Below are 45,781 nucleotides of genomic sequence, written 5' to 3' on the forward strand. Positions count from 1 at the left end.
GGCCCGCACCCCTCGGGGTGCGGGCCCTTCCGCATGCGGTGCGTGCTGCCGCGCACGGTCGGCGCCGGGTGCGGCGGGTACCTCAGGAGGACAGGAAGTCGTTCTCCAGGGCGCGCTGGTAGCGCTGCTTCAACATCGGCATCATCGCCTCGATGATCGAGACGCTGTCCGGGTGGATCGGCCCGTACAGCTCGGTGAGGGCCTGGTCGACCTGCTGTGCGCTCGGGCGACGGCCGCTCGCCTCCACGTGGGCGTGGAACGCCTCGTAGGCGGCGTCCTCGAACTTCTCCTGGTCCAGCTCCTCGACCACCTCGTCACGGGGCTCCGGCACGGGGATCAGGAGCTGCTCGTCGGGGGCCTGCGCGGCCTGGGCGGCCTGCGCGGCCTGGGCGACCTGCGGGGCCTGCGCTTCCGCCCGGTCGGCGGCGGGGGCCGGCTGCGGGCCCTCCACCTGCTGCGCCTGGGCGTAGTAGGTGCCCTTGTACTCCGTCGCGTCCGGGGCCACGGGCCCGGCGAACCAGGCGCTGTTGTGGGCGGCGGGCATGGCCGTCGGGTCCACCGCGAAGGCCGGCGGAACGTGAGCGGCGGCGGGCTGGGGCTGGACCGCGGGCTGAGGGACCGGCTGCGGCTGGGGCTGCGGCTGCGACTCCACCCGGTCCGGCGCCTGCTTCCGGAGCGGGACGGCGGGCCCGCCGACCGCCTCCGGCCCGGGCTGCGCGGGGGCGGTGGCCGCCTCCTGCGCCCCGACCGCCTCCTGCGCCGCGACCCCACCCTGATCCTGCGTCCCCGCCGCCGGCAGGGCCGGGGCGGTCGCACCCGTCCGACCGACCTGGGCGGTCGCCGAGACCTGATCGATCCGGGCGGACGTCGCCGCGGCTGGCGGCAACAGGACCGGGTCGATGCCCGCCGCCGCCAAGCCCTCCGGGGCCGTCTGCGACAGCGGGACGCCGATCCGGGCCAGGCGCAACGGCATCAGCGCCTCCACGGGTGCCTTGCGGCGCCAGGAGCGCCCGTACCGGGCCTGGAGCCGGGCCTGGTAGATCAGGCGGTCCTGCTCCATGGTGACCGCCTGCTCGTAGGAGCGGAGCTCCCACAGCTTCATCCGGCGCCACAGCTTGAAGGTGGGGACGGGCGAGAGCAGCCAGCGCGTGATGCGCACGCCCTCCATGTGCCGGTCCGCGGTGATGTCCGCGATCCGGCCCACGGCGTGCCGGGCGGCCTCGACGGTGACCACGAACAGGATCGGGATCACGGCGTGCATGCCGACACCGAGCGGATCCGGCCAGGCCGCCGCGCCGTTGAACGCGATCGTCGCCGCGGTCAGCAGCCAGGCGGTCTGGCGGAGCAGGGGGAACGGGATCCGCATCCAGGTCAGCAGCAGGTCCAGCGCCAGCAGGACGCAGATGCCCGCGTCGATGCCGATCGGGAACACCAGCGAGAAACTGCCGAAGCCCTTCTGCAGGGCCAGGGCGCGTACGGCGGAGTACGAACCCGCGAAACCGATGCCCGCGATGACCAGGGCTCCGGCGACCACGACACCGATGAGTATCCGGTGCGTACGTGTCAGCTGCATCGCGGCCACACGCGATCCCCTCCCCTGTTCGAGCTACGGCAGGCACAGCGTACGGGTGACTGGATGTCAGTGGTCCCGTAGGTCCCCCCAGCGGCGTGCTACTGGGCCGGAGCCGATGCGGACTCGGAAGCGGAACCCGAGGGAGCGGCCGACGGAGAGCCCTCGCCCGGGGACTGCGAAGCGGCCGCCTCCTGGTTGGCGCCGGCGACGGAGGTCACGCTCTCCTTGGCCGCCGCGATGGCGTTCTCCAGCAGCTTCTTCTTGTCCGGGGCGCCCGCGCCCTCGTAGGCGGCACCGTTGTAGTCGATGGTGATCACGACGTTCTGGGTGCGGGTCACGATGGTCGTGTTCGAGAAGTCGACGTCCTTCTTGACCGAGTACACGACGGACGAGGCCTGGTCGCCGATCCCGCCGGCCTGCTCGACCTTGACCTCGTTCGCGCCCTCGGTGGTCTTCGACGCCTCGATCTGCTTGTTGTACTGCTCCTCGGCGCGCTTGTTGCCGCTGCCGAGCGAGGCGTGCGAGTCGTAGCGCACGAGGGAGATGGACAGCCAGCGGTACTGCGAGCCCTTCAGGCCGTCCGTGTCGAGGCCGTTCCAGGAGCAGCTGGCGCGGTTCGCCAGGTCGTTCGACTTGGTCGCCGTGCCGTTCTTCTCCTTCGCCTCGGGGACGAACGAGTCGATGGACTTCGCCGCGACGGTCTTGCAGGGGTCGGGCAGCTTCGCGAACGCCACCTTCTCCAGCACGGGCGCCGCCTTCGCGCTCGGCTTGGACGACGCGGTGGATTCGGACTTCTTGCCGGAGTCCTTGCCCGAGTCCTTGCCCGAGTCGGAGGAGCACCCGGCGACGGTGAGTATCACCGGGACGGCTGCGCAGGCGAGGACGCGGGTGAGGCGCGAGGCTGATCGGTGCATGGTTCCTTCAGACGTTGAGGGTCTACTTGCGGACCCGTTGCGGGCGCGGGACCCGTGCAACGGTAGCCCGACCGGGCGTCCGCCTGCTGTGCGCGCCGTCACGCGGGCGGAGCGCAACCGCGGGCGGCGGGGGTGTCACTCGTTGAATCGTTCCACCAGGGCCTCCGCCAACAGACGGGTTTTGTCCTGCGTTTCCGTGCTCGGCGGCACGGCGGCGGGCCCCGTCGGCTGCACGCTGTACTCGACGGTGACGATCACGTTCGAGGTGCGGAACACGATCCGTACGGTGCGCGCCTGGGCGGCCGTCGCCCCGGCCGCGCTCAGCTTGTCGTCGAGGAAGGCCTCGTTGCCGAGCCCCTCCAGGACCCGGGAACCGAGCTCCGGAGAGTTGCTGGGTGACGGCGATCCGGAGGAGGAAGCGGAAGGGGAGGCGGGGCCCGTCGACGGGGTCGTGGAGGGCGCCGCCGAGGGAGCGGTGGAGGGCGCGGCGGGCGGGGTGGCGGAAGGGGCGGACGGGCCGCCGGGAGCCGGGCTCCCGGAGGGGTTCGTGCCGGGCGTGCCGGGGCTCGCGCCCGGGGTCGTGGCCGGTCCGGGGAAGGGCAGCTGGGCCGCCGTCAGCCGGTTGACGTAGACCTCGTGCGCCTTGTCGTCGTCGCTCGTGGTGACGCGGTCGTACGAGACCACCCGCTCGAAGTTCACCGACAGCAGCAGGGTCCCCTCGGGGACCTGCGAGTTCCAGCGGCAGCCGACGTGCCGGTCGCCGTCGTACGAGGCGTCCGCGATCCCCTCGTAGAGACGCTCGCGCGCTTCGAGGGTGAGGGAGTCGGAGGTCGGCAGCATCGCCTTGAGCGGCTTGCCGTCGGCGGCCTTGCAGGGCTGGGGCAGGCTGCGGTACTTGCCGGGCTGGGCCGGCGCGGCCGTGCTGCCGCCGTTCTTCTGGTCGCTCGCGCCACCGCCGTTGCCGTCGGTGCAGCCGCTGAGGCCCGTCACGGCGGCGACCAGGGTGGTGAGCATCGCGATGCCGGGCAGGACCCGCCGACGTACCGTCTTGCGCTCCACGTCCACTGGCTCCCTGGCTCCCTGGGGAAAATGCGTTGCCGCGACTTGGGCGCGGATGGACACAATGTCTATCGCACACGCTGGTGCCGGCGCCGGTCCCCTGACTGTTTTCGGGTGATGAGCGAGGCTTTTCGCGTATTTCTAATTTTCTTTGTTTTTCGGGGGGTTTGACGCCGTATGTCGTATGTAGAGGTTTCGGGAGGGAACGTCCCGATCCGCATGTGGACGGATCCGGCATCGGTAGAGGGCAGCGCCATGCGCCAGCTCCACAACACCGCCGGCCTCCCGTGGATCAAGGGACTGGCCGTCATGCCGGACGTCCACTACGGCAAGGGCGCCACGGTCGGCTCGGTGATCGCCATGAAGGACGCGGTCTGTCCGGCGGCGGTGGGCGTCGACATCGGCTGCGGCATGTCCGCGGTGAAGACCTCCCTGACGGCGAACGACCTGCCGGGCGACCTGTCGAAGCTGCGGTCGCGCATCGAGCAGGTGATTCCGGTGGGGGCCGGCCTCCACAAGGAACCGGTCGATCCCGAGAGGCTCTACGGCTTCTCGGTCACCGGGTACGAGGACCTGTGGAAGAGGTTCGACCACCTCGCCGACGCGGTCAAATTCCGCCAGGACCGCGCCATGAAGCAGATCGGAACGCTCGGAGGGGGAAATCACTTCGTCGAGTTCTGCCTCGATCAGTCGGATTCGGTCTGGCTGATGCTGCACTCCGGCTCCCGGAACATCGGCAACGAGCTGGCGGCGCACCACATCGGGGTCGCGCGGGGGCTGGATCACAATCAGGGGCTCGTGGACCGGGACCTCGCGGTCTTCCTGGCGGCCACGCCGGAGATGGATGCCTACCGGCAGGACCTCTTCTGGGCGCAGGAGTACGCGAAGTACAACCGCGCGGCAATGATGAGCCTGTTCAAGGAGGTCATCCGGAAGGAGTTCCGGAAGGCCAAGGTCTCCTTCGACCACGAGATCAGCTGCCACCACAACTACGTGGCGCAGGAGCGGTACGACGGCATGGACCTGCTCGTGACGCGCAAGGGCGCGATCCGTGCCGGCAGCGGTGAGTACGGGATCATCCCGGGCTCGATGGGGACGGGCTCGTACATCGTGAAGGGCCTCGGCAACGAGAAGTCCTTCAACTCCGCCTCGCACGGAGCGGGCCGCCGGATGAGCCGTACGGCGGCGAAGAAGCGGTTCTCGGCGCGCGACCTGGTGGAGCAGACGCAGGGCGTGGAATGCCGCAAGGACTCGGGGGTCGTGGACGAGATCCCGGCCGCCTACAAGTCGATCGACCAGGTCATCGAGCAGCAGACCGACCTGGTCCGGGTCGTCGCGAAGCTGAAGCAGGTCATCTGCATCAAGGGCTGAACGCCGAAACGCCGACGCCGAACGCGAGAGGGGCACCACTTTGGTGGTGCCCCTCCGGCATGGACCCGCTCACTGCGGCGCGGGTACAACTGCCGTCACTTTCAACCGCTTTCGGTCGGGGGAACCCCCAAGTGGGGTCTTGACGACCAGAGTTGGTCTAGACCAAGGTGTGCGGCATGTGGAGATCCCGTGTGCTCGCCGCCGCGTTCGTGTCGTTGTCGCTCACCCTCGGAGTCGCCGGAACGTCCCAGGGCGCCGGGGAGCTCCAGGGCGCGGGGGAGTCACGGGCCGCCGTGGGGCTGCCGCCCGTCGTGTCGCACGTCCCGACCCAGGAGAAGGTCGTCTTCATCACCATCGACGACGGGTGGAACCACGATCCGGAGGCCGCCCGGATCCTGCTGGAGAAGCGCGTCCCGGCCTCGCTGTTCCTGCTGCCGGGCGCGACCTCGTACGACACCGGCTACTTCACCGCCCTGACCGGCCGGACCGGTCAGGGGCGGGCGACCGTGGAGAACCACACGGTCAACCACCCCGACCTGACCACCCTCGACGCCGCCGGCAAGGACGCCGAGGTGTGCGGGGCCGGTGAGCAGCTGTCGGCGACCTTCGGCAGGACGTCGAGGCTGCTGCGGCCGCCGTACGGGGTCGTGAACGACGACGTACGGCTCGCGGCGAAGGCGTGCGGGGTGAAGGCGCTGGTCACGTGGACGCACGACTTCACGACCTGGGGGCAGACGCCGGCGACGCCGCAGTTGAAGGCGGGGGACATCGTGCTGCTGCACTTCACGCCGACGTTGGCCGCCGACCTCCGCCGGGCCCTGGACGCGGCGAAGGCCGCCGGGCTGAAGCCGGCGGCCCTGATGCCGCACCTGAAGTCGGCCGGGCTGGTGTGACCGTGCCGGCGTGACCGGCCCGGTCCGACCGGCCCGGTCCGACCGTGCCGGTCCGACCGTGCCGGTCCGACCGTGCCGGTCGCCGGCCGGGCGAGGCCAGGCTCGGCCCGGGCCCCAGGGGCCTACAGCTCGCGGTGGACCTTCGTGTTCGAGGCCTGGGCGCGGGGGCGGACCACCAGGAGGTCGATGTTGACGTGGCTGGGACGGGTCACCGCCCAGGTGATGGTGTCGGCCACGTCGTCGGCGGACAGCGGCTCGGCCACGCCCGCGTAGACCTTGGCGGCCTTCTCGGTGTCGCCGCGGAAGCGGGTGGTGGCGAACTCGTCGGTCTTGACCATGCCGGGGGCGATCTCGATCACGCGGACCGGCTGCCCGACGATCTCCAGGCGGAGGGTCTCGGCGATGACGCGGGCGCCGTTCTTGGCGGCGACGTAGCCCGCGCCGCCCTCGTAGGTGGAGTGGCCCGCGGTGGAGGAGAGCACGACGACCGTGCCGTCGCCCGAGGCGGTGAGGGCCGGCAGCAGGGCCTGGGTCACGTGGAGCGTGCCGATGACGTTGACCTCGTACATCGTGCGCCAGTCGGCGGGGTCGCCGGTGGCGACGGGTTCGGCGCCGAGGGCGCCGCCGGCGTTGTTGACGAGGACGTCGACGGAGGGGAAGCGCTCCAGGGAGACGGCGAAGGCGTCGACGGCGCCCCGGTCGGTGACGTCGAGGGCGTGGGCGGTGGCCTCGTGGCCCGCGGCGGTGAGCTCCGCGGCGAGGGCCTCGATGCGGTCCTTGCGGCGGGCGGTGAGGACGACGTGGTAGCCGGCTGCGGCGAGCTGCCGGGCGGTGGCCGCGCCGATTCCGCTGCTCGCGCCGGTGATGACGGCGGTGCGGGTGGCCGTGCTCATGGGCGGGGCTCCTCGATCGTTCGTACGGGCGATTTCCGTCAGCATAGGCCGGGGCGCGGGATCGGGTGGCCGCCCGCTCAGTGACTGCGTGGCGCGTACATGATGAGCGCCATGCCGGCGAGGCAGACGAGGGCGCCCGTGACGTCCCAGCGGTCGGGCCGGTAGCCGTCGGCGACCATGCCCCAGGCCAGGGAGCCCGCGACGAAGACCCCGCCGTAGGCGGCGAGGACGCGGGCGAAGTCGCCGTCGGGCTGGAGGGTGGCGACGAATCCGTAGAGGCCGAGGGCGATGACGCCGGCGCCGATCCAGACCCAGCCCCGGTGCTCGCGCACCCCCTGCCAGACGAGCCAGGCGCCGCCGATCTCCAGGACGGCGGCGAGGACGAAGAGGAGCGCTGAGCGGGCGATCGGCATGGCGGGAAGCCTACGCAGGCGAATGGGTGAGGGGCTCGCCCTCGTTCGTGTGATGGTCCGATCGGGCGGTGGGCGTCCTGGCTAGCGTCCGCGCGAGGAGGTGGTCGCGGTGCGTCGTGGTGCCGTACGGAGTGTGGTGTTGGCGGGTCTGCTGGTGCTGGGCGGGGCCGGGCAGGCCGGGGCCTGGGCGGGACCGGAGGCCGACCTGGCCTACCACGGGCGGGTGTCCCTGACCCAGGGCCAGCTGCGGGTGTGGATGGTCCCGGAGAACGAGGGCCCGTCGGCGCTGGCGAACGCGACCCTGCGGGTCCGCCTGTCGGTGGACCTCGCCGACGTGCAGCACCTCGCCGGCGGCTGCGCGCGGGCCGGGCAGCGCGAGGTGGTCTGTGAGACGGGCCCGATGCCGGAGCACGGCAGGGGGCGGCACATCGGGCTGCTGCTGAACCTGCGCGAGCGGCCGAGCGAGGTGGTCGTGCGGATCGACACCTGGTGGAACGGCGGGGCGACCGACCGCAACCGCGCGAACGACGACCACGTGGTGCTGGCCCTGGACACGGGCGACGACTACGCGTTCTGAGGGAGCGGCGCCGGGCCGTCGGGCCGGTCGCCGGGGGACGCCCCCGACCGGCCGGCCCCCGGCCATCCGGCCCCCACTAACCCGCGCCGCCGCCGAACTCCGCCACGGCGTCGACGACGATGCGTTCCAGGCGGGCGTGGTGGGCCCCGCGCCAGTAGACGCGGTCGCAGGCGACGCACCGGGCGAAGACGTCGTACGAGCGCTGCGTGCCGTGCTCCAACCGGTCGCCGACGCTGTCCTTGTCGGCTTCCTCCAGCGGGCCGTTGCAGGCGGTGCAGCGGGTCCAGGGGGTGAGCGCGGGGGCGAAGCGGCCCAGGACGTCGCGCAGTTGCTCGTCGGGGTTGTCGCTGTAGACGTACGCGCCGGCGAACAGCTCCCGGCGGCGCAGCAGCCCGCGGTCGCGGGAGAGCAGGACGCGCCGCTCGGCCGCGGAGCGGGTGGCGAGGGCCGGGTCGCCGATGTCCTCGTTCTCGTACGCGGCGTCGACGCCGAGCAGGCGCAGGCGGCGGGCGAGCGTGCCGAGGTGGACGTCGAGCAGGAAGCGCAGCGGGGCGCCGGTGACCTGCTGGGGCCGGTCCACGGCGAGCACCTCGACGGACTCCCCCTCGCGGGGGACGTACGAGAGGGGTACCTCGTGGCCGTCGACGAGCAGTCGGCCGACCTCGGTCAGGGGGACGCCCGCCGACTCGACGACGTGGCCGATGCTGGACGCGCCGTCGGTGGTGGTCGGTACGCGTTCCGCGCGCCGGTTGGGCGGGGCGAAGAGGCGCAGTTCGGGGGCGAGGGTGAGCTGAATGCCGGGACCGTTCACGGGGTCAGCATGCCATCGCGGTCCCGGGCCGCGCCGCCCGATTACCCGGGCCCGCGGCGGCTCGCGGAACGGCCGAAACCGAGCGGACCGAGGCGGGCCGACGGAAGCGGGGCGATCGACGCGGGCCGACCGGAGCGCCCGACCGGAGCGGGCCGGCCAAGGGGCGGGGTTCGTCGCCTCAGGCGGTCGGTGGGGTCAGGTCCAGGCGCCAGTCGTTGCTGGGGTGCGGGACGCCGGCCGGGTATTCGAAGTCGACCTCTCCCCGGCAGGTGAAACCGCCGCGCCGGCAGACCGCGTTGGACGCCGGGTGGTCGACGCCCGGGAAGGCGTGCAGGGCGCGGCGGTCGCCGTGGGCGGTGACGTGGCGGACGAGTTCCGTCAGGGCGGCGACCGCCAGGCCCCGGCCCTGGAACTCGGGGAGGACGGCCCAGCCGGTCTCGTACACGGGCTCGCCGCACCAGTCCCGTTCCCAGAAGCCGATCGACCCGACGGTCTCGTCCGTGTCCTCCAGCACCACCCGGAACATCCGTCCGGCGGCCGGTTCACGGGCGGAGAGCTCCTGGTAGCGGCGGTGCCGGTCGGCGAGCTTCTCCGGTGTCTCGGGGCCGCCGAGGTGCTCGGTCATGCCGGGTTCGTTCTTGCGCTCCAGCAGCCAGAAGTCCCCGGCGTCCCAGGCTTCCAGCCGTACACGTGTCTCCATGCCCCCACGCTACGCACCGCGCGGTCGGCCGCCCGGCCGGTGCGGGTCAGGGCCAGACGAGGCAGTACGGCTGGTGGCCCGCTTCGTGGAGGCGGTGGGAGAAGTCCTGCCACTCGTGGAGGAGCTGGTAGACGTTGAACGCGTCGCGCGGGCCGCCGCGGTCGGGGACCGTGGACCAGATGAAGGCGGCCGCGCCGACGGATTCCTCACCCACGCCGCGCAGCGGGTCGACGACCGTCATGGGGAGCTTGACCACCGCGTAGTCGGGGTGGAGGACGACGAGTTCCAGGGGCGGCACCTTGTGCAGGGGTATGCCCTCGATGCCGGTCAGGACCATGGCGGCGACCGTCTCCGGCTTGATCTTGGTGAACATGCCGCCCATGCCGAGCTCGTCGCCGCCCAGCTCCTCCGGCCGCATCGTCACCGGGACGCGGGCGGCGGTCGCGCCGTCGGGGGCGCCGAAGTACTTGTAGGTCACTCCCATGCCGCGGCCCCGGGGGAGGCCGTCCGTACAGTCGGCGTCGTCAGGGTCGCGCGTGGGGCCCGGTACGGGGTCGGCGGCTTCGGCTCCGCGGCGCCGGTGCTTGCCTCGGCGGCGGGCATCGCGGGCGCGCTGCGGGTCGAGGCCGTCCGTACCCTCGCCCGGTCCACCACCGCGTTGCATATCTCCACCCGACTGGTATTGCCTGCCCCGGCCCCGCGGCCCCCGCCACGCAGCCTGATCATCATGGCAGTGACCTCCCCCGCGGCGGCGCGGTGAAACGCCCGTCCGCAAGTCTGTCGCGGCCTCTGAGACCATGGCTGGTGTGAGCTACCCGTACCCGTATGAAGCCCCAGTTTCGCAGACGCTCTTCGAGCGCGCGTCCCTCGTGACCCCCGGCGGCGTGAACTCTCCGGTCCGCGCCTTCCGTGCCGTGGGCGGTACGCCCCGGTTCATGGTGTCCGGTACCGGTCCCTACTTGACCGATGCCGACGGGCGTGAGTACGTCGACCTGGTCTGCTCGTGGGGACCGATGATTCTCGGCCACTCCCACCCCCAGGTGATCGAGGCAGTCCAGGCCGCCGTGGCCCGCGGCACGTCCTTCGGTACGCCCGGTGAGGGCGAGGTCGCCCTCGGCGAGGAGATCGTCGCCCGCATCGAGCCCGTCGAGCAGGTGCGCCTGGTGTCGTCCGGCACCGAGGCGACCATGTCGGCGATCCGGCTGGCCCGTGGGTTCACCGGCCGCGCCAAGATCGTCAAGTTCGCCGGCTGCTACCACGGACACGTGGACGCGTTGTTGGCCGCCGCCGGTTCCGGACTCGCGACGTTCGCGCTGCCGGACACCCCGGGCGTGACGGGCGCGCAGGCCGGGGACACGATCGTGCTGCCCTACAACGACCTGGAGGCCGTCCGGGCCGCGTTCGCCGCGCACCCGGGCGAGATCGCCTGTGTGATCACCGAGGCGGCGCCCGGCAACATGGGTGTCGTGACCCCGGGCGAGGGCTTCAACCAGGGGTTGGCCGACCTGTGCCGGGACAACGGCGCCCTGTACATCTCCGACGAGGTGATGACGGGCTTCCGCACCTCCCGCGCCGGTTGGTACGGCGTCGACGGGGTCCGGCCCGACCTGATGACCTTCGGCAAGGTCATGGGCGGCGGCTTCCCGGCGGCCGCCTTCGGCGGGCGTGCCGACGTGATGGGCCACCTGGCCCCGGCCGGCCCGGTCTACCAGGCGGGCACGCTGTCCGGTAACCCGATCGCCACCGCCGCCGGTCTCGCGCAGCTGCGGCTGCTGGACGGGGCGGCGTACGAGAAGGTCGACGCGGTCTCCGCGGAGATCCAGGGCCTGGTGACGGCCGCGCTGACCAAGGAGGGCGTCGCGCACCGGCTGCAGACGGCCTCCAACATGTTCTCCGTGTTCTTCACGGAGGACGAGGTCCGCAACTACGACGACGCGAAGAAGCAGGAGAGCTTCCGCTTCAACGGGTTCTTCCACTCGATGCTGGCGCAGGGCGTCTACCTGCCGCCGTCGGCGTTCGAGTCGTGGTTCGTGTCCACGGCGCACGACGAGCGCGCGGTCGAGCGCATCGCCGCCGCGCTGCCCGCCGCGGCCCGTGCCGCCGCCGAGGCGAACCCGGAGGCGGGCGCATGAGCGAGATGACCGTGGTCCACCTGATGCGGCACGGCGAGGTGCACAACCCGGACGGCGTCCTCTACGGCCGTCGGGCCGGCTACCACCTCTCCGAGCTGGGCCGGGAGATGGCCGACCGGGTCGCCGAGCACCTTCAGGACCGGGACATCACCCACGTCGTGGCGTCCCCGCTGGAGCGGGCGCAGGAGACGGCCATGCCGATCGCGAAGACGCACGGCCTGGACCTGGCGACCGACGGGCGGCTGTTGGAGGCGGGCAACGTCTTCGAGGGCAAGACCTTCGGCGTCGGTGACGGCGCGCTGCGCAAGCCGGGCAACTGGAAGCACCTGACGAACCCGTTCAAGCCGTCCTGGGGCGAGCCGTACGTCGAGCAGGTCGTGCGGATGATGAGCGCCATCGAGGCGGCGCGGGACGCCGCGCGCGGACACGAGGCCGTGGCGGTCAGTCACCAGCTGCCGATCTGGATCGTCCGGAGCTTCGCGGAGAAGCGGCGGCTGTGGCACGACCCGCGCCGTCGGCAGTGCACGCTGGCCTCGTTGACGTCGTTCACCTACCAGGGCGAGCGGTTGGTGTCGGTGGGCTACAGCGAGCCGGCGCGGGACCTGGTTCCGGCGCACCTGCTGGCCGGTGCGAAGCCGGTGAAGGGCAAGTCGAAGGCTTTCGGGGCCTGATTCCCGATCGGCCGGGGGTGTGCTCGATCCCCCGGCCGGCCCGGCTCCTCGTCCTCCCGTCGGTCCTCGGTGCCGGTTGCGGCGTGAAGGTCAAGAGGACGCCATGGTTCGGGATGGGTTCGATCAAGTTCGATGCGCTCGGGCGGGGCGGGGTGTCGATGCCCATGGATTGTCCGTTTATATGACATTTCATGAGCGACGTACGAGACTTCAGTCGAAGGACACTGCTCGGACTCGGCGCTGCCGCAGCCGCGACGGCCGTCGCGGGCTGCGGTGGCGGAGGCGGCGGATCCGGACAGGGCGGCGCGGGCCCGGACCCCACCGCGGGCCCCGCGAAACCCGACGCCAAGCCGATCGGTGACGGCTCCACCGCGGACACCGGCCCGCAGCCCCGCCAGCCGGCGGCGCCCGTGCCGCTCCAGCCGGGCGAGACGCCACCGCAGTTCGTCGTCTTCAGCTGGGACGGCGCAGGCGAGGTCGGCAACGGCCTCTTCCCGCGCTTCCTCAAGCTCGCCCGCGACCACGACGCGACCATGACCTTCTTCCTCTCCGGCCTCTACCTGCTGCCCGAGTCGAAGAAGCACCTCTACAAGCCGCCGCGCAACCCCGTCGGTGCCTCGGACATCGGCTACCTGAAGGACGAGAACATCCGCGCCACCCTCGGCCACGTCCGCGAGGCCTGGCTCGACGGGCACGAGATCGGCACCCACTTCAACGGCCACTTCTGCGCCGGCCCCGGCTCCGTGGCCCGCTGGACCTCCGAGGACTGGCGCACCGAGATCGACCAGGCCGTGTCGTTCGTCACCGGCTGGCGGACCAACACCGGCTTCACCGGCCTCGAACCGCTGCCCTTCGACTACCGCAAGGAACTGGTGGGCGGCCGCACCCCCTGCCTGCTCGGCCGGGACACCCTGCTGCCCGTCGCCCGCGAACTCGGCTGGCGCTACGACGCCAGCTCGCCCGGCGGCCTGCAGACCTGGCCGGTGAAGAAGGAAGGGGTCTGGGACCTGCCCCTGCAGTCGCTGCCCTTCCCCGGGCACTCCTTCGACGTGCTGTCGATGGACTACAACATCCTCGCCAACCAGTCGAAGAACTCCACGAAGGGCGTCCCGTCCAACTACCCGGGCTGGCGCTCCCAGGCCACCGCCACCTACCTCGGCGGGTTCCGACGGGCCTACGAGACCAACCGCGCGCCCCTCTTCATAGGCAACCACTTCGAGGAGTGGAACGGCGGCATCTACATGGACGCCGTCGAGGAGGCCCTCAAGAGCATCGCGGACAAAAAGGATGTACGCCTCATATCTTTCCGGCAGTTCACCGACTGGTTGGACGTCCAGGACCCGGCCGTCCTGGCCAAATTGCACGCCCTCGGACCGGGCAAGCAGCCGGACGGTGGCTGGTCCACGTACCTCTCCCGTACCTGACCAGCGCATTGACTTCGCGTCGGGGGGTGCGGAAGATCCGCAAATCGCTCATGCGAAACTTTTCACATGAGCCTTAGCCGCGCCCTTCGCCGCCGAAGTAGCCGCCGCTCGACCAGCGGCCGCACCGTCCTGCTGACCGCGGTGGCCCTCGCGAGCGCCATGACCCTGACGGCGTGCGGCGACGGGGACGACGGCGGCAAGCCCTCCGGGTCCGCCGGCGGCAACTACGTGGCGGGCCCCAGCGGCATCTCCACCGTCGCCCGGGCCGACCGCAAGGAGGCCCCCAAGCTCGACGGCGAGACGGTCGCCGGCCAGACCCTCGACACCACCACCCTCAAGGGCAAGGTCGTCGTCCTCAACGTCTGGGGCTCCTGGTGTCCGCCGTGCCGCGCCGAGGCCCCGTACTTCGCGAAGGTCTCCAAGGAGATGGCCGACGGCGGCAAGGACGTCACCTTCGTGGGCCTGAACACCCGCGACAACAGCAAGCAGAACGCGGCCGCCTTCGAGGAGACCTACGGGATCACCTACCCGAGCCTCTACGACCCGGACGGCAAGCTGATGCTCCGCTTCCCCAAGGGCACGTTGAACCCGCAGGCCATCCCCTCCACGATCGTCCTCGACAAGGAGGGCCGGATCGCGGCCCGCGCCCTCGTCGCGCTCAACGAGGAGCAGCTGCGCTCGATGATCGACCCGCTCCTCGCGGAGAAGTGACCTCGTGGTCGAGCTCCTCCTCGCCGCCGAACCGATCGGCGTCAACACCACGGTCCTGAACGGCGGCCTGCTGGCGGCCCTGCCGATCGCCCTGTTCGGCGGTCTGGTCTCCTTCTTCTCGCCCTGCGTGCTGCCGCTGGTCCCCGGCTACCTGTCGTACGTCACCGGCGTCGGCGGGGTGGACCTCGCCGACGCCCGCCGCGGCCGGATGGTCGCCGGGGCCACCCTCTTCGTCCTCGGCTTCACCGCCGTCTTCGTCTCCACCGGCGCGCTCTTCGGGTACTTCGGCCAGAGCCTCCAGGCCCACCAGGACGTCATCTCCCGGGTGCTCGGCGCCCTGGTGATCGTCCTCGGCCTGTTCTTCATGGGGCTCATCCCCGGCCTGACGATGCGCGAGTTCCGCTTCCACAAGAAGCCGACCGCGGGCCTGCTCGGCGCGCCCGTGCTCGGCGTCCTGTTCGGCGTCGGCTGGACGCCCTGCATGGGCCCGACCTTCGCCGCCGTCAACAGCCTGGCCTTCGAGCAGGCGAGCGCCGGCCGCGGCGCGCTGCTGACCACCGTCTTCTGCCTCGGACTCGGCGTACCGTTCATCCTCGCCGCGGTCGCCTTCCGCAAGGCGCTCGGCGCCTTCGGCTGGGTGAAGAAGCACTACGCGTGGGTGATGCGCATCGGCGGCGGCATGCTGGTCGCCACCGGAATCCTGCTCGTCACAGGATGGTGGGGCAGCATCGTCATGGAGATGCAGAGCTGGAGCGAGAGCTTCACGGTGGGGATCTGAGGACTACACGGACATGAGTACGACCGACAAGGCGCCCGGCGCGGCGCCCCACGACTCCGCCCCCGCGGACGCCCCCGACACCCCCGACCCGGCCGCGGACGCCACCGACCTCGCCGCCGGCGCGCAGCTGTCCACGGCCCCGCTGGAGGACGCGCCGTCGGCGCCCGTCGGCATCGGCGTGATCGGCTGGGCCCGCTGGTTCTGGCGCCAGCTCACCTCGATGCGGGTGGCGCTGATCCTGCTCTTCCTACTGTCCCTCGGCTCGATCCCCGGCTCGCTCGTCCCGCAGACGCAGGTCGACTCGATGAAGGTCGCCGAGTGGAAGGACAAGCACGAGTTCTGGGTGCCGATCGCCGAGAAGCTCCAGTTGTTCGACGTCTACAGCTCGGTGTGGTTCTCCGCGATCTACATCCTGCTGTTCGTGTCGCTCATCGGCTGCATCGTCCCGCGCACCTGGCAGTTCATCGGACAGCTCAGCGGCCGCCCGCCGGGCGCCCCCCGGCGCCTGGACCGGCTGCCCGCGTACGCGACGTGGCGCACGGAGAAGTCCCCGGAGGAGGTGCTCGCCTCGGCGAAGACCCTCCTCGGCGGGCGGCGCTTCCGCACGGACGCGGCCGGCAACGCCGTGGCCGCCGAGAAGGGCTACCTCCGCGAGGCCGGGAACCTGGCCTTCCACATCGCCCTGATCTTCATGCTGGTCGCCTTCGCGGTCGGGCAGCTCTACAAGTCCGAGGGCGGCAAGCTCGTCCTGCGCGGCAAGGGCTTCTCGAACACGCTGACCCAGTACGACGACTTCAAGTACGGCGGTCTCTTCTCGCCCGACAGCCTGCCGCCGTTCTCGTTCACCCTGGACAAGTTCGACGCGACGTACGAGACGAGCGGCCCGCAGAAGGGCACCCCGCGCGACTTCAAGGCGTACGTCTCCTTCAGCGAGGGCGCGCACGGCAAGCCGGTGAAGACCGAGATCGAGGTCAACAAGCCGCTGGAGATCGACGGCTCCAAGGTCTTCCTCCTCGGCCACGGCTACGCGCCGGTCATCTCGGTGACCGGACCCGACGGCAAGGTGATCTTCAAGGACGCCGTGCCGATGCTGCCCTTCGACGCCAACCTCAGCTCCTCGGGCGCGGTCAAGGTCACCGACGGCTACAAGGACAAGGACGGGAAGCAGGAGCAGCTCGGCTTCAACGCCATGTTCGTGCCGACCTTCGCGGGCGAGGGCAAGGGCACGATGCTCTCCCAGTTCCCCGCGCTGGACTTCCCCGTGCTCGCGCTCAGCGCCTACCACGGCAGCCTCGGCGTGGACTCGGGCCTGCCGCAGAACGTGTACCAGCTGAACACCTCGAAGATGAAGGAGTTCAAGGACGAGCAGGGCGAGCTCTTCAAGAAGCGCCTGTTGCCCGGCGAGGAGATGACCCTGCCGGACGGCGCGGGCACCGTGAAGTTCGAGGGCATCGAGCGCTGGGCGACGTTCTCGGTCACCCAGCAGCCGGCGAACGGCCTCGCCCTCGCGGGCGCGATCGTCGCCATCGGCGGTCTGGCCGCCTCACTGTTCATCCAGCGCCGCCGGATCTGGGTCCGGGCGGTGACCGGCAAGGACGGCGTCACCGTCGTCGAGATGGCGGGCCTCGGCCGCAGCGAGTCCGCCAGGCTCCCGGAGGAGCTCGCGGTGCTCTCCGCCGCCCTCCACCAGCAGGCGCCCTCGGCGCCCGGACAACCTGTCAAGGAAAACGTTGAAGGGGAGCGCGGATGATGTCGCTCGCAGTCGCAGCCAATGAGAACCTGGCGCAGATCAGCAACTACCTGATCTATTCGTCGATGGCGGTCTACACGCTCGCCTTCCTCGCGCACATCCTGGAGTGGACCTTCGGCAGCCGCAGCAAGGTGGCCCGCACGGCCGCCGCGCTGACCGCGCCGCACGCCGCCGAGGCGCCCGCCGTGCAGGTGCGCGGCAAGGGGGGCACCGCCGTCCTCGACAAGCCGAAGGTCGTCACCCGCTCGGCCACCGGTTCGCGCGATGTGCCGGACGGCCCGGGCGCCGCCGGCGGCGACGAGCAGGGCGACCTGTACGGGCGCGTCGCGGTCTCGCTGACCGCGCTCGGCTTCCTCATCGAGGCGGCCGGCGTGGTCGCCCGCGCGCTGTCGGTGCAGCGGGCGCCCTGGGGCAACATGTACGAGTTCTCGATCACCTTCTCCACGGTGGCCGTCGGCGCGTACCTGCTGCTGCTCGCGCTGAAGAAGAACGTCCGCTGGCTCGGGCTGATCCTGGTCACCACCGTCCTGCTGGACCTCGGCATCGCGGTCAAGGTGCTGTACACCGACAGCGACCAGCTGGTGCCGGCCCTGGACTCGTACTGGCTGTGGATCCACGTCTCCACCGCCATCTTCTGCGGCGCCGTCTTCTACATCGGCGCGGCCGGCGCGGTGCTCTACCTGTTCCGCGACAGCTACGAGAGCCACCTGGAAGCGGGCCGCACGCCGGGTCGTTTCCGCACCTCGGTGATGGAGCGGCTGCCCTCGTCGGCGTCGCTCGACAAGTTCTCGTACCGCATCAACGCGGCGGTCTTCCCGCTGTGGACGTTCACCATCGTCGCGGGCGCGATCTGGGCGGGCGACGCGTGGGGCCGCTACTGGGGCTGGGACCCCAAGGAGGTCTGGTCGTTCGTGACGTGGGTCGCGTACGCCTGCTACCTGCACGCGCGCGCCACGGCGGGCTGGAAGGGCCGCAAGGCCGCGTACCTCGCGCTGTTCGCCTTCGCCTGCTGGATCTGGAACTACTACGGCGTGAACATCCTGCTCAGCGGCAAGCACTCGTACGCGGGCGTCTGACCGGCGGTCCCATCCGCCGCGACCCCCGCAAGGAGGCCCCGCCGCCCGCCCCGACCGCGTCGGGCGGGCGGCGGGGCCTTTTCGCGGGCCGGCTCCGAGGAGGGGGGCGGCCCGGGGGCCGGTGCCGCTCAGGCGTCCTTCTCCAGGACGTAGGCGCCGTTCCCCTGCGAGGGGCCGAGGAAGAAGTACAGCTCCAGGGTCCGGCGTTCGTCGCGGCGGAGCTCGAAGGTCCAGGAGTAGCGGCCGGGCGTCCGCGTGACGGTGTTGCTGCGGGTCGCGGTGCCGGTGGCGGCGGGCAGGTCCAGGCGCAGGTGCTGGCCGAGGTTGCGGCCGGCGGGCTGGTCGTCGGTGAGGGTCCAGGTGGCCGGCCCGGAGAGTCGCCAGCCCGCGGCGTAGTCGCGTTCCTGGCCGTCGAGGAGGGTGACGGAGGCGGTGCCCCCGGCGTGGAAGACGACCACGGTGCCGTCGACGCAGCGCCAGGTGCCGACGATCTCGGAGAGACGGGCGTCGTAGACGGCGGGGACGGGGCCGGGGCCGGATCGCTGGGGGTTCCAGCCGGTCATGGCGAGCAGGGCGGCGACGAGCACCCCGTACGCGAGGAGATTGCGCAAGGCCGTGTCGATGATCCGCGGCCCGCCGTGCTGCGGGGCCCGTGGCAGAGGCATGGCGCCATTCTGTCAGCCGACTTGAACGCGTTCAATCATCTTTCGCGTCACATCACGGCACGCGCCGCTCCCCGTCAACGAGCGCACCCCGCACGCGGGTTCCCGGAGCGGGGCTAGTCCTTGTCCTAGTCCTTGTCCTTGTCGCGGTCGCGGTCGTTGTCGCCGTCGGTGGCGCCGTCCTCGTCCTTGCGCTCCGCCTCGTCCTTCTTCTCCTGCTCGTCGCGCAGCGACTTGAGGAAGTCCGGGTTGTCGTCGGGGGCGACCCACTGGTTCCTGCGCGACCGGCCGCCACCGCCGCCCACCGCGGAGCGCTTCTTGCCCGCGAAGAGCCAGACCACCGGGCCGACGATCGAGAACAGCAGGATGATGATCACCCAGACCCCCTTGGGGAGGACCTTGACCTCCTCCTCCGGGGTGTTCAGGCAGTCGACGAAGGCATAGATGGTCAGTGCGAGGAGAAGTACGAAGGGCAGAAGGCGCAGCACGGTGTGGGACCGACTCCCGAGCAGTGGCGGCGGGGCCCGCGTCGGGCCCCGGTGACGCTTCCAGGGTAGAGGGTGACGGATACTGGGCCCCATGGCTTACGACGATCTCCGCTCGCTGCTCCGGGCTCTGGAGCGAGAGGGCGACCTCAAGCGCATCAAGGCCGAAGTCGACCCGTACCTGGAGGTCGGGGAGATCGTCGACAGAGTGAACAAGGCGGGGGGTCCCGCCCTGCTCTTCGAGAACGTCAAGGGCTCGGCGATGCCGCTCGCCATGAACGTCTTCGGGACCGACCGCCGCCTCCTGAAGGCCCTCGGTCTGAAGTCGTACGCGGAGATCAGCGAGAAGATCGGCGGGCTGCTCAAGCCCGAACTCCCGCAGGGCTTCATCGGCGTCCGCGAGGCCTTCGGCAAGCTCGGCTCGATGGTGCACGTCCCGCCGAGGAAGGTGAAGGGCGACTCCGCGCCGGTCCAGGAGGTCGTCCTCACCGGGGACGACGTCGACCTCGACCAGCTCCCGGCGCTGTTCACCTGGCCCAAGGACGGCGGGGACTTCTTCAACCTCGGCCTCACGCACACCAAGCACCCCGAGACGGGCGTGCGCAACCTCGGTCTCTACCGCCTCCAGCGGCACGACAAGCGCACCATCGGCATGCACTGGCAGATCCACAAGGACAGCCGCAACCACTACGCCGTCGCCGCGGCGAAGGGCGAGCGACTGCCCGTCGCCATCGCCTTCGGTTGCCCGCCGGCCGTCACCTACGCCTCCACCGCGCCGCTGCCCGGCGACATCGACGAGTACCTCTTCGCCGGGTTCGTCGCGGGCAAGCGGATCGAGATGGTCGACTGCAAGACGGTCCCGCTCCAGGTACCGGCCAACGCCGAGGTCGTCATCGAGGGCTGGCTGGAGCCCGGGGAGATGCTCCCCGAGGGCCCGTTCGGTGACCACACCGGCTTCTACACCCCGCAGGAGCCCTTCCCCGCGCTGAAGATCGACTGCGTGACGATGCGCAAGCGCCCGCTGATCCAGTCGATCGTGGTCGGCCGGCCGCCGACCGAGGACGGACCGCTGGGGCGGGCCACCGAGCGGTTCTTCCTGCCGCTCCTGAAGATCATCGTGCCGGACATCGTGGACTACCACCTGCCGGAGTCGGGCGGCTTCCACAACTGCGCGATCGTCTCGATCGACAAGAAGTACCCGAAGCACGCGCAGAAGGTCATGCACGCCATCTGGGGCGCCCACATGATGTCGCTGACCAAGCTGATCATCGTGGTGGACAAGGACTGCGACGTCCACGACCTGCACGAGGTGTCCTGGCGGGCGCTGGGCAACACGGACTACGCGCGCGACCTGACGGTGGTCGAGGGGCCGGTGGACCATCTGGACCACGCCTCGTACCAGCAGTTCTGGGGCGGCAAGGCGGGCATCGACGCCACGAAGAAACTCCCGGAGGAGGGTTACACGCGCGACGGCGGCTGGCCCGACATGGTGGAGTCCGACCCCGCGACGGCGGCCCTCGTGGACCGCCGCTGGAAGGAGTACGGACTGTGAGTCCCATCGCCGTGGGCGGACCCGCCCTCTTCATCGGAACCGACACGCCCTGCGTCGCGCTGGTGCGACCCGAGATCGACCCGGCGCAGCCGGGCGTCCGGGAGGCGGCCGAGCGCGCCGGAGTGACCCCCGAGGAGTTCGCGGGGCCGTCCGACCTGTGGCAGCTGATCGCCGACCGGACGGACGGCGAGGGCCGCGAGATCGCCCTCAACGAGCTGTCCACCGCCGACGCCGACGCCTTCGCGGGCAGCCTGCTGGCCGCGACCGCCGACCCGGACGCCGAGTTCACGGTCGTGCTGACCGTGGCCGCCCACGACGTGCTGCGCCTCAGCGGACGCCCCGCCGGCGAGGGCTTCGCCTTCCTGGCGTCCGTCGTCCCGCCGCCGTCGGAGGGCACGCCCCCGCTGGAGGTGGAGATCGGCCCCACCGCCCTCGCCGACCTGCGCGTCGAACTCGAACAGTTCCGGAGGTCCCTCGGATGACATCGGCCGCCGAGGGGGTCCTCGAACCCGGGCCCGCGCCCCGGACGAACGGCAAGGTGAAGGCCTTCCTGCGGCTCGTGATGATCGAACACTCGGTCTTCGCGCTGCCGTTCGCCTACATCGCCGCCTTCACCGCGATGTTCCAGCTCGACGGGACCGTGCACTGGGGCACGCTGCTGCTCGTGACCATCTGCATGGTCGGGCTGCGGACCTTCGCGATGGCGGCCAACCGGATCATCGACCGGGAGATCGACTCCCGGAACCCGCGCACCGCCGGGCGCGAACTCGTCACCGGCGCGGTGTCGGTGCGTTCCGCGTGGACCGGCGCCGGGATCGCGCTCGTCGTCTTCCTGGGCTCGGCGGCGCTGCTGAACCCGCTGTGCCTGATGCTGGCGCCGGTCGCCGTCGTGCCGATGGTGGTGTACCCGTACGGGAAGCGGTTCACGGACTTCCCGCACGCCATCCTGGGCCTCGCCCAGGCGATGGGCCCCATCGGGGCCTGGCTCGCCGTCACCGGCGAGTGGTCCTGGGACGCGGTCGTGCTGGGGCTCGCCGTCGGCGTGTGGATCGGCGGCTTCGACCTGATCTTCGGCTGCCAGGACGTGGCGGCCGACCGGGCCGAGGGAGTCCGCTCGGTCCCGGCCCGCTTCGGCATCCCGGCGGCCCTGTGGGGCGCCCGCGGCGCGCACGTGGTGACCACCGGGCTGCTGGCCTGGTACGGCGTGCTGACGGACGCGGGCGTGCTGTTCTGGGCCGGCCTGGTGATCGTGGTCGGCGCGTTCCTCTACGAGCACACCATCGTCAAGCCGCACGACCTGTCCCGCCTGAACCGCGCCTTCTTCACGGTGAACGGGTTCATCGGCATGGCCCTGTTCGTGTGCGCGCTGCTGGACCTGGTCGTGCGGGGCCTGACCTTCTAGAGCGTGAAGTCGGTGCTGGGGGCCGGTCGGCGGAAGTAGAGGGCCGTGACCACGCCGGCCGCGAGGCCGCAGAGGTGGCCCTGCCAGCTGATCCCGTCGTCGAGCGGCAGGATGCCGTAGAAGGCGGTGGCGCCCCAGTAGAGGCCGATCACGACGCCCACCACGATGCCCAGGACCTTGCGCTCGACGAAGCCGCGCACGACGAGGTAGCCGAAGAGGCCGAAGACGAGGCCGGAGGCGCCGGCGGTGATGCTGCCCGGCGCCGAGAGCAGCCAGGTGCCGATGCCGTCGGCCACGATGATGAGGGCGCTGACGGCGAGGAAGCGGCGGATCCCGCCGAGGGCGGCGACGAAGCCGAAGACCAGCAGCGGGACGCTGTTGGCGGCGACGTGGTCGAAGCCGTAGTGCAGGAACGCGGCCAGCGGGGACCGCAGGAGGCTGCCCGGGTCCCAGGCCGCGATCCCGTACGCGTCCAGCGCGTGGCCGGTGGCGTAGTCGACCGCTTCTATCAGCCAGAGCAGGCCCACCCAGCCCAGCATCAGCATGCCGGCGGCCTTGGCCCGCTCCACCCGGCTCCACTCCTCGACCTGGGTGTCCCCCATGGCGGCCCCGTCCTCTCCCGCGTCGCGCGTCCCACCCCTTGAAACGTCGGGTCACCTTACCCAGTGCCCTTCCGGTGTGGCCGGATAGTCTCGGAGGTATGACTGAGCGCAATCGCACCCCGTGGGTGGTCGGGGTTTCCGGGGCGTCCGGGACGCCGTACGCGGCGGCGGTGATCCGCGGGCTGCTGGCAGCGGGGGAGAGCGTGGACCTGGTGGTGAGCAGGGCCTCCCGGCTCACCCTCCTGGACGAGACCGGCATCGCCTTCCGCGACGCGCACTGGCGCGACGACCTGGGCCGGTGGTTGGAGCGCGGGGCGGACGGGAAGCCCGGGACGTTCGCGGCGCCGGAACTGGACGACGTCCGTTACTGGGGCGCGGGCGATCTGGCGGCCGGGCCGAGCTCGGGTTCGTACCGGGTGAAGGGGATGCTGATCGTGCCGGCGTCGACGGCCTGTGTGGCCGGAGTGGCGCTCGGGCTGTCGAAGGACCTGCTCCAGCGGGTCGCGAGCGTGACGCTCAAGGAGCGGCGCCGACTGGTGGTCGCGGTGCGGGAGACCCCGCTCAACGGGCAGACCCTGAAACACCTGGTGGCGCTGGACGAGGCGGGCGCAGTGGTGCTGCCCGCCTCTCCGGCGTTCTACGCGGGTGCGACGCACATCCAGGATCTGGTGGACTTCGTCGCGGGGCGGGTGCTCGACGCGGCGGGTGTGCCGCACGTGCTGTACCGCAGGTGGGAGGGGGAGCTCGGTGGTGGCTCCCGTCCTCCCGAGGGGGCAGGCGGCGGTGACTAGCGCTGCTTGGCGCTGCGCGGCTTGCGGGTCTTGTCCACGCGGTGGGCGGCGGACGGCTGGTCGGTGCGGGATCGGTTGGCCAGCTCCTGGAGCTGTCGCATGTGCGCGTAGGCCATCTCGATCGTGTACACGGTGAACCACTCCTGAAGATCGTCATTGATCTGTTGAAAGATTCGCAGGGTGTTGACCCTGCGTGCCTTTGATTCTATACCTAGACTTGCAGAATCGCCGAATAATGGAAGGCTCCACGTAATGGACACGGTGGACAGGCAGCTCATCCAGGCACTTCGTGAGAACGGTCGTGCCTCGTATGCGGAGCTGGGCCGTCTCGTGGGCCTCTCCGGCCCCAGCGTCACCGACCGCATCAACCGGCTGGAGACGGCCGGCGTCATCACGGGCTACCGCGCGACGGTGGCCGCCGCCGAGCTCGGGCTCGGCGTCACCGCGCTGATCGGGATCTCGCTCTCGGACGCGGCCGACCACGAGGACGTGGCCCGCAGGCTCCGCGACCTCGCGGAGATCGAGGACTGCTGGTTCATCGCGGGCGACGACTCCTTCATGCTGAAGGTCCGCGCCAGCGACGTCGACGGCCTGGAGAAGATCATCCGTAGGCTCTCGGGCACCAAGGGCGTCTCGCGCACCCGCACCACGATCGTGCTCTCCACGAAGTGGGAGAACCGGGTCGGGGAGCTGCCCGAGGAGAGCTGAGAGTACGGTGGGTGGCGGTTGCAGGCAGGTCAGGACAAAGAGGAGACACCGGCATGGACGCTGGGCTCAAGCGTGAGCTGGAGGAGAAGGTCCGCTCCGGCGAGCGGCTGACGCGTGAGGACGGCATCGCCCTCTACGAGTCGGACGACCTGGCCTGGCTCGGTGGCCTCGCGCACGAGGTGCGCACGCGCAAGAACGGTGACGTCGTCCACTTCAACGTCAACCGCCACCTGAACATGACGAACGTGTGCACCGCGTCCTGCGCGTACTGCTCCTTCCAGCGCAAGCCGGGGGAGAAGGACGCGTACACGATGCGCATCGAGGAAGCCGTCCGCCTGGCCAAGGCCATGGAGAACGAGAACCTCACCGAGCTGCACATCGTCAACGGTCTGCACCCGACCCTGCCGTGGCGGTACTACCCGCGTTCGCTGTCCGCCCTCAAGGAGGCACTGCCCAACGTCTCGCTGAAGGCGTTCACGGCGACCGAGATCCACCACTTCGAAACGATCTCCGGGATGTCGGCCTCCGACATCCTGGACGAGCTGATCGAGGCCGGCCTGGAGTCGCTGACCGGTGGCGGCGCGGAGATCTTCGACTGGGAGGTCCGTCAGCACATCGTCGACCACCGCACCCACTGGGAGGACTGGTCGCGCATCCACCGACTGGCCCACTCCAAGGGGCTCAAGACCCCGTCGACGATGCTCTACGGGCACATCGAGGAGCCGCGCCACCGCGTGGACCACGTACTGCGGCTGCGCGAGCTCCAGGACGAGACCGGCGGCTTCCAGGTCTTCATCCCGCTGCGCTACCAGCACGACTTCGTGGACATGCAGGACGGCAAGGTCCGCAACAAGCTCCAGGCGCGCACCTCGATGGCGACCGGCGCGGAGGCGCTGAAGACCTTCGCGGTCTCCCGGCTGCTCTTCGACAACGTCCCGCACGTCAAGGTGTTCTGGGTGATGCACGGCGTGCAGACCGCCCAGCTCGCGCTGCTGCACGGCGCGGACGACATGGACGGCTCGGTCGTCGAGTACAAGATCACGCATGACGCCGACAACTACGGCACCCCGAACAAGCTCGGCCGCGAGGACCTCCTCGACCTCATCCGCGAGGCGGGCTTCCGCCCCGTGGAGCGCAACACGCGCTACGAGATCATCCGCGAGTACCCCGGCCCGGACGCCGACCTGCGCGAGACCCCGCAGGCCATGCGCCTCTGAGCGCCCGCACCCACGACGGAGCCCCGGTCCCCGCGGACCGGGGCCTTTCCGTTCCCCGCCCCGCCGCCCCCCGCCGATGCGGCACCGACCCCCGGCGGGCCGCGGCGGAGCCCCGGCGTGCTTCACTGGACGGGCACGCCATGCCCGCAGTACGACGAGAGAGAAGGGGTCACCGTGTCCCTCAAGACGAGCGCGACGATCCGCTACACCGCGATGCGCCTTGGCATCTTCGTCGGATGCCTGGTCCTCGTCGCCCTGCTGGTCCGCCTGGGCTGGGTGCCCTCCGGCCTCGGTGACGCCAACCCCGCCTGGATCGTGCTGCTCGCGCTCGTGCTGTCGGCCCCGCTCTCGTTCGTCCTCCTGCGCAAGCAGCGCGACGCGATGTCCGTGCAGATCTCCGGACGCGTCGCGGGTGCGAAGGACAAGCTCGCGGCGAACCGCAGCCAGGAGGACGTGGCCGACGACGCCGCCCGCGTCGGCTGACCCGAGCCGCGTTGGCTTCCTCACACACCGAACCGCCCCAGCTACGGGAATACCGCCCGTAACGCTGGGGCTTTCGCGTTTCCCCGGCCGGACGCGGCGGGCGCCGGACCGTTCTGGATCAAAGAATCACTTTGGGCTTCTCAAAGCAGAAGTGTTAGCGTGTTCAACATGTTGACCACAGTTGCGCACCCGATGACCGCGAGCGTCCCGCTCGTGGAGCGCCTGCACGTCGACCTCTGCCGCCGCGTGTCCGCGGCCTGTTGCTGTTGCCGCTGATTCCCTCCGCAGTTGAGCTGAATCGATACAGCAGCAGTCCCGGCCGGCCCGGCCCCTTCCGGCTGCTGCCGCACCGCACCCCTCGCAGAACCTTCCGCCGTACGTCGTGCGTCCCCCCGGAGAGTGTCCGTGTCCGCCACCCCCCAGGCCCAGGCTCCCGCCAAGGCCTCCTTCAAGTTCCCGTTCTGGGCCCAGATCGTCGCCGGTCTCGTGTTCGGCGTGCTGTTCGGCTGGCTCGCCCGCAGCCAGGACATCAGCTGGCTGAAGACCACCCTCGAACAGGTCGGCGACATCTTCATCCAGCTGCTGAAGCTGGCCGTCGCCCCGCTCGTCTTCTTCGCGATCCTGGTGTCCATAACCAACCTGCGGAAGGTGAACAACGCCGCGCGGCTCGCCTCCCGCACGCTGCTCTGGTTCATGATCACGTCGCTGATCGCGGTCGGCATCGGCCTCGCGATAGGCCTGCTGACCGACCCGGGCGCGGGCACCGGCCTCACCCCGGCCGACGGCAAGGAGCCCAAGCGGACCGGTTCCTGGATCGACTTCCTGACCGGCATCGTGCCGAAGGACATCATCACGCCGTTCACCGAGCTGAACGTGCTCCAGATCGTCTTCCTGGCCGCCGTCGCCGGTATCGCCGCCCTCCAGCTCGGCACCAAGGCCCAGCCGGTCCTGAACCTCGCCGAGTCGGTCCTGGAACTCCTCCAGAAGGCCCTGTGGTGGGTCATCCGCCTCGCCCCGATCGGCACCGTCGGCCTCATCGGCACCGCCATCGCGAGCTACGGGTGGGACCTCCTCGGCAAGTACGCCACCTTCACCGCCGACGTCTACATCGGCTCGGCGCTCGTCATGTTCGGCGTCTACCCGCTGCTGCTGTGGGCCGTCGCCAAGGTGAACCCGCTCCACTTCTACAAGGGCGCCTGGCCCGCGATCCAGCTCGCCTTCGTCTCCCGCTCCTCGGTCGGCACCATGCCGGTCACCCAGAAGGTCACCGAGCGCCTCGGCGTCCCGAAGGAGTACGCCTCCTTCGCCGTCCCGTTCGGCGCCACCACGAAGATGGACGGTTGCGCCGCGATCTACCCGGCGCTCGCCGCGATCTTCATCGCGAACATCTTCGACGTGCAGCTGGGCATCAAGGAGTACCTGCTCATCGCGTTCGTCTCGGTGGTCGGCTCGGCCGCCACGGCCGGTCTGACCGGCGCGACCGTGATGCTCACCCTGACCCTGTCCACGCTGGGCCTGCCGCTGGCCGGTGTCGGCCTGCTCATGGCGATCGACCCGATCCTCGACATGATGCGCACCGCCACCAACGTGGCCGGCCAGGCCGTCGTCCCTGTCATCGTCTCCGCCCGTGAGGGGATCCTGGACAAGGAGGCGTACGCCTCCGCCTCCGCCTCCCCGCTGGACGAGAAGGCCGAGCAGGCCGAGACCCCGGCCGAGGACAAGACCGGCGCCCCGGTTCCCGTCACCGCCTGATCCGGACGCGCCCCGAGCGCGCCCGCCCATCGCGGCCCCCGCCCCCGTCCGGGCGGGGGCCGCGGTGTTCGCGCGTCCGGTGCCCTGCGGCTCACACGGTCAGCGCGCGGACGTGGGCGACGGTGGCCAGCAGGAACGGTACGGCGTACCACCAACGGCCCATGGTCCGGTGGAAGACCGGCACGGCGGTGAGCAACAGGCCCGCGAAGCACACCGCGACACAGACACCGGCCATGAACCGCACGTCGTCCCGCAGCGGATCGTGCGCCGACTGCGGGCTCATGGCCAGCGCGACGAAGCAGGCGTACAGCGCCGGTGCGTAGAGCACCACGAGCGGCACGCCGAGGACCCAGCGCAGACAGCCCCGGTCCTCCGGCAGGTCGATGTCCTCCCGCCGGTGGGGCCCCTTGTACGTGCGGGGCGTGGTTCCCGCCCGGGTCACGCGAGGTTCCACAGGCGGATGGTGTTGTCGCTGCTGCCGCTGGCGAGGGTCTTGCCGTCGGGGCTGTGGGCGACCGAGGAGACGGCGCCGGTGTGGCCGGTCAGGGTGGTGCTGGTGCCCTTGGCGAGGTTCCACAGGCGGACGGTGCTGTCGGTGCTGCCCGTGGCGAGGGTCCTGCCGTCGGCGCCGAACGACACGGACGTGACCGAACCGGTGTGGCCGGTGAGCGTGGTGACGATGCTGCGGGAGGCGACCTCCCACACCAGCACGGTGTTGTCGTGCCCGCCGGCGGCGAGGGTCCTGCCGTCACGACTGAAGCCCACCGACCAGACGCCGCCGGTGTTGCCGCTCAGGGTGGTGCTCGTGCGGTCGGCCGTGTTCCACAGGCGGACGGTGTCGTCCCAGCTGCCGCTGGCCAGGGTCCTGCCGTCGGGGGTGAACGCCAGCGACCAGACGCTGTTGGTGTGACCGGTGAGCACGGCGCCGGTGCGGTTGCGGACGTCCCACAGGCGGATCGTGTTGTCCAGGCTGCCGCTGGCGAAGAACGCGCCGTCGGGGCTGAACGCCACCGAGGCCACGGCGTTGGAGTGGGGCGGGAACGGGGACGTCTTGGTCCGGGTCGCGATCTTCCAGACGCGGACGGTCTTCCCGCTGTTGCCGCAGGCCACGGTCCTGCCGTCGGCGTTGAACGCCACCGAGGACACCGCACCGGCGTCGTCGGTGAGGACGGACGGGGCGCCGCGGCTGCCCTTGCCCCCGTCGTCGCCGGTGCCGTCGGTGAGCTTCATGGCGGCGAACGTGCCTCCCGACACGGCGGCGAGCGCGGCGAGGCCACCGAGCACGACGTTGCGCCGGGACGGGCCGGGGGAGGGGGCGTCGGGATCGGGGTCGGGGTCGGTGCCGGCGGCGGTGTCCGTCCGCGCCGGCCGCCCGGTCGGGGTGGGAGGACCGTCGGGGAGGGGCGGTACGGGTGGCGGCGGAGTGCGGGGCGGCGGCGCGGTCCGGGTGGGTGCGGTGTCGACCGGGTCGAGGCCGGTGTCGGTGTCGATGCCGGCGGGGTCGGCGGTGTCGGCGGTGTCCGTGTCGTCATCGCGGCCCGGGGCGCTGCCCGGAGGGGTTCCACCGGTCGGGGCGTCGTCGGTGGGCGGGGGCGTGCCGGGGCCGGTGTGCGCGACGGGCGCCGGCCGGCGCAGCGCGCGCAGGAGCTCGGCGGTGGCTGCCGCGTCCGGCCGCCCGGCCGGATCCTTGGCCAGCAGCGAGGAGACCAGCGTCTCGATGCCGACGGGCACGTCCGCCCGTACCGTACGCAGCCCCGGCGGTACCTCCTCCAGGTGCTGGCGCATCAGCGCCCACGGCTGCTCCGTCGCCGGGAACGGCGAATCGCCCGTCAGCAGCGCGTGCAGGACGCAGCCGAGGGCGTACAGGTCACAGCGCGCGTCGACGTGCTCGCCGCGCCATTGCTCGGGCGCCATGTAGGAGGGGGTGCCGAACGGGCGTCCGGTGAGCGTCAGTCCGCCCGTCGCGTCGGCGGTGCGCGCGATGCCGAAGTCGCAGATCTTCAGGCGGCCGTCGGTCAGCAGGAACAGGTTCGCGGGCTTGAGGTCCCGGTGCACCACCTTCCGGGCGTGCGCGGCGGACAGGGCCTCGGTTGCCTGGAGCGCCAGTTCGAGGGCCTCGGCCACGGGCAGGCCTCCCGGTGAGCGGGCCAGCCGGTGGGCGAGGTCCTCGCCCTCCAGCAACTCCATCACGATGAACAGCCGGTTCTCGTGGTGCCCGATGTCGTGGACGACGGTGATGCCGGGATGTTGGAGCCGTGCCCCGATCGCCGCCTCGCGCCGGAAGCGGCGCAGCAGTTCGTCCGGTGCGTCGAACTCCAGCAGCACCTTCACCGCGACCGGCCGGCCGAGGTCGACGTCGTACGCGCGCCACACCTCGCCGATGCCGCCGTGCCCGAGCCGCGCGTCCAGCCGGTACCTGCCGGAGAAGTGCTCCCCCGCCCGCATGGGGCCCCCTGAGATGTGCCGCCGCCAAGAACAGGGGACATTGTCCAGTACGGGCGCCGGGCGTCGGGTGCGTCCCGCGAACTCCGCCCGGGTGCCCGCGCCGAAGGTGGGCAGGGGCGGGGCGGGTGCGGGGGTGCGGGCTTCCGTCGGACCGGGGTTCCGGTTCCCGCGACGCGGCCCCGGACCCCCGCGGTTCGGGTTCGCCCCCGGGAGGGGCTCGGACCGTGACGCGGGAGGTCGGGACGCGGTCGTGCTCGACCTTTAAGAACCAAGTACCGAGGTGAAACCGACCAACCCCACCCCTCCGGCTCCCCGCTCACTCACACGGGTGAACTACGCCAACCGGGCTGGCTTTTGGTGCGGTTGAGCGGCATATGCTCGGCCCCACAACTCCCAGACATGAGACGGCCCCCGCCGGGACTGGCATCCCGAACGAGGGCCTGACCAAACAGGAAGAAAGCCCTTCCGCATGGTGTCAAAGCACCCTAGCGCGCCCTCGCGCGCCACGTCCCGCGTTCCCGCCGGGACCATCCGATCCGGTGTCGTCCACGTCAACGTGCGGCACGCCCACCACTACACCGTGGTGGGCAACCACCTCGCCCAGCACCCGGCCCTGTCGCTGGTGGCCATCGGCCTCGCCCTGCACATCCAGTCGCTGCCGACCGGCTCCAAGGTCGGCATCAAGGCCCTCGCGGAGCGCTTCCCCGAGGGGGAGGTGCGCATCGCCGGAGCCCTTCGGGAGCTGGAGGCGCACGGCTACCTGGAGCGCAGCCACGTACGTACGCCCGAGGGCCGCCTCCTGACCAGGACCGTGTCCTACAACCACCCCCGGGGCACCGCACCGCCATTGCCTCCGCCCCCGCCTCCGCCACCGCCACGGCCCCCGCACACCGACGGGCCTGAGCTGGATCCGGAGCCCGAGCCGGAGCCGGGGCCGGGGCCCGAGCCGGATCCTGACCCGCCGTCGTGCCGGGGCCCCGAGGCGGCACCGGGCGTCGTACCGCATCCCGCGCCCGCACCGGCGCCGGCCCCCGCACCGGCCCCCGCGTCCGGGATCCCCACCGACCTCCCGACCCGGGAGGCCATGGATCTGCTCGCTCGGCTGCGCTGCGACGATCCCCGGCTGCTGCTCACGGAGGAGCGCGTACGGCAATTGGCGCCCGACGTGGCCGCCTGGCTGGAGCGGGGCGTCGATCCCGAAGCCGTGCGGCACGCCCTGACCGCCGAGCTGCCGGCCGACCTCCGTCACCCGGCCGCGCTGATCGGCTACCGGCTGCGGACGTCCATGCCCCCGCGTCTGCCTCCACCGCCCCCGGTCGCCGCACCCTCGCGGCCCCATCCGCTGCAGAACTGCGACGGCTGCGACCGGGCCTTCCGCGCCCCGGCACCGGGCCGCTGCGCGAACTGCCCGCCCGAAGGCGGGGTCGTTGCCGCCGCCTGAGGAACCCCTTGTCCTCAAGTGCGGTCGAGGTCATACGGTTTCGACGTGGGCCGCACCGCGTGCGGGCTCCGTACCGAGGTACCGGGAAGGGACGCCCCATGACGAACGAACAGATCTCCGACGCCGAACTCGCCGGTCGGCCCGCCGCGTACTGGACCGGGGTCGCCCACGAGGCCTTGACCGCCTACACCCGGGCCCGTCAGGTCGAACACGGTTACACGCACCCGCAGTTCTGGTTGCTGCGCAACCTGTCGGCGAACGACATCTCGCCCGACGGCGCGGGGATGACCCTGCGGCAGCTGAGGGAGGCCATGGCCTCCTACATCCGTGCCGAGGACGATCTGGCGGCGGAGGCCGAGGTGCTCCTGGAGCGAGGCTGGTTGACGAGGGACGCCGACGGGCGGCTGTGGCTCACCGAGGAGGGGGAGGGGGCCCGCGTCGAACTCGGACGCCACGCCCCCGCGATCCGCGCCGCGCTCCACGAGGGCATCGACGACGCGGACACTACGTCACCACGCTGAAGGTGCTCCGGCGACTGATCCACAACGCGGGCGTGACGCCTCCGGCCCCGTGACAGGGTCCCCGGAGGATCGGTGCCGGGCCGCGGGGGCCGTCACCCCGCCGGGTTCCGGTGGTCCGGGCCGGCGTGCGTCGCCAGGAACTCCGCGCGTTCGGGCGTGGAGGGGAGCGGGGCGACGGCCGTCGCGAGGCGGACGGCGAGGTCCGGGAACAGGAGCCAGGCCGTGGCGGGGCGCGTGACGGCGGCGTGCAGGAGGTCGCCCTCGTAGAAGCAGGCGTCCAGCAGCGGATCCTCGACCAGCAGGTCGACCGCCAGCGGCAGGACGTGGGGGAGCGCCACGTCCTGGCTGATCAGGGTGCGCAGGTCCGCGGGCGCGAGGCTGCCCAGGGGGCGCCGGCGCAGGGCGTGGACCTTGGTGGCGAGGCTCGTCGCGTTCGGCGGCGCGGGCGGCCACGGGGGCCCGTCGATCTCGTCGAGGGTGCGGTCCAAGTGGTGGAGCATCATGTCGCCCTTGCGTCTGCCGAGTTGCGGAAGAGTGGAGAAGCCTCCCTGTCTATCAGGCGGGAGCGCCTATCGGCGGGAGTACGAGCCGATGCCGACGAGGCAGTACACGTACTCGTTCAGGACGCTGCCGCCCATCGTGTAGCGGTAGGAGAAGGCGTACTCGGTCTTCGTGTTGGTGTTGCAGCGGTCCATGTCCGAGGTGAACGGGATGCTCTCGATCACCCGGTAGTGCGCGTCGGACGCCGAGCAGGGCACCTCGTCCACGCCCGTGACGCGCTGCGCGGTCGTCGAGTCCGGGAGTTCGCCGTTGAGGCAGGTGCCCCGGTCGAAGGGGGTGGGAGCCGCCTCCGTGCTGGGGAGGACGGGGTAGGCCGCCGAGGGGGTCGGGTCGGGCGCGGGTGCGGTGCTGCGCGAAGGCGTCGACTCGGTCGCCATGTAGGTGGGGGCGGGGACGGCGGGCGGGGAGTACTGGCCCGGGGCGGGTGAATACGAGGTGCTCGCGGAGGCCGAGGGCCTGTTGTCGGAGCCGGCGGTGTTGTGGGAGTCGTCGCCCCCGTCGACCACCAGGAAGAAGGCGACGACGATGGCCGCGGCCGTACCGAGGGCCACCAGGCAACCGGCGCGGCTGAGTCCGGCGGGCGAACCGGGCGCGCCGGGAGAACCGGGCGCGGCGGAGGCCATCGGGGTCGTGGTCGTCGCGCCGACGGTGGTGCCGGTCACGAGGATCCGCAGCAGCACCTCCTTGCCGGCGACCTGTGCCCGGATGAGGTCGCCGTTGCGGGTGGGCGGGATGCGCAGGTTGACGGGGCCGCCCGCGAGGTTGACGCCGATGACCGTCCCCGCCGCGGCCTGGTCGGCGGTGAGCGTGAGCTGGATTTCCTGTGACGACACCGGAGTCCCCTTCCGATCGCGGGCCCGAAGCCGTCGGACGGACCTCCCCGATTCTGCCCGCTGCGCGTCGGCGGACGCACGCGTTCTGCCATACCCAGTAAGGCAGTTGGCGTCCTGAGCGGTCAAAGGGATTGCGGATGGGGCCTGTTCGGGACAGGACTGTTCCATTGAGCTTATGGTGCTAGTACCATTGGCATCATGTTGCTGAGGTTGAACACCACGGACGGCCGCCCCCTGCACGAGCAGGTCGCGGGTGCCATTCGTCGTGCCATCGCCGAGGGCGAATGCGCCCCCGGGGACCGGATCCCGCCCGCCCGCGACCTCTCGCAGGCGCTCGGTGTGAACGCGAACACCGTGTTGCGCGGGTTGCGCGCCCTGCGGGACGAGGGGCTGTTGGAGTTCCGGCGCGGCCGCGGGGTGACGGTGGCCGGCGGGGCCGACCGGCGCTCGACGCTGCTGGACCGGGTGCGCGAACTCGTCGAAGAAGGAGCCCGCTTGGGCTACAGCAAGGCCGATCTCATAGAGATGATCAAGGAGGTGCCGTAATGGACCGTACGGTCGGAGCGACCGGTGCGCGCACGTGGGGCGTCGGTGTCTGGGTCGCGGGAATCATGGTGTTGCTCGTGGCGCTGCCGCTCGCGGCGGCCCGACGATTGCCGGACCGGGTCGCCACGCACTGGGGCGGCGGCGACGGAGGGGGACCCGACGGCTCCATGCCGCTGTGGGCGGCCGCGCTCGTTCCCGCGCTGGTCTGGGCCCTGCTCGTGCTCGGCGTCCTGCTCGCGCGGCGCCTGGGCGGCCCGTCCGCGACCGAGGGGTGGGCGGCGGCGGCCCTGCTGTCCGGTGGGGTGTTCCTGGCGGGAGGGCAGGCCGCGGTGGTCCGCGCCAACCTGGACCGGGAGGACTGGCGACAGGCCGGCTCCGTGACGGGTCAGGTCGTCGCCGTCGTGGCCGTGGGGGCGGCGGCCGCCCTGGTCGGGGTGCTCGCCCGCCGGCGCCGTCGGGCGGGCGAGGGGGTCGTGCCCGGCCCCGTCATGGAGATCCCCGAGGGGCGCAGGCTCGTCTGGTTCTCGCGGGCATCCAACGCCTGGCTCCAGCTCACGGCGGCGCTCTGCGGGGTGCTCGCCGTCGCGGGGGCGCTCGCCGGTCTGGGCGGTCTCGTCGGCGCGCAGTGGCTGACGGTGGTCCCCTTCGCGGTGGCCTCCGTCCTCGTCCTCACCTTCTCCTCGGTCCGGGCGCGGGTCGGCGTCCAGGGCCTGGCCGTCGCCTTCGGGCCGCTCGGGTGGCCCGTGCGGCGTTGGGCCGCCGGGGACATCGAGTCCGCCCGCGTCGAGGAGCGCGGGCCCGCCCGTGCCGGCGGCTGGGGCTACCGGATCAACGGACTCGGCACGACCGTGATGCTGCGCGGCGGCGAGTGCCTGGTGATCCGCGCCGGAGGTCGGGACTTCGCCGTGAGCGTGGACGACGCCGAACGCGGCGCCGCCCTGCTGAACTCCCTGAAGGCGGCGGGGGGTCGGCCCGGTCACTGACCTCGGGCGGCGGTGCCGGGGTGCGTCGCACGGGTCCCCGTACGGAGAAAGGCCCGGTCCGGGGGGTGGTCGGACCGGGTTACCCGTGCGTAAATTACCGGCGGTAACTCCGATCGACCCGAGGAGAGCGCGCCGTGGATGCCGAGCCGAAACTGGTGGAGCCCGTCAAGACGACCATCGCCGGAGTGGTGCGGGAGGTCTCCGTCCCCCCGCTCGCGGGGATGCCGCAGAGAGGCTCGCTCGGCGACCTGCCGTTCGACAACGCCCGCGAGGCCCCGAACGAGGCCGTCCTCGCCCGGAAGGCCCCCGACGGCACCTGGCACGACGTCACCGCCGCCCGCTTCGCGGCCGAGGTCCTCGCCGTCGCCAAGGGACTCATCGCCGAAGGGCTGAGAGCGGGCGACCGGCTGGCCGTCATGGCCCGCACCACCTACGAGTGGACCCTGCTGGACTTCGCCGGCTGGGCCGCCGGCCTGGTCACCGTACCGATCTACCCGACCTCCTCCGCCTCGCAGGCGCGGTGGATCCTCCACGACTCCGGCGCCGTCGCCTGCGCCGTCGAGGACACCGCCCAGGCCCGCATCATCAGCGCCGAACGCGGCAACCTGCCCGGACTGGCCCACCTGTGGGAGTTCGACACGGGCGCGATCGCCCGCCTCGTCAAGGCCGGGGAACACCTGCCCGACGCGCTCGTCCACGCGCGCAGGGAGGCCCGTACGCCGGACACCGTCGCCACCCTCGTCTACACCTCCGGCACCACCGGCCGGCCCAAGGGCTGCGTCCTGACCCACGCCAACTTCTTCGCCGAGGTCGACAACGCGGTGGGGCTGCTGCACCCGGTCTTCAAATCGGTCACCAGCGAACCGGCCTCCACCCTGCTGTTCCTGCCGCTCAGCCACGTCTTCGGACGGATGGTCGCCGTCGGCTGCATGCGGGCCCGGGTCAAGCTCGGCCACGCGCCGAGCATCCGCACCGATGAACTGCTCGCGGACCTGGCGGGCTTCCGGCCGACGTTCCTGCTCGCCATCCCCTACGTCCTGGAGAAGGTCTACAACACCGCCCGCGCCACCGCAGAGCGGATGGGCCGCGCCGCCTCCTTCGACCGGGCCGCCAGGATCGCGCAGAGCTTCGGCGAAACCGTCGAGGGCAAACGCCCCGGCATGGGGCTCCGCGCCGCCCACGCCCTCTACGACCCGCTCGTCTACCGGCGCATCCGGGCCGCCCTCGGCGGGCGCGTGCGCTACGTCCTCAGCGGCGGCTCCCCGCTCGGCCGGCGGCTCGCCGCCTTCTACACCGGCGCCGGCGTCGAGGTCTTCGAGGGCTACGGACTGACCGAGACCACGGCCGCCTCCACCATCACCCCGCCGCTGCGCCCCCGCCTCGGCACCGTCGGCTGGCCGCTGCCCGGCACCTCCGTACGGATCGCCGACGACGGGGAGGTGCTGCTGCGCGGCGCCCACGTCTTCGCCGGCTACTGGAACGTCGCCGCCCAACCGGCGGGCGGTTGGCTCGCCACCGGGGACATCGGCGAACTGGACGCGGACGGGTACCTCACCATCACGGGACGCAAGAAGGACCTGATCATCACCTCCGGCGGGAAGAACGTCGCCCCGGCGCCCCTGGAGGACTGGCTGCGCGCCCACCCGCTCGTCGGCCAGTGCATGGTGATCGGCGACAACCGGCCCTACGTCACCGCCGTCATCACGCTGGAGCCCGACGGGCTGGCGCACTGGCGGCAGATGCACAAGAAGCAGGGCGTGCCGATCCGCGAGCTGGTCACCGACGAGGACCTCCTCGCCGACCTCCAGCGGGCGGTGGACGAGGCGAACCAGACGGTCTCGCGCGCCGAGTCGATCCGGCGCTTCGCCGTCCTGACGGGGGACTTCACCGAGGAACGCGGACACCTGACGCCCTCGCTCAAACTCCGGCGCGGTGCCGTCGCCCGGGACTACGCCGCCGAGATCGACGCCCTGTACCGGGGGGCGCGGGAGCGGTGAGGGCCGCTCCGGTCCGCGCCGCCGGTCATATGATCACGGCGACCGGCGCGCGGGGACCGACCGCGCGCCCCAGCTTCGGGGGAAGCCGTGCCCGTGAACCGCTCCGTGACCCTGCCCGGAAACGTGGCCGCGCTGATGGCCGTCGCCCTCGCCGCGGCCTCGGCCGGTTGCACCGCGACCGAGCCGGAGCCGAAGTCCACCGCGGACGCCGCACCGACCCCGCCCCCGGTCGTCACCCGGACCCCGGCCCCGTCGACGCCCCCGGCGCCCCCGGAGGGCACCGGCGAGTTCGGGCCGGTCGTCGCCCGTGACGGCGACGTCAGCGCCCACGCCGCCGTGCGGGAGGCCGGCGGCGTGCTGCGGGTGCCCGTCTCCGTCACGAACGGCGGCACCGTGCGGGCCTTCTACGAGGTCACCGTGCGCGTGACCGGCCCCGACGGCTACGAGGCCACGGGCAGCTTCGCCACCGACACCGTCGGCGTGTACCCGGGCGCGTCCTGGCCCACCGAGGTCAAGGTCTCGATGCCCGGCCGGGACGCGCCCGCCGAACCGAAGGTGGAGATCGCCCGGGCCGAGGTCGACAGGCACTAGGACCGGGGCCGTGGACGCCCCCGCGCCCCGACGGGAACACCCGTCGGGGCGCGGGGAACCTGACGACCGGCCCTAGCAGTTGCTGCGGGCCGGGCGGTCCGCGAAGCGGTCCGCGAGCCAGTTGCCGGCCGCCGCGGAGTGCGTGATCACACCGCTGACGTGTTCGCCCAACCAGATCGTGTCGAAGTCGACGTTCGCGCCCCGCGCGCACCACTCCGAGCGCAGCCGGCTGCCGACCCCGTACGGGATCAACTCGTCGCCGAGCGCGTGGTACTGGTGAACCGGAGCGGCCGGGGCGGTGCCGCCGAGCCGGCTCCCGCCGAGCCGGGCCCGCCAGTCCGGCTGCTCCAACGGGTTGCGGGTGGTCAGGTCGGAGATCCGCTTGAACGAGCCGGCGATCGCGTCGACGGCGACGCAGTGCTCCTTCATCCCGGCCACCAGCGCCTTGCCCGCCGGGTTCAGATAGGAGTCCAGCCGCAGTTCGGGGAAGGCCGCGTCCTGCCCGGCGGCCGCCATGAAGATCAACCCGGAGCCGTAGGAACCGTCGTTGAACTCGGCGACCTTCATCAGGTCGGCGGGGACGCCGCCCGTCGCGGTGCCCTTCACCTTCAGCTCGGGGGCGTACGAACCCTGCAGCTCGGCGGCCCAACCGGCGGCCTGACCACCCTGCGAGTAGCCCATGATGCCGACCGGGGTGTCCGGGCCGAGCCCGGCCGCGGGCAGGCGGACGGCGGCGCGCGCGGCGTCGAGGACGGCGTGGCCCGCAGACGGACCGACGGTGTAGGTGTGCACGCCCGGGGTGCCGAGGCCCTCGTAGTCGGTGACGACCACGGCCCAACCGCGCAGCGTCAGCTGCTGGATGAGGTTGGCCTCCATGGACGTGCCGTACGGCAGGTTGTTGCTCGGGGCGCAGGAGTCACCCATGCCGACCGTGCCGACCGCATAGGTGACCAGCGGGCGCGGCCCGGCGCGGCCGTCCTGCGGGACGATGACGGTGCCGGAGACGACGTTGGGGGCGCCGTCGGCCGTGGTCGAGCGGTAGTGCACCTTCCACGCCCTGGTGTTCGTGCGCCGGCCCGGCAACGGGTGGAAGGCGGAGGGCGCACTGGAGACGAGGTCGCCGGGGGCGCCGGCCGAGGTGGCGGGGGCGTCGGCGGTCGCGGGGGCGTCGGCGGTGGCGGCGGCGGGGATCCAGGCGGACATGGCCATGGCGGCCACGACGGCGAGGGCGGTCCTGCGGAATCGCATGGGGCGGCTCTCCCAACGGTCCGTACGGGGTGGGTGAGGAGAAGGTAGTGACCGACCGGTCAGGATGTGGCTGACCGCGCAGCTCACCTTTCCTGGCCCGGGATCCCACCCTCACCCGCACCCACCCCGCGGCCCGGCAGCGGCACGCCGACACCGCGCCCGGCACGGGACGCGGCGCGGGCCCGTTCCCACAGGTGGGGCAGCACGAAGTCGTAACCCGCCATGCCGTGGGCGCCCCCGGCCGGACAGCCGCAGGAGCAGCGTGCGGGCGCTCGGCACGCCGAGGCCCCGACGGCCGCGACGCGTGGTCGACGGAGTCCGGGCGCACTCGACGGACCGACCCGCGGGTTCCCCCGCGCCCCCGGCGCGCGGCCCCCGCTCAGCCCCCGGACGCGATCCGGTACGCCCCCGGTGTCGTGCCCGTCCAGCGGCGGAACGCGCGGTGGAACGCGGTGTCCTCGGAGAAGCCCAACCGGGCGGCGAGTTCCGCGATCGGCTCCCCGCTCTCCGCCAGCCCCGCGATGGCCGCGTCCCGCCGGACGTGGTCCTTGAGCTGCTGGAAGGACGTCCCCTCCTGTCGGAGCCGGCGCCGCAGCGTCGCGGGGGACACCGCGAGCCGGGCCGCCACCTCCCCGAGCTCGGGCAGCCGCGGGGAGGTCCGCAGCCGCTGCGTCAGGGTCCGGCGCACCTGCTCCGCGACCGTGGTCCCGTACGCGGGGCGGGAGAGCAGGTCGAAGGGGGCCCGGCGGAGCATCGCGTCCAGCGCGGCCTCGTCCCGCACGAGCGGCGCGGTCAGCCAGTGCGCCCCGAACACCGCCTCCGTACGGCGCGCGCCGAAGCGGACCGGGCAGTCGAAGAGCAGCGCGTACTCGTCCGCGTGGGGCGGCTCCGGATAGCTGAAGGTCGCCGAGGACAGCGGGATGCGCCGCCCGATCAGCCAACTCGCCAGCCGGTGCCAGATGGCCAGCACGCACTCGGTGAGGAACCGCTCCTCGTCCCGCTCGAAGGCGTTGCCGACGGCGAACCGGGCTTCGCCGCCCTCCGCGTCGACGTGCAACTCCAGCTCCGGCCCGCCCGGGAACAGCCCGTAGAAGGCCGCCCCGCGCTCCACGGCCGCCCCGAGGTCCCGGCAGCCCAACGAGGCGTGACACATCATCGCGAAGGTTCCCGGCCGGCTCGGGACCGCCGACAGTCCGAGGAACTCGTCCTGCGTGGTCCGGTACAGCGCCCGGAACAGTCGGGCGAACTGCGCGGGCGTGATCCGCGCCCGGTCGTCGCCCAGCAACAGCGGCGGGATCTGCGCCTCCTGGAGCAACGGCAGCAGGTCGAAGCCGGCGCCGCGCGCCCCCGCGAGCACGGCACGCACGTGGTGCACGGTGACCGTCCGCCTCCCCATGGCTCCGAAGGTAGCCGCAATGAGCGCTGGGGTCAGCGGTGCTGACGCGTCCGGTCATGCCGGAGCCGCCCCGCCGGTGCCTAGGGTCTGGCGTCGGGGGTCACCCATTCCGGGAGGGCATGCGATGGACGGTCGGCCGGGCACGCTGGCGGAGTTCACCCAGTGGACCGAGGAGAGGTACGGCCCCGGGACGGCCCTGCGCTTTCGCGCGGGACCCGACGGCCGGCAGACCAGGACCTACACCGAACTGGCCGCGTCCGTACGGGAGGTCGGCCGGGCCCTGATCGGCCCGGACCTCGCCGTCGCCGCCGGCGAGCGGGTGGCCGTCCTCGGGGAGACCGGGCCGCGCTGGACGTACACGCACTTCGGGGTGCTGGCCGCCGGCGCGGTCCTCGTTCCCGTGTACCCGACGGCGGGGGAGGAGGAGCTGGCCTGGGTGCTCTCCGACTCGGGAGCCGTCGTGGTCGTCTGCGACGACGCGGCTCGGGCGGCCCGGGTGGAGGCCCTGCGCCCGAAGCTGCCCGCGCTGCGAGCCGTCGTACGGATGGACGCCCTGGCCGAGCGGGTCGCGGCCCCGGAGGCGGCGCTGCGGGTGCGGGCCGCCGCCGTGACCCCCGACGACGACGCCTCGATCGTCTACACCTCGGGCACCACGGGCCCGCCGAAGGGCTGCCGGCTCACCCACGGCAACCTCGGTGCCGTGCAGGACGGCACGCTGCCCCTGGTCCGGGGCGGGCCGGGGGACTCCACGTACCTCTACCTGCCGCTGGCGCACCTGCTCGCGCAGCTGATCCAGTTCACGACCCTGCTGGAGGGCGGCGAACTCTGCTACTTCGGGGGCCGCGTGGAGGACGTCGTCGCCGAGCTGGCGCAGGCGCGCCCCACCCACCTGCCGTCCGTGCCGAGGCTGTTCGAGAAGGTGCACGCCGTGGTCCTGGCCCTGGCCGAGGGGCAGGAGGGCGGCCGGGAACGCTTCGACGAGGCCGTCCGGATCGGTGTCCTGGCCTCACGGGACCGGCTCCCCGAAGAACTGCGGGCCGCGCACACGGCCGCCGAGGAGTCGCTGTACTCCCCGGTCCGGGCCGTCTTCGGCGGACGTCTGAAGTGGGCGCTGACCGGCGGCGCCCCCATCGCCCCCGACACGCTGGACTTCCTGCGCGCCTGCGGGATAAGGGTCTTCGAAGGCTACGGGATGACCGAGTCCGGCGGGGTGATCAGCCTCAACCATCCGGACGCCGTCCGGTACGGCACGGTCGGCCGTCCCATCGCGGGCTGCGAGGTGCGGATCGCCGAGGACGGGGAGATCCTGGCCCGCGGCCCGATGGTCTTCCCCGGCTACCACGCGAACGCCGCCGCCACCGCGCGGACCCTCGACGCCGAGGGCTGGCTGCACACCGGCGACCTGGGCGAACTCGACGGCGACGGCTTCCTGTCCGTCACCGGCCGCAAGAAGGAACTCGTCATCACCTCGGCCGGCAAGAACATCACCCCGACCGAGGTGGAGTTCGCCGTCCGGGCGGCCTGCCGGTACGTCTCCCGGGTCGTCCTGATCGGCGACCGGCGGCCCCACCCGGTGGCCCTGATCACCCTGGACGCCGAGGAGGTCGCCGCCTGGGCGGCCCGGCGCTCCCTCGACGCGGGAACCCGTCCCGGCGCCCACCCCGAGGTGCGCGCCCTGGTCGCCGATGCCGTCGCCGCCGCCAACGCGACGGTCTCCCGTCCGGCCCGCATCCGCGCCTTCCACATCCTGGACGAGGACTTCTCGGTCGACGCCGGCACCCTCACCCCGACCCTCAAGCTGCGCCGCGCCGCGGTCGCCGAGCGGTACGCGGCGGAGATCGAGGCGCTGTACGGGGGATGAGGCGCTGGACGGGGGCGGGGCCGGGGACCGTCGCGGTCGGCCCCCGGCCCCGCCGGGCTCAGGCCAGGGCCCGGCCCAGGCGGTCCAGGCCCTCCGCGATCTCGGCGGGGGTGTGCGTGGTGAAGGACAGCCGGAGCGTGCGCGGGTCCGGGGCGCCGGTGAAGAAGGGGGCGCCCGGCACGTACGCCACGTCGTGCGCGACGGCCGACTTCAGCAGCGCCGTCGCGTCGTACCCCTCGGGTAGCCGGGCCCAGACGAACATGCCGCCCTGCGGGCGGGTCCACTCCGAGCCGGCCGGGAGCGCTCCGCCGAGGCCCGCCAGGAGGGCGTCCCGGCGGGCCCGGTAGGCCTCGCGGACCGTGGCCACGTGCGCGTCGAGGTCGTGGGCGACCAGGTAGTGCGCCGCGGCCAGTTGGTCCACCGTCGAGGTGTGCAGGTCCGCCGCCTGCTTGGCGACCACCGCCGCCCGGCGCAGGGCCGCCGGCGCGCGCATCCAGCCGAGGCGCAGGCCGGGGGCCATCACCTTGGAGAAGCTGCCGAGCAGGGCCGTGCGGTCCTCGGCGCCCGGGTGGGCGGCGAGCCACGGCTCGTGGTCGCCCTCGTAGCGGAGGTCCCCGTACGGGTCGTCCTCGACCAGCCACAGGCCGCGGCGGGCCGCCAGGGCCGCCACCGCCGCCCGGCGGGCCCCCGGCAGGGTGCGGCCGGTCGGGTTCTGGAAGGTGGGGACGGTGTACAGCAGCTTCGGGCGCTCGCGCAGGAGGATCTCCTCCAGGGCGTCGGGCAGGAGCCCCTGCGCGTCGCAGGGGACCGGTATGACCCGGGCGCCGGCCAGGCCGAAGCACTGGAGGGCCGCCAGGTAGGTGGGGTTCTCCACGAGCACCGTGTCGCCGGGCTCCAGCAGGGTCGCCGCGAGCAGGGCGAGCCCCTGCTGGGAGCCGGTCGTGACCAGCACGTCGTCGGCCGTGGTGGCCAGCCCGCGCGCCCGGGCCCGGACGGCCACCGCTTCACGGAGCTCCGGAGCGCCCTCGGTGGTGGAGTACTGGAGGGCCCGGGCGGCGGTGGGGCCGCCGAGGGCGGCTTCGTAGGAGGCGCGCAGCCCGACCGTGTCGAAGAGCTCGGGGGCGGGGAGCCCGCCGGCGAAGGAGATCACCCCGGGGCGTTCGGTCAGCGCCAGGATCTCCCGTACGGGCGAGCCGCCCACGGAGACGGCGCGGGCGGCGAAGGCGGGCAGGGGCCGGGCATCGGCGGAGAGGCTCACGGGGGCTCCTTCGGGCGGTCGGTGGCCGCAGCCTAGCCACAAAAGATGCAGGCGACACCTATTTGTTCACCAGGTGAACGCCGCCCGCCCCCTCCCCAACTGACGCCTCATCAGATACACCGGTGCCATGACCACAGACGAGCGAGCAGCAGACCGGGACGAGCGGGACGACGCCGACTCCGGTGACACCCGCGCGGACGACTACGCCGCGCTCGCGGCCGTCGGCCCGTACGGCGTCCGCCCCGGCCACGCGCTGATCACCATGGTGGAGCCGCACCCGGGCCACGAGTTCGCGTACAACCGCTGGTACGAGGACGACCACTACTACGCCGGCGCGATGGCCATGCCCTGGATGTACGCCGGCCGCCGCTGGGTGGCGACCCGCGAGCTCCAGGAGCTGCGCTACCCGGAGAAGTCGGCGGTGGCCCAGCCCGTGACCGCCGGGTGTTACATATCGACGTACTGGGTGACCCAGGGCCGCTACGACGAGCACATGAAGTGGACCGTCGGCATCAACAAGCGGCTGAACCGCGACGGCCGCGTCTACCGCGACCGCACCCACGTCTTCACGGCCTTCCAGGACCACGCGGCCACGGTCTACCGGGACGGCGCCGCCGGCCCCAGGGACTTCCACGCCCTCGACCACCCGTACGCCGGGCTGGTGGTCCAGGTCGTCGACGCCGAGGGCCCCGAGCAGCGGGCGGAGCTGCTGGAGTGGCTGCGCTCCCGGGCCCTGCCCAAGAGGTTGAACGGTTCTCCCGCGGCGATGGTGACCGTCTTCCGGCCGACGCCGCTGCCCGGCGACCGGATGACCTACGTCAAGCAGGTCGAGGGGGTCGACACCCGACTGACCCTGCTGTGGTTCCTGGAGGTCGACCCGCGGACCTGCTGGGACCACTTCCGCGGGCTGGACGCGGAAGTCGCCGAATCGGGGCTGGGGAGGGTGGAGCTGGTGGCGCCGTTCATCCCCACCGTGCCGGGGACGGACCGGTACGTCGACGAACTCCGCCAGTAGCTCCGGTCGAGGTTCCGCTTCGCGTTCCGGTCGGGGTTCCGTTCGGGGTTCCGATCGGCATTCCGGTCAGGATTCCTGGCGGCGTTCGGTCCGCCGGGCCGGCGGGCGGGGTGCCGCCCGGTGCCCGGTCGCCGCGCACCGGTCGCGGACACGGCCGAGCCCCCTCGGCCAGGACGGCGGGCCGGTCGAGAGGGCTCCGATCAGTGGTGCGCCTACAACAGTCGAGGTGGATGGCTTGATGTTCAGGCGAGGTGCCCCGACCGGCCCTCGATGACGTCGGTGACGAAGGAGGTCCAGGAACCCGGCGCGAAGGTGAGGGACGGACCGTCCTGCACCTTCGAGTCGCGGACCGAGATGGACGCGACCACGGGGGACTTGACCTCGACGCAGGCGCCGTTTCCGCCGGAGTACGAGGACTTGGTCCAGTTTTCCGTGGCGCCCTGACGAATAGCCATTTTTCTCTCCGGTTCAGCGAGTAGTTCCGGTTTCATGCCGGCCGGTTTCCCTGCCGACGTGATCGACGCTACCCGCACCTCCCGATGGGTGAAGGAGGCATTCACTCGACCGGGTGGCATATTCCATTCAAGCCTTCTGTGGCTGGGGATGGACGGTGTACCGTACCCGGCCGTCCGTCATCCCCAGCCACTTTCGCCACACCGGCCCCACCCGTTACGGGGCTTTGACCGCGTAGTGCTCGATGATCTCGCCGATGAACTGCCGGGTCTGCTCGACGTTGAGCGCCTGGGCGCGCAGGTGCTCGTACATCACGCTGTACTTCTGGACGTCGTTGGCCTTCTCCAGGTACAGGTCGCTCGTCACGCCCTCGATGTAGACCACCGTGGAGTCCGAGGCGTCGGGGAACTCCAGGATCGCGTACTGGCCGTTCACGCCGGGGTGCGCGCCCATCGAGAACGGCATCACCTGCACGGTGATGTACGGCTGCTCGGACTGCTCTATCAAGTACTCCAGCTGCCGGACCATCAACTGCGGATCACCCACGTGCCGGCGCAGCGCGGCCTCGTCGATCACCGCCCACAACCGCAGCGGACCGACGTCCGGATTGTTGTTGTCCGTCTCCGAGAGCCGCTTCTGGCGGTGCATCCGCACCTGGACGCGCTTCTCCACGTCGGCCGGCGCCGTCTCCGGCAGCGCGCCGCGGATCAGGGCCTGCGCGTACTCGGGCGTCTGGAGCCGCCCGGGAACCATCTGCGGCTCGTAGGTGCGCAGGCTGGCCGCGTCCGTCTCCAGGCCGATGTACACGCTGTACGGGATGTCGCCGAAGGCGTGCCACCAGCCCTGCTGACGCGAGTCCTTCGCCATCTGCATGAGCGAGTCGACGAGGCGCGGATCCTCGACCTCGTACACCTCGCACAGGTCACGGACGTCGCGCTGGCTGATGGACCTGCGGCCGTTCTCCAGTCGGCTGATCTTCGACTGGGAGACGAGGAGGCGCTCGGCGACCTGTTCGGCCGTCATGCCCTTGTCCTCGCGGAGCTTGCGCAACTCCATGCCCAGTCGGCGGCGTCGGACGGTGGGATTGACATTGGACGCCACGGGTCGGCCCCTCTCTCTGTGTGTCTGCTGTTCAGCAGACTGCCACCGAAGGGCGCGATGCCGCTGGGGAACGGCAGGGAAATGCGAACGCGCGGGGTGGGGGGGCCCGGGGGGCGGGCCCCCCCCCCCCC

46 protein-coding genes and 1 pseudogene are annotated in these 45,781 nt (G+C 71.9%); 26 read left to right on the top strand and 21 right to left on the bottom strand.

The genetic code is table 11. From position 1 onward, the window contains the following. Positions 1 to 82 precede the first annotated feature (82 nt). The 3 genes from ACFVS6_RS37930 to ACFVS6_RS37940 all read right to left on the bottom strand — a co-directional run bounded on the left by ACFVS6_RS37930 (position 83) and on the right by ACFVS6_RS37940 (position 3,546). Positions 83 to 1,582 (bottom strand): DUF2637 domain-containing protein, encoded by a 1,500-nt coding sequence (locus ACFVS6_RS37930; RefSeq protein WP_389711087.1) that lies wholly within the window; start codon positions 1,580 to 1,582, stop codon positions 83 to 85. A gap of 89 nt (positions 1,583 to 1,671) precedes the next feature. Then, positions 1,672 to 2,487, bottom strand: coding sequence for a DUF3558 family protein (locus ACFVS6_RS37935; protein ID WP_389711088.1), 816 nt, complete (start codon positions 2,485 to 2,487; stop codon positions 1,672 to 1,674). A gap of 135 nt (positions 2,488 to 2,622) precedes the next feature. Beyond that, positions 2,623 to 3,546, bottom strand: a complete 924-nt coding sequence (locus ACFVS6_RS37940; RefSeq protein ID WP_389711089.1) for a DUF3558 domain-containing protein — start codon at positions 3,544 to 3,546, stop codon at positions 2,623 to 2,625. 177 nt (positions 3,547 to 3,723) lie between these two features. Between ACFVS6_RS37940 and ACFVS6_RS37945 the strand changes: the two genes are divergently transcribed. Further along, positions 3,724 to 4,917: an RtcB family protein gene (locus ACFVS6_RS37945; RefSeq protein WP_389711090.1), complete on the top strand. Its 1,194-nt coding sequence runs from the start codon at positions 3,724 to 3,726 to the stop codon at positions 4,915 to 4,917. A gap of 176 nt (positions 4,918 to 5,093) precedes the next feature. Next, a complete protein-coding gene (locus ACFVS6_RS37950; protein ID WP_389711091.1) occupies positions 5,094 to 5,810 on the top strand; it encodes a polysaccharide deacetylase family protein in 717 nt (238 codons plus the stop codon). A 122-nt stretch (positions 5,811 to 5,932) separates the two neighbouring features. Here the strand turns inward: ACFVS6_RS37950 and ACFVS6_RS37955 are convergent, their stop codons facing one another. Both ACFVS6_RS37955 and ACFVS6_RS37960 read right to left on the bottom strand, forming a co-directional pair. Next, the gene (locus ACFVS6_RS37955) at positions 5,933 to 6,703 is read right to left on the bottom strand and encodes an SDR family NAD(P)-dependent oxidoreductase (protein WP_385584131.1); all 771 of its coding nucleotides are present in this window, start codon (positions 6,701 to 6,703) and stop codon (positions 5,933 to 5,935) included. Between the two features lie 77 nt (positions 6,704 to 6,780). Then, positions 6,781 to 7,116 (bottom strand): YnfA family protein, encoded by a 336-nt coding sequence (locus tag ACFVS6_RS37960; protein ID WP_389711092.1) that lies wholly within the window; start codon positions 7,114 to 7,116, stop codon positions 6,781 to 6,783. 109 nt (positions 7,117 to 7,225) lie between these two features. Between ACFVS6_RS37960 and ACFVS6_RS37965 the strand changes: the two genes are divergently transcribed. Beyond that, the gene (locus ACFVS6_RS37965) at positions 7,226 to 7,693 is read left to right on the top strand and encodes a hypothetical protein (RefSeq protein ID WP_389711093.1); all 468 of its coding nucleotides are present in this window, start codon (positions 7,226 to 7,228) and stop codon (positions 7,691 to 7,693) included. Between the two features lie 76 nt (positions 7,694 to 7,769). Here the strand turns inward: ACFVS6_RS37965 and ACFVS6_RS37970 are convergent, their stop codons facing one another. The 3 genes from ACFVS6_RS37970 to ACFVS6_RS37980 form a co-directional block, all read right to left on the bottom strand. Continuing rightward, the gene (locus tag ACFVS6_RS37970; RefSeq protein ID WP_389711094.1) at positions 7,770 to 8,504 is read right to left on the bottom strand and encodes a Mut7-C RNAse domain-containing protein; all 735 of its coding nucleotides are present in this window, start codon (positions 8,502 to 8,504) and stop codon (positions 7,770 to 7,772) included. A 178-nt stretch (positions 8,505 to 8,682) separates the two neighbouring features. Next, positions 8,683 to 9,204: a GNAT family N-acetyltransferase gene (locus tag ACFVS6_RS37975; protein ID WP_389711095.1), complete on the bottom strand. Its 522-nt coding sequence runs from the start codon at positions 9,202 to 9,204 to the stop codon at positions 8,683 to 8,685. 46 nt (positions 9,205 to 9,250) lie between these two features. After that, entirely contained in the window at positions 9,251 to 9,688 is a 438-nt protein-coding gene (locus tag ACFVS6_RS37980; RefSeq protein WP_389711126.1) for a hypothetical protein, read from the bottom strand. Positions 9,689 to 10,001: 313 nt separating this feature from the next. Between ACFVS6_RS37980 and hemL the strand changes: the two genes are divergently transcribed. The 7 genes from hemL to ccsB all read left to right on the top strand — a co-directional run bounded on the left by hemL (position 10,002) and on the right by ccsB (position 17,746). Then, positions 10,002 to 11,336, top strand: coding sequence for a glutamate-1-semialdehyde 2,1-aminomutase (hemL, locus tag ACFVS6_RS37985; RefSeq protein WP_389711096.1), 1,335 nt, complete (start codon positions 10,002 to 10,004; stop codon positions 11,334 to 11,336). After that, positions 11,333 to 12,007, top strand: a complete 675-nt coding sequence (locus ACFVS6_RS37990; protein WP_281206138.1) for a histidine phosphatase family protein — start codon at positions 11,333 to 11,335, stop codon at positions 12,005 to 12,007. Before hemL ends, ACFVS6_RS37990 begins: the two co-directional genes overlap by 4 nt. 191 nt (positions 12,008 to 12,198) lie before the next feature. Beyond that, positions 12,199 to 13,431 (top strand): hypothetical protein, encoded by a 1,233-nt coding sequence (locus tag ACFVS6_RS37995; protein WP_389711097.1) that lies wholly within the window; start codon positions 12,199 to 12,201, stop codon positions 13,429 to 13,431. Positions 13,432 to 13,497: 66 nt separating this feature from the next. Further along, positions 13,498 to 14,142: a TlpA family protein disulfide reductase gene (locus tag ACFVS6_RS38000; RefSeq protein ID WP_389711098.1), complete on the top strand. Its 645-nt coding sequence runs from the start codon at positions 13,498 to 13,500 to the stop codon at positions 14,140 to 14,142. Positions 14,143 to 14,146: 4 nt separating this feature from the next. Further along, complete coding sequence (locus ACFVS6_RS38005; RefSeq protein WP_389711099.1) at positions 14,147 to 14,920, top strand: cytochrome c biogenesis CcdA family protein; 774 nt, start codon at positions 14,147 to 14,149, stop codon at positions 14,918 to 14,920. A 13-nt stretch (positions 14,921 to 14,933) separates the two neighbouring features. Further along, entirely contained in the window at positions 14,934 to 16,670 is a 1,737-nt protein-coding gene (locus tag ACFVS6_RS38010) for a cytochrome c biogenesis protein ResB (protein WP_389711100.1), read from the top strand. Further along, positions 16,670 to 17,746, top strand: coding sequence for a c-type cytochrome biogenesis protein CcsB (ccsB, locus tag ACFVS6_RS38015; RefSeq protein WP_389711127.1), 1,077 nt, complete (start codon positions 16,670 to 16,672; stop codon positions 17,744 to 17,746). Before ACFVS6_RS38010 ends, ccsB begins: the two co-directional genes overlap by 1 nt. Before the next feature lie 128 nt (positions 17,747 to 17,874). Here ccsB and ACFVS6_RS38020 read toward each other — a convergent pair whose 3' ends face one another. Both ACFVS6_RS38020 and ACFVS6_RS38025 read right to left on the bottom strand, forming a co-directional pair. Next, positions 17,875 to 18,411 carry a hypothetical protein gene (locus ACFVS6_RS38020; protein ID WP_389711101.1) on the bottom strand — a complete coding sequence of 179 codons (537 nt, stop codon included), beginning with the start codon at positions 18,409 to 18,411 and terminating at the stop codon, positions 17,875 to 17,877. A 125-nt stretch (positions 18,412 to 18,536) separates the two neighbouring features. Next, a complete protein-coding gene (locus ACFVS6_RS38025) occupies positions 18,537 to 18,896 on the bottom strand; it encodes a PLD nuclease N-terminal domain-containing protein (protein ID WP_389711102.1) in 360 nt (119 codons plus the stop codon). 91 nt (positions 18,897 to 18,987) lie between these two features. Here ACFVS6_RS38025 and ACFVS6_RS38030 point away from each other — a divergent pair, with 91 nt between their 5' ends. Genes ACFVS6_RS38030 through mqnP form a run of 3 tightly spaced genes read left to right on the top strand, consistent with a single transcriptional unit; the run spans position 18,988 to position 21,847 of the window. After that, on the top strand, positions 18,988 to 20,445 hold the full coding sequence (locus ACFVS6_RS38030) for a menaquinone biosynthesis decarboxylase (protein WP_389711103.1): 1,458 nt from the start codon (positions 18,988 to 18,990) through the stop codon (positions 20,443 to 20,445). Further along, a complete protein-coding gene (locus ACFVS6_RS38035) occupies positions 20,442 to 20,927 on the top strand; it encodes a hypothetical protein (protein WP_389711104.1) in 486 nt (161 codons plus the stop codon). The genes ACFVS6_RS38030 and ACFVS6_RS38035 overlap by 4 nt, the downstream gene beginning before the upstream one ends. Continuing rightward, positions 20,924 to 21,847, top strand: coding sequence for a menaquinone biosynthesis prenyltransferase MqnP (mqnP, locus tag ACFVS6_RS38040; protein WP_389711105.1), 924 nt, complete (start codon positions 20,924 to 20,926; stop codon positions 21,845 to 21,847). Before ACFVS6_RS38035 ends, mqnP begins: the two co-directional genes overlap by 4 nt. Here mqnP and ACFVS6_RS38045 read toward each other — a convergent pair. Further along, positions 21,844 to 22,449: a rhomboid family intramembrane serine protease gene (locus tag ACFVS6_RS38045; RefSeq protein ID WP_389711106.1), complete on the bottom strand. Its 606-nt coding sequence runs from the start codon at positions 22,447 to 22,449 to the stop codon at positions 21,844 to 21,846. The genes mqnP and ACFVS6_RS38045 overlap by 4 nt on opposite strands. A 98-nt stretch (positions 22,450 to 22,547) precedes the next feature. On the opposite strand from ACFVS6_RS38045, the gene ACFVS6_RS38050 reads away from it, so the two are divergent. Then, the gene (locus ACFVS6_RS38050; RefSeq protein ID WP_389711107.1) at positions 22,548 to 23,240 is read left to right on the top strand and encodes a UbiX family flavin prenyltransferase; all 693 of its coding nucleotides are present in this window, start codon (positions 22,548 to 22,550) and stop codon (positions 23,238 to 23,240) included. Here ACFVS6_RS38050 and ACFVS6_RS38055 read toward each other — a convergent pair. Further along, positions 23,237 to 23,371 (bottom strand): hypothetical protein, encoded by a 135-nt coding sequence (locus ACFVS6_RS38055; protein WP_389711108.1) that lies wholly within the window; start codon positions 23,369 to 23,371, stop codon positions 23,237 to 23,239. The genes ACFVS6_RS38050 and ACFVS6_RS38055 overlap by 4 nt on opposite strands. 121 nt (positions 23,372 to 23,492) lie before the next feature. Between ACFVS6_RS38055 and ACFVS6_RS38060 the strand changes: the two genes are divergently transcribed. The 4 genes from ACFVS6_RS38060 to ACFVS6_RS38075 all read left to right on the top strand — a co-directional run bounded on the left by ACFVS6_RS38060 (position 23,493) and on the right by ACFVS6_RS38075 (position 27,400). Beyond that, positions 23,493 to 23,948, top strand: coding sequence for an Lrp/AsnC family transcriptional regulator (locus tag ACFVS6_RS38060; protein ID WP_281206151.1), 456 nt, complete (start codon positions 23,493 to 23,495; stop codon positions 23,946 to 23,948). A gap of 53 nt (positions 23,949 to 24,001) precedes the next feature. Beyond that, positions 24,002 to 25,165: an aminofutalosine synthase MqnE gene (mqnE, locus tag ACFVS6_RS38065; protein ID WP_389711109.1), complete on the top strand. Its 1,164-nt coding sequence runs from the start codon at positions 24,002 to 24,004 to the stop codon at positions 25,163 to 25,165. Positions 25,166 to 25,378: 213 nt separating this feature from the next. After that, positions 25,379 to 25,648 carry a DUF4229 domain-containing protein gene (locus tag ACFVS6_RS38070; protein WP_383996220.1) on the top strand — a complete coding sequence of 90 codons (270 nt, stop codon included), beginning with the start codon at positions 25,379 to 25,381 and terminating at the stop codon, positions 25,646 to 25,648. Between the two features lie 399 nt (positions 25,649 to 26,047). After that, entirely contained in the window at positions 26,048 to 27,400 is a 1,353-nt protein-coding gene (locus ACFVS6_RS38075; protein ID WP_389711110.1) for a dicarboxylate/amino acid:cation symporter, read from the top strand. Positions 27,401 to 27,491: 91 nt separating this feature from the next. Here ACFVS6_RS38075 and ACFVS6_RS38080 read toward each other — a convergent pair whose 3' ends face one another. Together ACFVS6_RS38080 and ACFVS6_RS38085 are read right to left on the bottom strand one after the other, a co-directional pair. Further along, positions 27,492 to 27,854 (bottom strand): hypothetical protein, encoded by a 363-nt coding sequence (locus tag ACFVS6_RS38080; RefSeq protein WP_389711111.1) that lies wholly within the window; start codon positions 27,852 to 27,854, stop codon positions 27,492 to 27,494. Continuing rightward, positions 27,839 to 29,845: a WD40 repeat domain-containing serine/threonine protein kinase gene (locus tag ACFVS6_RS38085; RefSeq protein ID WP_389711112.1), complete on the bottom strand. Its 2,007-nt coding sequence runs from the start codon at positions 29,843 to 29,845 to the stop codon at positions 27,839 to 27,841. The genes ACFVS6_RS38080 and ACFVS6_RS38085 overlap by 16 nt, the downstream gene beginning before the upstream one ends. Positions 29,846 to 30,314: 469 nt before the next feature. Here ACFVS6_RS38085 and ACFVS6_RS38090 point away from each other — a divergent pair, with 469 nt between their 5' ends. Both ACFVS6_RS38090 and ACFVS6_RS38095 read left to right on the top strand, forming a co-directional pair. Next, positions 30,315 to 31,286, top strand: coding sequence for a helix-turn-helix domain-containing protein (locus tag ACFVS6_RS38090; protein ID WP_389711113.1), 972 nt, complete (start codon positions 30,315 to 30,317; stop codon positions 31,284 to 31,286). Between the two features lie 98 nt (positions 31,287 to 31,384). After that, positions 31,385 to 31,860 (top strand): annotated as a pseudogene (locus ACFVS6_RS38095) (MarR family transcriptional regulator). 39 nt (positions 31,861 to 31,899) lie between these two features. On the opposite strand, the gene ACFVS6_RS38100 reads toward ACFVS6_RS38095, so the two are convergent. Then, the gene (locus tag ACFVS6_RS38100; protein WP_389711114.1) at positions 31,900 to 32,295 is read right to left on the bottom strand and encodes a contact-dependent growth inhibition system immunity protein; all 396 of its coding nucleotides are present in this window, start codon (positions 32,293 to 32,295) and stop codon (positions 31,900 to 31,902) included. Positions 32,296 to 32,376: 81 nt separating this feature from the next. Continuing rightward, positions 32,377 to 33,201 (bottom strand): hypothetical protein, encoded by an 825-nt coding sequence (locus ACFVS6_RS38105; RefSeq protein ID WP_389711115.1) that lies wholly within the window; start codon positions 33,199 to 33,201, stop codon positions 32,377 to 32,379. 198 nt (positions 33,202 to 33,399) lie between these two features. Between ACFVS6_RS38105 and ACFVS6_RS38110 the strand changes: the two genes are divergently transcribed. From ACFVS6_RS38110 to ACFVS6_RS38125, 4 genes are all read left to right on the top strand, one after another. Continuing rightward, positions 33,400 to 33,747: a GntR family transcriptional regulator gene (locus ACFVS6_RS38110; protein WP_389711116.1), complete on the top strand. Its 348-nt coding sequence runs from the start codon at positions 33,400 to 33,402 to the stop codon at positions 33,745 to 33,747. Then, entirely contained in the window at positions 33,747 to 34,730 is a 984-nt protein-coding gene (locus ACFVS6_RS38115; RefSeq protein ID WP_389711117.1) for a DUF1648 domain-containing protein, read from the top strand. The genes ACFVS6_RS38110 and ACFVS6_RS38115 overlap by 1 nt, the downstream gene beginning before the upstream one ends. Before the next feature lie 134 nt (positions 34,731 to 34,864). Next, the gene (locus ACFVS6_RS38120) at positions 34,865 to 36,727 is read left to right on the top strand and encodes an AMP-dependent synthetase/ligase (RefSeq protein ID WP_389711118.1); all 1,863 of its coding nucleotides are present in this window, start codon (positions 34,865 to 34,867) and stop codon (positions 36,725 to 36,727) included. 93 nt (positions 36,728 to 36,820) lie between these two features. Then, positions 36,821 to 37,318 carry a hypothetical protein gene (locus ACFVS6_RS38125; RefSeq protein WP_389711119.1) on the top strand — a complete coding sequence of 166 codons (498 nt, stop codon included), beginning with the start codon at positions 36,821 to 36,823 and terminating at the stop codon, positions 37,316 to 37,318. Between the two features lie 72 nt (positions 37,319 to 37,390). Here the strand turns inward: ACFVS6_RS38125 and ACFVS6_RS38130 are convergent, their stop codons facing one another. Beyond that, positions 37,391 to 38,566, bottom strand: coding sequence for a lipase family protein (locus tag ACFVS6_RS38130; protein ID WP_389711120.1), 1,176 nt, complete (start codon positions 38,564 to 38,566; stop codon positions 37,391 to 37,393). 379 nt (positions 38,567 to 38,945) lie between these two features. Then, positions 38,946 to 39,962 carry an AraC family transcriptional regulator gene (locus tag ACFVS6_RS38135; protein WP_389711121.1) on the bottom strand — a complete coding sequence of 339 codons (1,017 nt, stop codon included), beginning with the start codon at positions 39,960 to 39,962 and terminating at the stop codon, positions 38,946 to 38,948. 124 nt (positions 39,963 to 40,086) lie between these two features. Here ACFVS6_RS38135 and ACFVS6_RS38140 point away from each other — a divergent pair, with 124 nt between their 5' ends. Further along, complete coding sequence (locus tag ACFVS6_RS38140) at positions 40,087 to 41,823, top strand: AMP-dependent synthetase/ligase (protein ID WP_389711122.1); 1,737 nt, start codon at positions 40,087 to 40,089, stop codon at positions 41,821 to 41,823. Between the two features lie 58 nt (positions 41,824 to 41,881). On the opposite strand, the gene ACFVS6_RS38145 is transcribed toward ACFVS6_RS38140, so the two are convergent. Further along, positions 41,882 to 43,081: a PLP-dependent aminotransferase family protein gene (locus tag ACFVS6_RS38145; protein WP_389711123.1), complete on the bottom strand. Its 1,200-nt coding sequence runs from the start codon at positions 43,079 to 43,081 to the stop codon at positions 41,882 to 41,884. 127 nt (positions 43,082 to 43,208) lie between these two features. Here ACFVS6_RS38145 and ACFVS6_RS38150 point away from each other — a divergent pair, with 127 nt between their 5' ends. Further along, a complete protein-coding gene (locus tag ACFVS6_RS38150) occupies positions 43,209 to 44,096 on the top strand; it encodes a hypothetical protein (protein ID WP_389711124.1) in 888 nt (295 codons plus the stop codon). Between the two features lie 242 nt (positions 44,097 to 44,338). Here the strand turns inward: ACFVS6_RS38150 and ACFVS6_RS38155 are convergent, their stop codons facing one another. Then, positions 44,339 to 44,551, bottom strand: a complete 213-nt coding sequence (locus ACFVS6_RS38155) for a DUF397 domain-containing protein (RefSeq protein WP_385584224.1) — start codon at positions 44,549 to 44,551, stop codon at positions 44,339 to 44,341. A 214-nt stretch (positions 44,552 to 44,765) separates the two neighbouring features. After that, positions 44,766 to 45,650 carry a helix-turn-helix domain-containing protein gene (locus tag ACFVS6_RS38160; protein WP_389711125.1) on the bottom strand — a complete coding sequence of 295 codons (885 nt, stop codon included), beginning with the start codon at positions 45,648 to 45,650 and terminating at the stop codon, positions 44,766 to 44,768. Positions 45,651 to 45,781: the final 131 nt, after the last annotated feature.

The sequence above is a fragment of the Streptomyces sp. NPDC057939 genome (assembly GCF_042887545.1).
Taxonomy (GTDB): domain Bacteria; phylum Actinomycetota; class Actinomycetes; order Streptomycetales; family Streptomycetaceae; genus Streptomyces.

Excerpts from the sequence above, each read along its gene's own strand:
- ACFVS6_RS37935 (WP_389711088.1), bottom strand. The coding sequence starts at position 2,487 with ATGCACCGATCAGCCTCGCGCCTCACCCGCGTCCTCGCCTGCGCAGCC.
- ACFVS6_RS37945 (WP_389711090.1), top strand. The coding sequence starts at position 3,724 with ATGTCGTATGTAGAGGTTTCGGGAGGGAACGTCCCGATCCGCATGTGG.
- ACFVS6_RS37950 (WP_389711091.1), top strand. The coding sequence starts at position 5,094 with ATGTGGAGATCCCGTGTGCTCGCCGCCGCGTTCGTGTCGTTGTCGCTC.
- ACFVS6_RS37955 (WP_385584131.1), bottom strand. The coding sequence starts at position 6,703 with ATGAGCACGGCCACCCGCACCGCCGTCATCACCGGCGCGAGCAGCGGA.
- ACFVS6_RS37960 (WP_389711092.1), bottom strand. The coding sequence starts at position 7,116 with ATGCCGATCGCCCGCTCAGCGCTCCTCTTCGTCCTCGCCGCCGTCCTG.
- ACFVS6_RS37975 (WP_389711095.1), bottom strand. The coding sequence starts at position 9,204 with ATGGAGACACGTGTACGGCTGGAAGCCTGGGACGCCGGGGACTTCTGG.
- ACFVS6_RS37980 (WP_389711126.1), bottom strand. The coding sequence starts at position 9,688 with ATGGGAGTGACCTACAAGTACTTCGGCGCCCCCGACGGCGCGACCGCC.
- hemL (WP_389711096.1), top strand. The coding sequence starts at position 10,002 with ATGGCTGGTGTGAGCTACCCGTACCCGTATGAAGCCCCAGTTTCGCAG.
- ACFVS6_RS37990 (WP_281206138.1), top strand. The coding sequence starts at position 11,333 with ATGAGCGAGATGACCGTGGTCCACCTGATGCGGCACGGCGAGGTGCAC.
- ACFVS6_RS37995 (WP_389711097.1), top strand. The coding sequence starts at position 12,199 with ATGAGCGACGTACGAGACTTCAGTCGAAGGACACTGCTCGGACTCGGC.
- ACFVS6_RS38000 (WP_389711098.1), top strand. The coding sequence starts at position 13,498 with ATGAGCCTTAGCCGCGCCCTTCGCCGCCGAAGTAGCCGCCGCTCGACC.
- ACFVS6_RS38010 (WP_389711100.1), top strand. The coding sequence starts at position 14,934 with ATGAGTACGACCGACAAGGCGCCCGGCGCGGCGCCCCACGACTCCGCC.
- ccsB (WP_389711127.1), top strand. The coding sequence starts at position 16,670 with ATGTCGCTCGCAGTCGCAGCCAATGAGAACCTGGCGCAGATCAGCAAC.
- ACFVS6_RS38020 (WP_389711101.1), bottom strand. The coding sequence starts at position 18,411 with ATGCCTCTGCCACGGGCCCCGCAGCACGGCGGGCCGCGGATCATCGAC.
- ACFVS6_RS38030 (WP_389711103.1), top strand. The coding sequence starts at position 18,988 with ATGGCTTACGACGATCTCCGCTCGCTGCTCCGGGCTCTGGAGCGAGAG.
- mqnP (WP_389711105.1), top strand. The coding sequence starts at position 20,924 with ATGACATCGGCCGCCGAGGGGGTCCTCGAACCCGGGCCCGCGCCCCGG.
- ACFVS6_RS38045 (WP_389711106.1), bottom strand. The coding sequence starts at position 22,449 with ATGGGGGACACCCAGGTCGAGGAGTGGAGCCGGGTGGAGCGGGCCAAG.
- ACFVS6_RS38050 (WP_389711107.1), top strand. The coding sequence starts at position 22,548 with ATGACTGAGCGCAATCGCACCCCGTGGGTGGTCGGGGTTTCCGGGGCG.
- ACFVS6_RS38060 (WP_281206151.1), top strand. The coding sequence starts at position 23,493 with ATGGACACGGTGGACAGGCAGCTCATCCAGGCACTTCGTGAGAACGGT.
- mqnE (WP_389711109.1), top strand. The coding sequence starts at position 24,002 with ATGGACGCTGGGCTCAAGCGTGAGCTGGAGGAGAAGGTCCGCTCCGGC.
- ACFVS6_RS38070 (WP_383996220.1), top strand. The coding sequence starts at position 25,379 with ATGCGCCTTGGCATCTTCGTCGGATGCCTGGTCCTCGTCGCCCTGCTG.
- ACFVS6_RS38085 (WP_389711112.1), bottom strand. The coding sequence starts at position 29,845 with ATGCGGGCGGGGGAGCACTTCTCCGGCAGGTACCGGCTGGACGCGCGG.
- ACFVS6_RS38090 (WP_389711113.1), top strand. The coding sequence starts at position 30,315 with ATGGTGTCAAAGCACCCTAGCGCGCCCTCGCGCGCCACGTCCCGCGTT.
- ACFVS6_RS38110 (WP_389711116.1), top strand. The coding sequence starts at position 33,400 with ATGTTGCTGAGGTTGAACACCACGGACGGCCGCCCCCTGCACGAGCAG.
- ACFVS6_RS38115 (WP_389711117.1), top strand. The coding sequence starts at position 33,747 with ATGGACCGTACGGTCGGAGCGACCGGTGCGCGCACGTGGGGCGTCGGT.
- ACFVS6_RS38130 (WP_389711120.1), bottom strand. The coding sequence starts at position 38,566 with ATGCGATTCCGCAGGACCGCCCTCGCCGTCGTGGCCGCCATGGCCATG.
- ACFVS6_RS38135 (WP_389711121.1), bottom strand. The coding sequence starts at position 39,962 with ATGGGGAGGCGGACGGTCACCGTGCACCACGTGCGTGCCGTGCTCGCG.
- ACFVS6_RS38140 (WP_389711122.1), top strand. The coding sequence starts at position 40,087 with ATGGACGGTCGGCCGGGCACGCTGGCGGAGTTCACCCAGTGGACCGAG.
- ACFVS6_RS38150 (WP_389711124.1), top strand. The coding sequence starts at position 43,209 with ATGACCACAGACGAGCGAGCAGCAGACCGGGACGAGCGGGACGACGCC.
- ACFVS6_RS38155 (WP_385584224.1), bottom strand. The coding sequence starts at position 44,551 with ATGGCTATTCGTCAGGGCGCCACGGAAAACTGGACCAAGTCCTCGTAC.